Origin of the sequence: Collinsella sp. Sow4_E3 (genome assembly GCF_052116285.1) — a bacterium.
In the GTDB taxonomy this organism is placed as follows: domain Bacteria; phylum Actinomycetota; class Coriobacteriia; order Coriobacteriales; family Coriobacteriaceae; genus Collinsella.
Genome location: NZ_JBQKLJ010000001.1, coordinates 1 through 57671, shown reverse-complemented (window position 1 = coordinate 57671; position 57671 = coordinate 1). Strand labels below are relative to the sequence as shown.

Annotated in this window: 42 protein-coding genes (1 of these 42 running past the window's edge); 22 read left to right on the top strand and 20 right to left on the bottom strand. The window is 59.3% G+C overall.

The genetic code is table 11. The features are described from left to right. Positions 1-397: the 3' portion of a DUF389 domain-containing protein gene (locus ACTQ48_RS00210; protein WP_441015161.1), read on the top strand. 743 nt of this gene lie to the left of the window's left edge; only the last 397 of its 1140 coding nucleotides appear in the window; its start codon lies beyond the left edge, outside the window; the stop codon is at positions 395-397. 69 nt (positions 398-466) lie between these two features. On the opposite strand, the gene ACTQ48_RS00205 is transcribed toward ACTQ48_RS00210, so the two are convergent. The 4 genes from ACTQ48_RS00205 to ACTQ48_RS00190 all read right to left on the bottom strand — a co-directional run bounded on the left by ACTQ48_RS00205 (position 467) and on the right by ACTQ48_RS00190 (position 9234). Then, positions 467-2203, bottom strand: coding sequence for an aryl-sulfate sulfotransferase (locus ACTQ48_RS00205; RefSeq protein ID WP_441569846.1), 1737 nt, complete (start codon positions 2201-2203; stop codon positions 467-469). Between the two features lie 304 nt (positions 2204-2507). After that, positions 2508-3467, bottom strand: a complete 960-nt coding sequence (locus tag ACTQ48_RS00200) for a 3-hydroxyacyl-CoA dehydrogenase (protein WP_154514839.1) — start codon at positions 3465-3467, stop codon at positions 2508-2510. 281 nt (positions 3468-3748) lie between these two features. Continuing rightward, positions 3749-8512: an acyl-CoA dehydratase activase-related protein gene (locus ACTQ48_RS00195; RefSeq protein ID WP_441569845.1), complete on the bottom strand. Its 4764-nt coding sequence runs from the start codon at positions 8510-8512 to the stop codon at positions 3749-3751. Positions 8513-8523: 11 nt separating this feature from the next. Then, positions 8524-9234 carry a TetR/AcrR family transcriptional regulator gene (locus ACTQ48_RS00190; RefSeq protein ID WP_154514843.1) on the bottom strand — a complete coding sequence of 237 codons (711 nt, stop codon included), beginning with the start codon at positions 9232-9234 and terminating at the stop codon, positions 8524-8526. A gap of 206 nt (positions 9235-9440) precedes the next feature. Between ACTQ48_RS00190 and ACTQ48_RS00185 the strand changes: the two genes are divergently transcribed. The 5 genes from ACTQ48_RS00185 (at position 9441) to ACTQ48_RS00165 (ending at position 15571) form a co-directional block, all read left to right on the top strand. Beyond that, positions 9441-11567, top strand: coding sequence for a hypothetical protein (locus tag ACTQ48_RS00185; protein ID WP_441569844.1), 2127 nt, complete (start codon positions 9441-9443; stop codon positions 11565-11567). A gap of 165 nt (positions 11568-11732) precedes the next feature. Beyond that, complete coding sequence (locus tag ACTQ48_RS00180) at positions 11733-12485, top strand: hypothetical protein (protein WP_441569843.1); 753 nt, start codon at positions 11733-11735, stop codon at positions 12483-12485. Continuing rightward, the gene (locus ACTQ48_RS00175; protein ID WP_441569842.1) at positions 12397-13452 is read left to right on the top strand and encodes a hypothetical protein; all 1056 of its coding nucleotides are present in this window, start codon (positions 12397-12399) and stop codon (positions 13450-13452) included. Before ACTQ48_RS00180 ends, ACTQ48_RS00175 begins: the two co-directional genes overlap by 89 nt. Before the next feature lie 2 nt (positions 13453-13454). Beyond that, on the top strand, positions 13455-14528 hold the full coding sequence (locus tag ACTQ48_RS00170) for a hypothetical protein (RefSeq protein ID WP_441569841.1): 1074 nt from the start codon (positions 13455-13457) through the stop codon (positions 14526-14528). Positions 14529-14536: 8 nt separating this feature from the next. Next, entirely contained in the window at positions 14537-15571 is a 1035-nt protein-coding gene (locus tag ACTQ48_RS00165; protein WP_441569840.1) for a hypothetical protein, read from the top strand. Between the two features lie 256 nt (positions 15572-15827). Here the strand turns inward: ACTQ48_RS00165 and ACTQ48_RS00160 are convergent, their stop codons facing one another. From ACTQ48_RS00160 to ACTQ48_RS00150, 3 genes are all read right to left on the bottom strand, one after another. Then, complete coding sequence (locus ACTQ48_RS00160; RefSeq protein ID WP_441569839.1) at positions 15828-16820, bottom strand: hypothetical protein; 993 nt, start codon at positions 16818-16820, stop codon at positions 15828-15830. A 162-nt stretch (positions 16821-16982) separates the two neighbouring features. Continuing rightward, positions 16983-17816 (bottom strand): hypothetical protein, encoded by an 834-nt coding sequence (locus ACTQ48_RS00155; RefSeq protein ID WP_441569838.1) that lies wholly within the window; start codon positions 17814-17816, stop codon positions 16983-16985. A gap of 10 nt (positions 17817-17826) precedes the next feature. Continuing rightward, a complete protein-coding gene (locus ACTQ48_RS00150; RefSeq protein ID WP_441049061.1) occupies positions 17827-18924 on the bottom strand; it encodes an RtcB family protein in 1098 nt (365 codons plus the stop codon). 222 nt (positions 18925-19146) lie between these two features. Here ACTQ48_RS00150 and ACTQ48_RS00145 point away from each other — a divergent pair, with 222 nt between their 5' ends. Both ACTQ48_RS00145 and ACTQ48_RS00140 read left to right on the top strand, forming a co-directional pair. Beyond that, entirely contained in the window at positions 19147-20157 is a 1011-nt protein-coding gene (locus tag ACTQ48_RS00145) for a helix-turn-helix transcriptional regulator (protein ID WP_441569837.1), read from the top strand. A 7-nt stretch (positions 20158-20164) separates the two neighbouring features. Then, positions 20165-23452, top strand: coding sequence for an ATP-dependent helicase (locus ACTQ48_RS00140; RefSeq protein ID WP_441569836.1), 3288 nt, complete (start codon positions 20165-20167; stop codon positions 23450-23452). Positions 23453-23476: 24 nt separating this feature from the next. Here the strand turns inward: ACTQ48_RS00140 and ACTQ48_RS00135 are convergent, their stop codons facing one another. The 5 genes from ACTQ48_RS00135 to ACTQ48_RS00115 all read right to left on the bottom strand — a co-directional run bounded on the left by ACTQ48_RS00135 (position 23477) and on the right by ACTQ48_RS00115 (position 27945). Continuing rightward, the gene (locus tag ACTQ48_RS00135) at positions 23477-24334 is read right to left on the bottom strand and encodes an HAD-IIB family hydrolase (RefSeq protein ID WP_441569835.1); all 858 of its coding nucleotides are present in this window, start codon (positions 24332-24334) and stop codon (positions 23477-23479) included. An 84-nt stretch (positions 24335-24418) separates the two neighbouring features. Continuing rightward, positions 24419-24757 (bottom strand): P-II family nitrogen regulator, encoded by a 339-nt coding sequence (locus tag ACTQ48_RS00130; protein ID WP_117775909.1) that lies wholly within the window; start codon positions 24755-24757, stop codon positions 24419-24421. A 152-nt stretch (positions 24758-24909) separates the two neighbouring features. After that, positions 24910-26187: an ammonium transporter gene (locus ACTQ48_RS00125; protein WP_441569834.1), complete on the bottom strand. Its 1278-nt coding sequence runs from the start codon at positions 26185-26187 to the stop codon at positions 24910-24912. A 198-nt stretch (positions 26188-26385) separates the two neighbouring features. Next, a complete protein-coding gene (locus tag ACTQ48_RS00120; RefSeq protein ID WP_427795541.1) occupies positions 26386-27405 on the bottom strand; it encodes a putative ABC transporter permease in 1020 nt (339 codons plus the stop codon). Positions 27406-27408: 3 nt separating this feature from the next. After that, positions 27409-27945: an HD domain-containing protein gene (locus tag ACTQ48_RS00115; protein ID WP_441569833.1), complete on the bottom strand. Its 537-nt coding sequence runs from the start codon at positions 27943-27945 to the stop codon at positions 27409-27411. Between the two features lie 227 nt (positions 27946-28172). On the opposite strand from ACTQ48_RS00115, the gene ACTQ48_RS00110 reads away from it, so the two are divergent. The 6 genes from ACTQ48_RS00110 to ACTQ48_RS00085 all read left to right on the top strand — a co-directional run bounded on the left by ACTQ48_RS00110 (position 28173) and on the right by ACTQ48_RS00085 (position 34925). Further along, on the top strand, positions 28173-29954 hold the full coding sequence (locus ACTQ48_RS00110; RefSeq protein WP_441569832.1) for a 1-deoxy-D-xylulose-5-phosphate synthase: 1782 nt from the start codon (positions 28173-28175) through the stop codon (positions 29952-29954). Between the two features lie 649 nt (positions 29955-30603). Then, on the top strand, positions 30604-31599 hold the full coding sequence (locus ACTQ48_RS00105) for a glutamate ABC transporter substrate-binding protein (RefSeq protein ID WP_154514875.1): 996 nt from the start codon (positions 30604-30606) through the stop codon (positions 31597-31599). 138 nt (positions 31600-31737) lie between these two features. Further along, complete coding sequence (locus ACTQ48_RS00100) at positions 31738-32397, top strand: amino acid ABC transporter permease (protein WP_154514877.1); 660 nt, start codon at positions 31738-31740, stop codon at positions 32395-32397. Further along, a complete protein-coding gene (locus ACTQ48_RS00095; protein WP_441569831.1) occupies positions 32394-33227 on the top strand; it encodes an amino acid ABC transporter permease in 834 nt (277 codons plus the stop codon). Before ACTQ48_RS00100 ends, ACTQ48_RS00095 begins: the two co-directional genes overlap by 4 nt. A gap of 36 nt (positions 33228-33263) precedes the next feature. Then, complete coding sequence (locus ACTQ48_RS00090; RefSeq protein WP_441569830.1) at positions 33264-34028, top strand: amino acid ABC transporter ATP-binding protein; 765 nt, start codon at positions 33264-33266, stop codon at positions 34026-34028. Between the two features lie 87 nt (positions 34029-34115). Then, entirely contained in the window at positions 34116-34925 is an 810-nt protein-coding gene (locus ACTQ48_RS00085; protein WP_441563277.1) for a gamma-glutamyl-gamma-aminobutyrate hydrolase family protein, read from the top strand. Positions 34926-34996: 71 nt separating this feature from the next. Here the strand turns inward: ACTQ48_RS00085 and ACTQ48_RS00080 are convergent, their stop codons facing one another. Both ACTQ48_RS00080 and ACTQ48_RS00075 read right to left on the bottom strand, forming a co-directional pair. Beyond that, positions 34997-36877: a diguanylate cyclase gene (locus tag ACTQ48_RS00080; protein ID WP_441569829.1), complete on the bottom strand. Its 1881-nt coding sequence runs from the start codon at positions 36875-36877 to the stop codon at positions 34997-34999. A 211-nt stretch (positions 36878-37088) separates the two neighbouring features. Further along, positions 37089-37886: an alpha/beta fold hydrolase gene (locus ACTQ48_RS00075; protein ID WP_441569828.1), complete on the bottom strand. Its 798-nt coding sequence runs from the start codon at positions 37884-37886 to the stop codon at positions 37089-37091. Between the two features lie 235 nt (positions 37887-38121). Between ACTQ48_RS00075 and ACTQ48_RS00070 the strand changes: the two genes are divergently transcribed. The 3 genes from ACTQ48_RS00070 (at position 38122) to ACTQ48_RS00060 (ending at position 41020) form a co-directional block, all read left to right on the top strand. Then, positions 38122-38898, top strand: coding sequence for a radical SAM protein (locus ACTQ48_RS00070; RefSeq protein ID WP_441569827.1), 777 nt, complete (start codon positions 38122-38124; stop codon positions 38896-38898). Between the two features lie 169 nt (positions 38899-39067). Beyond that, on the top strand, positions 39068-39955 hold the full coding sequence (gene map, locus ACTQ48_RS00065) for a type I methionyl aminopeptidase (protein ID WP_441569826.1): 888 nt from the start codon (positions 39068-39070) through the stop codon (positions 39953-39955). A gap of 123 nt (positions 39956-40078) precedes the next feature. Next, the gene (locus ACTQ48_RS00060) at positions 40079-41020 is read left to right on the top strand and encodes a D-2-hydroxyacid dehydrogenase (protein WP_441559395.1); all 942 of its coding nucleotides are present in this window, start codon (positions 40079-40081) and stop codon (positions 41018-41020) included. Positions 41021-41306: 286 nt separating this feature from the next. Here the strand turns inward: ACTQ48_RS00060 and ACTQ48_RS00055 are convergent, their stop codons facing one another. Beyond that, the gene (locus ACTQ48_RS00055) at positions 41307-42692 is read right to left on the bottom strand and encodes a M18 family aminopeptidase (protein WP_441555070.1); all 1386 of its coding nucleotides are present in this window, start codon (positions 42690-42692) and stop codon (positions 41307-41309) included. A 161-nt stretch (positions 42693-42853) separates the two neighbouring features. On the opposite strand from ACTQ48_RS00055, the gene ACTQ48_RS00050 reads away from it, so the two are divergent. Further along, positions 42854-43939, top strand: a complete 1086-nt coding sequence (locus ACTQ48_RS00050) for a carcinine hydrolase/isopenicillin-N N-acyltransferase family protein (protein WP_441054930.1) — start codon at positions 42854-42856, stop codon at positions 43937-43939. A gap of 140 nt (positions 43940-44079) precedes the next feature. After that, positions 44080-45159 carry a 6-phosphofructokinase gene (locus ACTQ48_RS00045; protein ID WP_154514896.1) on the top strand — a complete coding sequence of 360 codons (1080 nt, stop codon included), beginning with the start codon at positions 44080-44082 and terminating at the stop codon, positions 45157-45159. 513 nt (positions 45160-45672) lie between these two features. Here ACTQ48_RS00045 and ACTQ48_RS00040 read toward each other — a convergent pair. Together ACTQ48_RS00040 and ACTQ48_RS00035 are read right to left on the bottom strand one after the other, a co-directional pair. Next, a complete protein-coding gene (locus ACTQ48_RS00040) occupies positions 45673-48438 on the bottom strand; it encodes an FtsX-like permease family protein (protein WP_441569825.1) in 2766 nt (921 codons plus the stop codon). Between the two features lie 5 nt (positions 48439-48443). Further along, on the bottom strand, positions 48444-49145 hold the full coding sequence (locus tag ACTQ48_RS00035) for an ABC transporter ATP-binding protein (protein WP_427718202.1): 702 nt from the start codon (positions 49143-49145) through the stop codon (positions 48444-48446). 315 nt (positions 49146-49460) lie between these two features. On the opposite strand from ACTQ48_RS00035, the gene ACTQ48_RS00030 reads away from it, so the two are divergent. Continuing rightward, the gene (locus ACTQ48_RS00030; RefSeq protein WP_441569824.1) at positions 49461-50696 is read left to right on the top strand and encodes a chloride channel protein; all 1236 of its coding nucleotides are present in this window, start codon (positions 49461-49463) and stop codon (positions 50694-50696) included. A gap of 206 nt (positions 50697-50902) precedes the next feature. On the opposite strand, the gene ACTQ48_RS00025 is transcribed toward ACTQ48_RS00030, so the two are convergent. From ACTQ48_RS00025 to ACTQ48_RS00015, 3 genes are all read right to left on the bottom strand, one after another. Beyond that, on the bottom strand, positions 50903-51481 hold the full coding sequence (locus ACTQ48_RS00025; protein ID WP_441569823.1) for a methylated-DNA--[protein]-cysteine S-methyltransferase: 579 nt from the start codon (positions 51479-51481) through the stop codon (positions 50903-50905). A 697-nt stretch (positions 51482-52178) separates the two neighbouring features. Further along, complete coding sequence (locus ACTQ48_RS00020) at positions 52179-53204, bottom strand: aspartate-semialdehyde dehydrogenase (RefSeq protein ID WP_154514908.1); 1026 nt, start codon at positions 53202-53204, stop codon at positions 52179-52181. A 220-nt stretch (positions 53205-53424) separates the two neighbouring features. After that, the gene (locus ACTQ48_RS00015) at positions 53425-54813 is read right to left on the bottom strand and encodes an aspartate kinase (RefSeq protein WP_154514910.1); all 1389 of its coding nucleotides are present in this window, start codon (positions 54811-54813) and stop codon (positions 53425-53427) included. Positions 54814-54916: 103 nt separating this feature from the next. Between ACTQ48_RS00015 and thrC the strand changes: the two genes are divergently transcribed. Beyond that, the gene (gene thrC / locus ACTQ48_RS00010) at positions 54917-56434 is read left to right on the top strand and encodes a threonine synthase (RefSeq protein WP_441569822.1); all 1518 of its coding nucleotides are present in this window, start codon (positions 54917-54919) and stop codon (positions 56432-56434) included. 203 nt (positions 56435-56637) lie between these two features. Further along, positions 56638-57519, top strand: coding sequence for a homoserine kinase (gene thrB, locus ACTQ48_RS00005; protein WP_441569821.1), 882 nt, complete (start codon positions 56638-56640; stop codon positions 57517-57519). Positions 57520-57671 lie beyond the last annotated feature (152 nt).

The following is a 57671-nucleotide window of genomic DNA, read 5'->3' as shown; positions in this document are numbered from 1 at the left end:
CGGCGACGGTATTGTGACTGCTGAAGAAAACGCCGAGGTCAACGAGCTATCGCGCAAGGTGCGCCGCCGCATCATCGTGGGCACGGTGATCTTTGCCATCCCCTGCATTATTATGACGGCGGGGTCTATTGGCTCGGCGCAGGCCGGCGTGCAAGACGGCTACGGCGTCACTGAAACCACGCGCGAACTTGCGGCGGTGCTGCCGGGCTTTAAGGATTACACCGTCGCCGTCGAGACCTCGGCTACCGAGGGCGACAAGGAGGGCGTTGTCGAGCGCCAGACTGTCGCTCGCGTAACGACAAGCGAGACGCTCGGGGCGCACGACCGTCGTGTTGCCCGCAAGCTCATCGACCTCAACGTACCCGAACTCGATCGCGTGGAGTTTGACGTGAAGTGATGCGGAACGTGAGGTAGGCCCGGTACGAGCGCGCGCAGCCGCGGGGCACAGGCACAGCCAAGCGCAGCGCTACAGCTCGTACTTGTACACGCGGTAGATGTACTTCTCGGCTTCCATCTCGTACGTGGCAATGGGCAGTCCATAGCGATCGTACTCGGCAAAGGTCTTGGCTATGCCCGATGCCAAGAGCATGCTATTCGAATCGCCGACGCGCTGCGCACTACTTACGTAACCTGAGAACGGCACTGCGATCTGGTCCACAAGCTCGTAGGTGCGCGCGGTCTCGTCCACCGTAAAAATGCGCCCAAACGAATGCGTTCCCTTGCTGTAGTCGGTCACGACCGCAGCGCCCAGCTGGCCCCAGTCGAACTTGGGATAGCTCTCGGCAGCACCAAAGTTGTTGTCGTATAGCAGCACCTGGTAGCGACCAGTCGCGGTCGTCTCGTCGTTTGGCAGATAGGTCACACTATGCTGGCCTGCGTTGAGCGAAAAATCGCCTTGAGCCTGCAGCAACTTGTCCTCAAAGCCCGAGCCGGCCCAAAACTCTGGCGAGCCCATAAGCCAATCGACCGTAGGCGTACCGTAGATATCCGTGAGCTTGATGACCGTTGAGGTCTCGCGCGAGCTGAGCAAAACGGTGCCGCCGCCGAGCCACTGGATCGTGTTGATGTGAATCCAATCCAGGTCGCCGTCCGAGGCAACCTTGGCGCTTGCCTTGAGGTCGGGGAACATATCGCCCAGGTCCACGACGAGAGAGACGTCACCTGTTGTTATGTCGACCTTAATGATGAGGTCCTCTACATTAACGCGATCGTCCTTATCTTTTTTGGCAGCCGCGCGATCGACGTCCAAATCGGCTTCGGAGCCGGCGTGACTCGCCAGCACCAGCAGGTTGCCATCGTCATCGAAAGCGTAGTCGTGGTGTAGCTCGTAGTCGCCCGTGCTCCAGACGTTTACCACCTGGCCGATGGCGTTGATCTGGGCCATCTTGGTAGTCGAGACGCTCATGATCATGCTGCCGTCGCCCGGGAACAGCAGGCGGTGGCTGCGGTAGCCGACAATCGGCACCTCGCCGCGAATCTGGCCGTCGTTGTCGTAGAGGTACATAAAGTCGAGCTTGGACGAGTCGTTGCCCAGAATAGTAAAGAGACCATCGGCAAGCGGCGTATTGGACTCCCCCGACGTGACGGCGAGCTGCTCTTCTTCCTCGCCTTTGAGAGCCGGCGTCTTGACCGTGAACGTCGAGGTGCGGCTAATACCGTCTTGTGCCGTGCAAGTGATGGTTACCGTGTTTTTGTGGTTGGGAATGAGGCCGATGACCTTGAACTCGTGTTCCGTGGCCGGCGCGTCGCCGCCGTGGGGCGTATGGGAAAACGCGGCGACCTTGGGCGTGTCACCAGTCTTTTTGCGACCGGCGACCTTGTAGGAGACGGTTACGGAATCCGTTGTCGCAAAGCGAACGTAGCAGCTCAGGGTATCGGTGCCAAAGGGATCCTGCGCGATAAACGGAGTGGTCTCGTTGTAGCCGCCGTCAGCGTACTCGGCATCGAGCCGCTCCTTGATGGCCGCCTGCTTCTCGACGTCGTAGGTCGCGACAATCTGCTTGTGGAGTTTCTTTTGCTCGTCAGTGAGCTCGTTGCTCGCAGTAGATGCGGCGCCCGTGGCGGCACCGCCGACCGAGCAGCCCATGAGCCCTGTCCCGGCAAGCGCCAGCGTGCCCGCCGCACCCGCAAGAGCCGCTCGACGCGAAAACAGTCTGCTGTCCTTGTCACTCAATTCCATATCGTTACCGTCTTTGAATACCATTGTTGTTCCCTCATATACCACGGCGTTTGCCCAGCCCTGTCTAATTATGACTCGCAGTTTAACAAACGCCCCTTAATGCAAGTTTAAGCTTGTAGCGATACGGAAACGCGGGGCGCGAAGGGAATCCGCAATCCTTCCGCTCCCAAGTGATCAATCGGGGCGGCCGCGATGGTGCTCGATCCAGTCCACGGCAAAGTCGACAAGTTCGCGTTGGCGCATAAAGCGGATTGTCCCGTTGCCGAGCGGCGCTGCGGCGCACTGACACTGCAAATGATACGTTTCTCAATGTTGCCGAGGAATCTTTTTAGTACTTGAAGAAGCCCTCACCCGAGCTTTCGCCCAGCTTGCCTTCGTCGAGCATCTGCTTGAGGACGGATGCCATGGCCTTAAAGTTGTAGGGCATCATCATCTTTTTGAGCAGCGGGCTCACCAAGCCCGGCACCTTCTGATACTGCATGACGATGTTGTAGGCCGTCTGGATGCCCACGGTGTCGAACACGCGGAACGGGCCCTTGGGCGCGCCAGTGCCGCGCGTCCATGCGAGGTCGATGCTCTTGGGGTCGCTGACGCCCGAGACGTACAGATCAAGGCCCGAAAGCAGCCACGGCACCAGCATGGAATTGAGCAGATAGCCGTTCTTTTCCTTGTTGACGGGCAGGGCAAGCATACGGATGTCGCTGGCAAAGTCAACGAGCTCATCGAAATAGCGCTTGTCAGTCTGGTCCTGAGCCATGACCTCGGTCATGTTGTTCTTCCAGATGGAGTTGGCAAAGTGCAGCGACAGGTACTTCTCGGGGCGACCGGTGTACTTGGCAAAGGTGCTCGGCAGCAGCGTGGAGGAGTTCGTCACGACAACGGTCTTTTGCGGGAGAACCGGGGCGAGCTTCTTGTAGAAGTCGATCTTTGCCTGGGTGTCCTCGGCCATCGACTCGATAACCAGATCGGCGTCGGCCACTGCCTTGGCAAGATCGAGCTCTAGCTTGAGTGTGGAGTAGGCACGCTCGACGGCGGCGAGCGCCGCCTCCTTGTCGAAGGGCTGGTCGCTATCGGCGATACCGGCACACCACTCGCCCGTGCCGTCCGCCATGCCCTCGATAGCCGCGATGTACTCCTCGCGCACATGATCGATCTTGGGCTGAGTGCGGCCGATGCTGCCCTCGCTGCGCAGCCAGATCGTCACATCGAAGCCGCAGTAGGCAGCCTGAAAGGCAATCTGGCTTCCCAACACGCCGCCACCGGCAACACAAACGGTCTTGTAGCTCATAGGAACAGTCCTCTCTTACGTAATTCCATGGATGTGTATTTATTCAACCGTAAGGATGACGCGCGCTAGAGGTGGGTTCCATAAACGGACGGTAATTTGCGGCGAACGGCTACATATGTTCATTATCTCAGGGTTCCAAGGGCGATTTTTGGTGCCACTGAGACGTCGCCTTCGGAAGAGGTGATAGTTGGGGCGTTTACGCAGCATACGTCCAGCAAAAACGGGTGGTAGCCGATACGGCTACCACCCGTTTGTCTCATATCTAGCACATAGCAGGCCAACTACTTCTTAATGCCGCGTCCCAGACGCTTGGCGACCGATGCAACGGCCTCCTCGCTGACCGAGCCACAGCTCATGCAGCCATCATGGTCACGCATCTGGCCGGTGACCTCGTCCATCGCGAGCGGCGCCACCTTCTCGAGCTTAAAGCCCTTACCGGCGCGCATGTTTTCCTTGGCCACGCTGATCATGAGCTTAATGCGGTTGAGCTGGTTGACCTCGGACGCGCCGGGGTCGTAGTCCACCGCGACAATGTTGCTCTCGGGGTGCTGACGGCGCAGCTCCTTGATCACGGCCTTGCCCACCACGTGGTTAGGCAGGCACGCAAAGGGCTGCGTGCAGATGATGTTGGGCGCGCCATGGTCAATCAGGTCGAGCATCTCGGCCGTGAGCAGCCAGCCTTCGCCCATGTTGTTGCAAACCGAAAGCACCGTACGGGCCTTGTCCGCCATGGTGCCGATGCGCTCGGGCGCCTCAAAGCGGCGGGACTTTTGGAGCAGCTCCTCCACCGGCGTACGCATCCAGTCCACGAGCTTGATGAGCGCCTGCATACCAGCGCGCGTGGTTGCAGAGCTTCCGAGCTCATCCTTCTGCAGCTCGGCGTTGCTCATGGAGTACAGGAAGAAGTCCAGCAGGCCCGGCACCACGGCCTCGCAGCCCTCGCGCTCGATAACGTCGACCACGTGGTTGTTGGCTGTGGGGTGGAACTTGACCAAGATCTCGCCGACCACGCCCACGCGCGGCTTGGTGCCCTCGCCCACGAGCGGCATGGTGTCGAACGCGCGGATGGCCTCGCGGCACAGCTTGGTGTAGTTGTGGCGGTTGAACTTGGGCGCCAGCTTGCGGGCGCGCGCCATGTACTCCTCGTAGAGTGCGTTGGCGGCACCGGGCGTAGCCTCGTATGGACGACAGCGATAAAGCATCTGCATCATCACGTCGCCAAAGAGCACCGCGTAGACTGCCTGCTTAAGCAGCGCCGGCGTAATCTTAAAGCCGGGGTTGTCCTCACCGAGCGCCACCGCCGAAAGCGAGATCACCGGAATCTCGGGGTGGCCGCTCTCGCGCAGGGCCTTGCGGATGAGTGCGATGTAATTGGTGGCACGGCAGCCGCCGCCGGTCTGGCTGATAACCACGGCCGTCTTGGACAGGTCGTACCGACCGCTCTCGATGGCCTCCATAATCTGGCCGGTCACCAAAATGGACGGATAGCAAATGTCATTGTTCACATAGCGCAGGCCGGCCTCGACGGCGTCGTGATCGGTCGAGGGCAGCAGCTCCAAGTTGTAGCCGGCACCGCGGAACACCTCTTTGACCAGGTCAAAGTGGATCGGCGCCATCTGCGGGCACAGGATGGTGTAGCCCTCCTCGCGCATCTGCTCGGTAAAGGGCACCTTGGGCCACGCGGTCGATGCACTCTCGCGCTGAGCCTCGAACGTGTACTTGCGGCTCGCGAATGCGGGGGCATCCGTGGAGGGAGCCACCGGCGCGGCATCGCCCTGCTCGTAGGTCTCGCCCGCGGCCGCGGCCTCGGCCAAGCGCTCGGCCTCCTGGTCCTTAAGCGCGGCCATGAGCGAGCGGATGCGGATGCGCGCGGCGCCCAGGTTGGACACCTCGTCGATCTTGAGCACGGTGTAGATCTTGCCGCTGGCCTCCAGAATCTCCTGCACCTGATCGGTAGTCAGAGCGTCCAGGCCGCAGCCGAAAGAGTTGAGCTGGATCAGGTCCAGGTCGTTGCGCATCGTCACAAAACGGGCGACGGCGTACAGGCGGCTGTGGTACATCCACTGGTCGACGACGCGGATGGGACGCTCGGGCTTCACCAGGTGCGCAAGCGAATCCTCGGTAAAGACCGCAAAGCCAAAGCTCGAGATAAGCTCGGGCAGGGCGTGGTTGATCTCGGGGTCGTTGTGGTAGGGGCGGCCGGCGAGCACGATGCCGTGACCGCCATGGTCCTCGACCCACTTAAGGGCCTCCTCGCCCATGGTCTGGATGTCCTCGTGGAAGCGCGCATCGGCCTCAAAGGCAGCGTTGACGGCGGCATCGACCTCGGAGCGCGTGATCTTGGGACCGCGCACGCGGCCGCGACCGGCTTGCGAATCGGCCACGCGGTCGACGGCAAGCACCTGGTACAAGCGGCGCTTGAGCTCGGTCTTGTCGTGATAGGGCACAAACGGGTACAGGAACTCGATGTTCTGCTCACGGATCTCGTCGATGTTGAGCGCCAGCGCCGTGGGGTAGCTCATGACGATGGGGCAGTTATAGCAATTGCCAGCCGTCGGATCCTCCTTGCGCTCCCAGCGCACGCACGGCATCCAGATAAAGTCGACATCGCGGTCGATAAGGTTCATCACGTGGCCGTGGCTCATCTTGGCCGGATAGCACACGCTCTCGGACGGCATGGACTCGATGCCCGCCTGGTAGGTCTTCTTGCTCGACTGGTCGGATAGCTGCACGCTAAAGCCCAAGCGCGTAAAGAACGCGTGCCAGAAGGGGTAGTTCTCGTACATGTTGAGTGCGCGCGGGATACCCACGGTGCCGCGCGGGGCCTCGTCGGGGCTCAGCACCTCGCGATTAAAGAGCAGCTCGTTTTTCTTTTTGAAGAGGTTAGGGGCCTCGGTCTTTTGCTTTTTGTGGCCGGCGCCCTTCTCGCAGCGGTTGCCGGTAATGAAGCGCCTGCCGCCGCCAAAGTCATTGACGGTGAGCTGGCAGTTGTTGGAGCAACGGCCGCAGCGGACGTGCTTTTGCGTCACAGTGAGGTGCGCGATGTCCTCGGCCGAAAGGATGGTCGAGGTGCCGTCGGCGCCAGCGCGATCACGGGCGAGCAAGGCCGCACCATAGGCGCCCATGCAGCCGGCGATGTCGGGACGCACGGCGTGAACGCCGGTGAGCTGCTCAAACGCGCGCAGCGTGGCATCGGACATAAAGGTGCCGCCCTGGACGATCACCTGGCTTCCGATCTCCTTGGGATCGCGCAGCTTAATGACCTTGAACAGGGCATTCTTAATGACGGAATAAGACAGACCGGCCGCGATGTCGCCCACCGTGGCGCCTTCCTTTTGCGCCTGCTTAACACGCGAATTCATAAAGACCGTGCAGCGACTGCCCAGGTCCACCGGAGCCTTGGCATGGATGGCTGCGTCGGCGAACGCGCGCACGTCCATGTTCATAGAGACGGCGAAGCTCTCGATAAAGCTACCGCAACCCGACGAGCAGGCCTCGTTGAGCATGATGTGCTCGATGACGCCGTCCTTGACGCGCAGGCACTTCATGTCCTGGCCGCCGATGTCCAGGATAAACTCGACGCCGGGCAGGAACGCCTTGGCGCCGCGCAGGTGCGCGACGGTCTCGATCTCGCCGGAATCGGCCTTGAGGGCCTCGATGAGCAGCGCCTCGCCGTAACCCGTGGTGGTCACGTGGCCGATGGTGCAGCCGGCGGGGATGTGGTTGTAGAAATCGGCCATGATGACCTTGGCCGTACCCAGGATGTCACCGTTGTTGTTGCCGTACCAGGTATGCAGCAACTGGCCGTCCTCACCCACAAGCGCGGCCTTCATGGTGGTGGAACCGGCGTCGATACCGATGAACACGCGACCGGTGTAGCCTTCGAGCTTGCCCTTGGGGACGACTTCGGTGTCGTGGCGGGTCTTGAACTCGGCAAAGTCCTCGTCGGTGGCAAAGAGCGGATCCAGACGCTCGACCTCGGCGCCCTGTGTGTCACCCAGGGCATCGATGGCCTCGATGAGCTGCGGGAACGTGCTGAGCTTATTGGACTCGTGCGCCATGGCGGCACCGCTCGCCACAAACAGGTGAGCATTTTGGGGCACGATGCGGTGCTCCTCGTCCAGGTTGAGCGTGAGGTAGAAGCGATGGCGCAGCTCGGAGAGATACTGCAGCGGGCCGCCCAGGAAGGCGACGTTACCGCGGATGGGACGGCCGCACGCCAGGCCCGAGATGGTCTGGGTCACGACAGCCTGGAAGATGGAGGCGGCCACGTCCTCGGGGCGGGCGCCCTCGTTGAGCAGCGGCTGCACGTCGGTCTTGGCAAAAACGCCGCAGCGGCTGGCGATGGGATAGATGGTGGTGGCGTTGGCCGCGAGTTCGTTAAGGCCGCTGGCGTCGGTGTGCAGCAGGGTTGCCATCTGGTCGATGAACGCGCCCGTACCGCCGGCACAGGTGCCGTTCATGCGCTGCTCGATGCCGTTGTCAAAGTAGATGATCTTGGCGTCCTCGCCGCCCAGCTCGATGGCGACATCGGTGGCCGGGATGAGGGTCTCGACGGCGCGCTTGCTGGCGATGACCTCTTGGACAAACTCCAGGTCGAGCCACTGGGACAGCAGCAGGCCGCCCGAGCCGGTAATGGCGCAGGTCATTTGGGCCGTCGGCAGCACGGCCGCAGCGCCCTCGAACAGGTCGCGGGCGCAGGCGCGGACGTCGGTATGGTGGCGCTGGTACTTGGCGTAGACGATCTGGTTGTCATCGTTGAGCACGGCGAGCTTGACGGTGGTGGAGCCCACATCGATGCCCAGGTGCAGGTTGCCGTGGGCGTTGTCGGGGTTGAAGATTGCGCCTTCGGGGGCGTGGGCGGCGGCTGCGGGCTCGCTAGCGACGGACGTCTCCCCTACCGCGTTCTTGGCATCGGCAACTGCCTCGGCAACTTTCTCGGCAGCTGCGGTCGCGGCCTTCTGCGCGGCGTCCACCACGGTGGGCGTAGCCTCGCGTGCGGCGGCGACCATGCGGTCCTTGATGCCCTCGACGAGTTTGCTCATTGTCTCTCCTCTTAGTTGTTGGACTCGACGGTTACAGCGGTGTCGGCCGCGTCCTCGAGCTGCAAGTTCAATAGCTTCATGCCGTATTCCGGCACGTTGATATCGATGGGTTGGCCATACAGGTCACCAGGACGCACAAAAGCGAGCACCGTCATCATGCGCGCCATGGCCTCGGGCGATTCGGTGAGCCCACGCTCAAACCAGCGCTGAATCATGCCGACCTCGGCACTCACGACGTAGGTGACGTAGTAGTCAAAGAACGTGCCCAGCGCCAGGCCCAAAATGCCCGTCTGTGCACGCGGCACCACAGCCTCACGCGCGGTGTCGATAATCCTTTTAATGAAGGCCTGGTCGCCGCCCGGACCCAGCAGAGCACCGATCAAGTCGCGGTTGGCCGCAAGATAACGCAGTAGCTCAACCGAACCGGGCGCCGGCTCGAGCTCATCGATGTTGTGATAAAGATCGGGCAGCCGAGCTGCGGTGATGAGCTCAATACGCTCACGGATCTCGGCCAGCAAGCCGTCCTCGATTTGATTGATAAAGTCGGGGATATCGCGGTAGTGCGAATAGAACGTACGGCGCGTAAGACCGGCGCGCTCGGTGAGCGACGCGACGTTAATGCGCGAAAGGTCGCCGCTTTCGGCAAGCTCGCTGGCAAGTGCCTGGCGAAGGGCACGCTGCGAGCGAAGGGACCGGCGATCGCATTTCTCGAGCTGGGACAAGCGTCCTCCTTGTTACTCTGCCTGTGCGCTATTGCACAGTGCGAGTATTATTGCACACCGTGTGCATCAACACGTAAAGGCAATATTTGGATGCGACGAAGGGGCAGTCCCTTTGCCACATCGAGCCGCTGCTTGGTCCCGTTAATGGGACCAACAATCGCCACGCCCGTTTCATCATGCCGGTAATGATCGATAAGGAGGCCGACATGAACAATCAGGCATGCGATGGCATCACCGATGCCGGCAAGGACCTCGTCCTCAGCTGCATCAAGAGCCAAGAGCTGCGCGACCACATGCGTAAATACCTATACTGGCCAGCGCCAATCATCGCCGGCTCTCTTAAGACGCTTGATGAAAAACGCACCATGCTCGAGCAACTCCGCAAGGAGGTTTCGCCGGAGCTGGTCGAAGATATCGATTCGCATCTCGCCCAGCTCAACAGCGCACTCGATATGCTCCACAACATCGAGCGCGACCGCGGAATCCTCCTACTGCACGTCATGGTCTACAACGAGGAGGAGCGCGACGCCGACGCCCTCGACGGTCCCTTCCCCACCGCATCGTGGGAGGCCGCGCAGGCACTCATGAAGCGCTACATCGAAGAGTATCCTGAAGACGACTGGTCCGAATCGTACTGGAAGATCGACCTATACACCCCAGAAGACCTTCACGAACATCAAACGGCGCAGTCCTCCCTGGCGTTTGCGGCAACCAAGGATGGCGAGCTTATATTTCTCCGCGATCAGCGCAATAACCGCACTCGCAAATCGTATGTCGAAAGCGCCTGGCGAAACGATAGCAAACTGTTCTGCGACAGCAACGAACCCATCTATACGCCGTGGGTCCCAGGCGACATCCTCAAAATCGACGGTCGCCCCTTTGATCACGGGCCTCGCTTTGCCATTGTGCTCGAAAACGACTACGAGCACACGCTCCGGGGACAGATCTGGTGCGCAGGGCCTAGTAAAGATCACGGCGTTAAGGAGGGTTCACTTTCATCCGGCACCTACAGCGACAGTCTCCTGGACCCCTTCATCCCCTCCGCCCTCTACACCGCCGAGTGCTACACCGGTGAGCTGCCGGACGACTGCGCTTTTATGCTCGAGCTTTCGCAGATGCTGCACGACAACCCCGACTACGGCAAGCAATGGTCCGAAGGCTCGGTCGGACATGACTGCCTTCAGCCGTATCGCAAGCCCGCCAACCAAAGCGAGCTGGATACTCGTCCGGACATCTTCGAGTTTTTAGACTCGCAAAGTATTAAGGAGCATCTTCAACGAATCAACTACGAGCTCACCACGCCCGTAGCGGCTTTCATTGTCAATTGCTCGCATAAAGCAACGCTGCAGCAAAAGCTCGAAGGCTGGCAAAAGATCATCGACAATATGCCCAATTGCACCATGAACCGCAGAAACGACACGGTCGTCATCCCGGACTTCCATGCCTTTCTGCGCAATGTCATCAAACAGGAGAAACGAAAACTCGCGCACCTTAAAAGGACGGACGGTCAAAGCCTGTACTTCTTTGAGGACTACTCGTGGGACTGGCGCGGGCAGGTCGGCTATCTTTACGGCCCGTACAGCAGTTATCAAAAGTGCTTCGATGCCATCTGGAAAGAGCTCGACGGTGACGATCCCAAAGCCATCAGGATCACCCGTCGTCCCATCGACCCAGAAGAAGACCACTATGCCGACGACATGGTCTTACTCAATGCGAACGGCGAAGTAATGTCTTGCGATTACCGCAACAAAAGCGAGTGGGACGAGGCGGGCACCGCCAGCGATTTCGAGGACATGTGGTTTGATATCCCGACGCCTTTCCATGCCGGAGACATCGTCTGCAACCTCCAACGCCCCGACAAGCCGATGGTGCTGTTTGACCTGCAAACTTGGGGATCCGAACGAGTCGACAAAGAGCTGGCCTCCTCCGTCTACAAAGAGCGCCTCGTTCAAAAGGCCGACAAGCTATTGCGCTGGCACCGATATGACGGCGACACCAGCGACATGTACGCCTACGGCTGCCAAGTCTCATCCGCCTTGCATTTCCCCTTCTACATTGGGGAGCCTGAGGGCTTTCTTTTGGACATCGACTATTACCGCAAGCCGCTCAAGTCAGAGGAGCGAATCCTTTACGGCGTCAGGGCATATGTCAAAGGCGACCTGGCGGTTGATTCGCTCGCCGCAATGGCCAGCGCATGCGAGCTACAGGCGCTGGCGGAGAAAAAGGCGCGTGGCTTCGAGGACGCAGACAGCTGGCTCAAGGACCGCTACCCAGAACTGTTCGATGCGACGGCCGATCCCTTCTTAGAGGGAGGTTGCACCAGTTACGCTTAGTTTTTGAAACGCCACTACCGATTGTCCTTTCAGTACGCGCACACTCATGTACCAGTGCGTTTCCAAAAGTATGTTTGACGCGAGATTCATATCAGACCCGTTAATGGGACCACAAAGCACAACCTCTGATGGATGCTAACGGCAACGACCGAATTGGAGGTTGCAATGGACAGCCAAGCAGATACCGTGATCACCGATGCCGGCAGGGAGCTCGTTTGCAGTTGCATCAAGGACGATGAGCTGCGTGCTCATATGTTCAAACACATGGGAATGGCAGATGGCTCCCTCTGTAAAACCATCGGCGGCTCCCTCAAGACGCTCGACGAAAAACGGACCATGCTCGAGCAGCTTCGCAAAGAGGTCTCATCGGATTACGCTGAAGCGATTGACTCCGGCCTCGAACAACTCGACACTGCACTCGATATGCTTTACAACGTTGACCGTGACCTCGGTATCTTGCTGGTCTCCGGCGTGTTTTACAGTGAAGACGAGCGCGGGCACGACACCTTTGATGGCCCCTTCCCCGTTGCCTCTTGGGATGCCGCTCGAACCCTCATGAAGCAATACGTCGATGACGACCCCGATGAAGATTGGTCCGAATCATTCTGGCAGATTAAGCTCTATACCGCCGAAGACTTACACGACCGCCCACGCGCTCAAGCCTCGCTGATATTCGCCGCAACCATACCCCGACTGTGGCAAACATTGGTCGGATGGATCGGTCGTACACGACTGCTTGCAGCCATATCGCACATCGGCCGGCGCCGGCGTCAACGCCATACGTTCGAACATTCTCGAGTTTCTCGACTCGCCCGATATCAGAGAGCATTTGGAAGGCATCGGCTACGAGCCCACCACGCCCGAGGCGGCGTTCATCGTCGACCATTCGAACGAGAAGACGCTGCAACAGAAGATTGAGGCCTGGCAAAAGATTCTCGAAAACATGCCCAATTGTGCGATGAGCAGGCGATACGGCACGTTCAATATCCCCAACTTCCATGTCTTTCTTCGCGACGTCATCAGATGGGAGCGCAAGAAAATCGCCCGGTTCAAACAGCCTGGCAAGCACATGTATTTCTTTGAGGACAAGACGGGAAGTCCCCATGAGAGCGGGTGCAATTATGGCCCCTACACCAGCTACGAAAAATGTTTCGAGGCAATCTGGAATGAGCTTGAGGAGGAAAATCCTACCTCGATAGAAATAACGCGCCGCCCGATCGATCCGGACGAAGACTACTATGCCGCCGACAGGCTCATGCTCAACGCAAAAGGCGAAATTATGGACTGCCAGCTGAGCTGCATCGACATGGAACGCGAGGGCGAAGACCCCACTTTCGCTTTTGAGTTGATGTGGTTTGACATCCCGACGCCATTCCACGCCGGCGACATCATCTGTTGTCACGGCGACCCTGGCGACCCCATACTGCTTCTCAATATGCAGACATGGACCACGCAGCGGGTCATAGATGAGCTTCCGGCTTCCACCTACAGGGAATGCGCCGCAAAAAAGGCCGACGACCTGCTCAGGCACCATCGGCAAAATGGCGATACGAGCGACATGTACGCCTACGGCTGTCAGATTGAATATCCCCTGGAGTACCCCGTCTATATCGGAGAGCCGAGTTGTTTTCTTCTCGATATGGAATACTGCCGTACCCCGCTCAAGCCGGAGGCGAGAATTCTGTACGGCGTGCGGGCATATCTCGACGGCAATCTGGGTCTTGACTCACTAATTGCGCTATCAAGTCTTTGCGAGCTGCAGGCGCTGGTCAAGAAAAAAGCCGAGCGGTTTGAAGGGGAAGACGGCGGGCTCAAAATCCGCTATCCGGAGCTGTTCGATGATGCGATAACCCCGCCGGAGCGATTCGAAACAAAGAGGAGCTAGCCATGGACATCTTGGATTTTGTGGACTCCCGGGACATTCGGGAGCATCTCCGCCGCATCAATTTTCAACCCAACACCATTGAGGCCGCCTATCTGGTTTGGTTTTCGAAGACCGCCACGCTCGATCAGAAATGCGAAGCTTGGCAGGAGATCGCCCGAACTATGCCCAATTGTTCGCTGGAGGCAACCCATGCCGGTCTTGGAAGGCCGGCCATCCCCGATTTCCATACTTTTTTGCGCTGGACAATCGATTACAACAAGCGGTGCGTCGATGCGTTTGCGAGTGGGACGGGCTACGTTTATCAATATGAAGAGGAGATTGTGCCCGACGGGCAACTTTGTGGGGCCTTCGGCGCGCCATTCAGCTGTTATGAGAAATGTGCCGAGGCGTTGCGCAGTGATGATGAACTGGCGAGCCGTCCAGAGGCACGCGTACGCATCACCCGGTGCCCGCTCGATGCCGACGAAGAACATCGCCGGGAAGATTGGCTCATGGTGAACGGTAAAGGCGAGGCCCTTTCCGTCTATTGTCCTTCCGCCGGCCCCGTTGAGAACGATTGGGAGATCGCATTCGAGTTCATCTGGGTCGATATCCCCACGCCGTTCCACACCGGCGATATCGTCTGGACGCCACAAGGCAGTGCCCGCGAGCCGTTCACGTTGCTCGATCTGTCCACGTGGGACCGGACACAGCTTGAGGCAGAGCTTCGGCAGGTAGACCGTTCTGACGAATGGCTTGATCATGCGCAGCAGCGCCTCGAGCACTATCGCCATGCAGGAGATATCAGCAACATGCGTGCCACTGGCTGCTCGATTACCTGCAACGAGACGTTTCCCCTCTACATCGGCGAACCGGAGCCGCTCTACCTAAATCTCGAGTACTACCGCAAGCCACTCGAAGACGAACAACGGATTTTAGTCGCAGCCCAGGCATATCTGCGCGGCGACCTGTATGTCGACTCACTTGTAGCGTTTATCGACACCATAAGGATGGAGTCCAAGGCAAAGCGCAACCTGGAAGAGCTACGTCTGGATCAGGCGCCGCTCAAGAAAAAGTATCCGCAGCTATTTGAATAGAGGTCGTCATGTCCGAATCCACGAGGGGTTACGCCGATAACCCGGAGGCCATCATGTACGAAGAAATAATCAACCTCATCGAATCTCCGGAGTTACGAGAGCATTTGTTGCATAATCCACAGCTACTGAGTGGCAATCATTACGCGCAAATCATCGGTGGCGCGTCGATAGAAATCAACCGCAAACGGAAGATGCTCAGCAGGCTGGTTGCTGACGAGCGCAACTCGTCAGACAACACCTTTCATTGGTACGATCCAGAAGAATGTATCGACTACATCGATGACTGCTTGGACGCGCTAAAGGCCGTCAACGGAAACGGAAAGACGCTGCTTATTAGCGAAATTAGCTTTGTCGACAACGAAGTAGGATCCGCCATCACGCATGGCCCCTTCCCCGTGGCATCGTGGCAGGCCGCCCTTGCGGCAATGGAGGCATACGCAGGCAAATGGAGCGAAATGACAGACTTATCGTCCTCATACTGGATGATCGAGCTGTTCAACCTTGCCAACGACCCGAGCTGTTCATATCCATACGACGGCTTTCTACAGCCGGACTACACTTACTACGCAAACATCTCGGGCGAAATTCAATACCTCTGCAGAGAGGAAGTGGGGGAATGTGGCGAGGTGCGCGACTGCATTGTGGGCGAAATTTTTGGGCCATGGTTTAAGGGGGCATATGTCGACCTGCCCACGCCGTACAAAAAGGGCGATATTCTTGAAATCGACTGCCGACCATGGACGCCAGGACCTTGTTATTGCCTGGTAGCAAACTCGAAATTGGACTGCCTGTATCCCGATGGCGATGGGCAGATCAGATGTGGCTCTATCCCCTACGGCAGCTGCTTTGCCGGATGGGCGCGCACGAACCTGATGCTGTCGCCCGTATTCAGGGCGAAGAAAGCAACGCAACCTTTGCCGGAAGCATGCACAACCTTACAAGCGATCGAACTGGACCGGATAGAAGACCTGCTAGAAGAGTGCACCGACAACAAAGAGAACGAGCCTGGCTGGCTGGATATATATCGGCATCGCGCGCGATGATGAATCATTTGGGCGGGACTTCAAAGGCGGCAAACAGTGACGACACCAGCTCTTCCGGCAACGCAGCATTCACAGCACCCCACCGACGGAGGCTCGAGCCACGCGCGGCTCGGAGGAGGATACCAAGGTTCTCCGCATCTCAGGCCAGAACCTTCGAGGCATTCTGCCAGAAAATAGCCTCGATATCCAAACGAACAAATAGTCCTCGCCCAAAAGGTAGGACGAGGACTATTTCATGCAATATTTGCTAGCACCCCTAATAATCGATTGAAGCCAAAGCCTGCTTGATACGCTTGCCACTTGCGCCCTTGAAGTAATACCAAATTAAGCGGTCAACTTCGCGGTAGCCAATTTCGCCATTCTGATTATTTTCAGAGCGCCATTTGTTGATACCCTCGAGAACGGCGTCGTACAAGTTCCTATACTTGGTATATCCATCATCATCTTTTTTGTAATTCTCGATTGTACTTACGAGTTCTTGACCGCCCTTGGCCCCCTTTGTCCTCTTCATCCTGCAACATTTCCAACTAGCCAGCTCCCCGCTCGCATAGTTATCAACGAAATATGGGAGAACGCTGGCAACGACTTTATCGTAAATGCAATACTTATCGCCCAACTTCAAATACTGGCAAGTCCAATGGCAAAACTTTGTGGCAAACGAGAAATTAATCTTGTTAATATCTGCCACATGAGCCTCATTCAGGTAGGTTTTCGAAGCTTTCGAAATGTCAGTGACAAGCTGGTCGTCGCCTACGCTTAACCTCTCCCTAAGCCCTTCGATGCCAGCAATAATCTGAGACGTAAAAAGTACACCACCGGTTATCGTCTTTTCCCCTTCACCATCATCGGACATCTTCTCCACAGTCATTGGCTTCAGATCGAGCTTTTTCATGATGTCGTCGACCTTATGCCTGCCAACGGCAGTTAAATGGGTCGAGTTTTCATTATCAATTTCGTAAACTGCTCTTCCTATGCACGCCATTCGCTCATGCGCGTTGCCAACAAACATGCCTTTGAATATTTCGCGGACCTCATCTTTATCCGTCTGGTTGTAATTCGAGTCGTTCTCAACCATGCCGTTGACAAAGGCGATGTTTTTATCCGTAAAAAGAGGCACGCCGTTCTGGTCCAGGTCAAACTGATATGGGTCAGCCGTTCGCTCCGCATCTTTCACGTAAGGCATCACCATTTTATTTACGCCATTGACCTCTTCCATCACCGGATTAAAAAACATTTCTTGACGACTCATGTGAACTCCTTCCCAGAACTGTTCAGACATACTGCCGACAGAACATAACGCCTAATATTGATGATAATTCTTGACCCGCCCAGTAGTTTCTCTTTGGCTGTGAGCGGTCATTTTCTGCTGCTAGACGCGCTGCTGGCCGAGCAGTTGTTATTGGCTATGACCTCAGCCGAAGGCTCGCGTGCAGGACGGCTCCATGCCATCGGAACTTATGCGGACCAGAGCATCTGCATTGCAGTGGGTCTCGGCGAATGCCGCATCGTTGTCCCTGTCCTCCACCGCAAAGCAGCCTGCTAAGATCGCCGCCGTTGGGCTGAGCATGTTGCGCAGGTCGCGCAGGATCGCATTTATCGGGCGGTTGTCGTCGAGCATCTCGAGTCCGTCAATTACGACCACGACGTCCTTTAGCACCGCCCTATTCCACGCCTGGTCGCCGAGCAGCCAACTCGTTAAAAGGTCCATGGTCATGTTGTCCTCAACAAAAATGCCTAGGTTGCGCTGCTTGAGGCGTATCGTTGCGCGAATCGCCTCGACCTGTCGTTCCTCAGGATCCTCTGACACCTTGTCATCCATCTCGGCGCGAATAAGCCGGGCGATCGCGTCCTCTTCACACTCCCGCATCGGCATGTAGAGCACAGTGCACTGCTCGCTCAGGCATAAAACCGCATGCGCCAGTACGTTCGAAACGTCTTCATGCGCGCCGCCAATCACGCTAAGCTTGCCTAGTCCAATACCGCCGCCCAGGATGTCATCAACAGGCATACCAGTCTTCAATACCTGTAGGACCTCGAACACCGATGTTTCCATGGCATGATCGAGCCCGGAAGTCAGTCGATCATGGAAACGGCTTATGTCAAAGCCGCCATCGCCCCGTTCTTCACGAATCCAACCACGCTGGCTCGCATCTGTCGGCGGCATAACGCCTGGCAGGCCCATTATCTCGCCCAAACTCACAGAACGGCCAATTCGGTCGTCCCTGGAGTCCATCTTTAGCGTCATCGCAACCCTCCTAACGCCTACCACGCTTACCAGTAGCCTTAAAATTCCAAATCGGCTTGAGTCGGTGAATAACATCAACCGTCGGGTCCATGAGTCTCAGTACATCATCCGCAGGCTTATACGCTTCGGGCGACTCATCGAGCGTCGTCTCGCATGCACTCGGACAGTAGATGCCGGCATCGCGCATCTCGTTAACGAACGACCTGGTGTCGAGCGTTTGGAACGCTTTGGCGCGGCTCATCGCGCGACCCGTCCCGTGCGGCGCCGAACAGTTCCAGTCCTCGTTTCCCTTGCCGCGTGCAATAACGGCACCGTCGCGCATGTTGAACGGAATCAGCACCATCTCGCCCGCATGAGCGCTAATGGCGCCCTTGCGAATCATGCCGCCTTCCGAGATGTAGTTGTGCATGGTGGTAAAGCCGTCTCCGTCGAGCCGAATTCCCGTACGCTCAATAATCTGTGCGACAATCGCCTTGCGGTTCTGATTCGAGAAGCGCTGGCAGTTATGCATATCGACGAGATACTCGGCAGAAAGATCTCCCACGAGATACTTAAGCTCGTCGGGGATATCCGCCGTGCACGTCTTCTGCGCCAGAGCCTGATGATGCTCCGCCGTCTGCTTGCCCATGTTGCGCGAGCCGGTGTGCACGACCAGATATTGGCACCCATCCTCGTCCTCGTCGAGTTCAATGAAGTGATTGCCGCCGCCCAGCGTGCCCATGGAGCGCTCAACCTTGCGCTTGTCCTGAAGCCAATCGCGCGACTCCATGTCAAAGTCCGCGAGTACGCAGGCAGGATCGCGATGAAGGCTAAAGCCCGTGGGCACCGCGCGCTTCACATCGCGATTGAACTGAATGAGGTCGTCGCGCGCGATGGTTTCCGCAAGCGGCACGCAGTACATCCCGCATCCGATGTCGACCCCCACCAGGTTGGGAATCACCTTGTCGCCCAAGTTTGCCGTAAAGCCAATCACGCAGCCCTTGCCCTTATGGGCATCGGGCATGATGCGGATCTTGGCGCCTTCAAACGCCGGGCAGCTGGAAATCTCCTCGATCTGCTCCTTGGTTGAGTCCTCAAGATTCTCGGCAAAGACTTTGATGTCTGCCATCGCATTTCTCCTGTTCTGATCCTTGTAAACCGGAACCGGCCCCAAGCCAATAGAGCGCATGTCACACCATCCAGCCAAACCGCCGATTTCCGTTTAACCACCTTTCGCCCTATTCGAGCTCTTATTGCTGCGAATACTACGGTCGCGCGGACTACAATGAGTCCCAATAACGGGTCTTGTTTTGTATCTCCGGTTGGTACCCTGCCGGCGAAAGGAGACAACGTGGCGAACAGACCAAATCAAAAGCTCAGGCTTCTGTTCCTGCTTAAAACCTTGATGGAAAAGACCGACAGCACGCACGGACTCACAACGCAGCAGATTATCGAGGAGCTCGCCTATCACGACCTTGAGGCAGAGCGAAAGGCCATCTATCGCGACCTGCAAACGCTTCGCGACTTTGGGCTCAACATCGACCAGCGCGGTGGCAGGGAATGGGCCCTGGTCTCACGCCCGCTCGACCTGCAAGAGCTCATCATGCTTGTTGACGCCGTGCAGAGTTCGCCGTTTTTGACCGATGAGTTGACCGACCACCTCATCGGCAAGCTGCAGAGCCTCGCCAGCCTGGGCGAACGCGAACTGATGCACAAGCGTGTCGACGTGCCTTCGCGCGTGAAGATGCAAAACTCTGATGCCCTGCTCAACATCGACTTGATTCAGCAGGCTATGCGCGAAAAACGCAAGATTCGGTTTCGTTACTTCCACTACGACGCCGCCAAGCAAAAGGCCCTTAATCATGACGGAAAGACCTACGAGCTCACACCTGTGCGCCTTATCTACTCCGACGAACTCTATTACATGATTGGATTTAGAGATAAATGGGCCAATGCCGGCTCGGGTCATCAGCCGTTCACGCCTTATCGCGTCGATCGCATGCTCGATGTTGCGGTATCCGAAGAGTCCGCGACCAAAGATCCGCGTATCGCAGGCTATGTGCTCGAGGACCACGTTTCGCCATCGTTTGGAGTCTATGCGGCCGATAAGACCACCGTGGTGCTGGAACTCGATGACCGCGCAATGAACCCGCTCATCGACAAGTTCGGGCTCGATGCCGTTGTGTTTGAGAACCAGGATGGGCGCCTGTTGGCGACCGTCAAAGCCCCGCTGTCGCCTCAGTTCTTTGGCTGGCTGCTGCAACTCAGCACCTTCATTAAGATCGTTCAACCTCAAAGTGCCATCGATACGTATCTTGACTATCTCGATAGCACGCGTGCGCTCTACCAGGAAGACAGGTAGTACTGCCATGAACATGACCCCCAACTTTAACGTATCGTTCGAGCGCCTGAATCCCGAACAGCGCGAGGCCGTCGAATGCCTAGATGGTCCGTTGCTCGTCATTGCCGGCCCCGGCACCGGCAAGACGCAGCTGCTGAGCCTGCGCGCGGCGAACATCTTGGCCAAACGCGACGCCGCCCCTAGCAACATCCTCTGCCTCACCTATACCGAGGCGGGCGCGGAAGCCATGCGCAAACGCCTGATTGAGCTCATCGGCCGCGACGCCTACGGCATCGAAGTCAGTACGTTCCACGGATTTGCAAGCAGCATAAGGTCGCGCTATCCCGAGTACTTCGTACGCCCTTCGACCGACACGCTTGTTACCAGCCTGCACCAGCAAGAGATTTTTGATCGGCTGCTCAAATCGCTGCCCTTTGGTTCTCCGCTAGGCGGAGGGTCACCTGATATGCCTGCGCAAAACATCGGTAAGATGATCGGCTTTGTCTCCAAAATCAAACGCAGTGGCCTGGACTACGACACGCTGAGCGCCATCACGCAGCAGAATATCGACGCCGCTACCTGGCTCACCGAACATTCCGAGCTGCTTACGCTCGTCTGTGGAAGGGCAAGCGCCGCGTTGGCCGAACGCTTTGAGGAAGAGGTTGAGCGTGTCTGCGCCATGGCGCCTACATCGCTCACCCGCCCTATCGACTGTCCTGCCGGCACGTACGTGCCGTACATTCTTGAGTTGCGCGACACCGTTCGCCGCACCGAACTTATTGACGAGAAGGGAAAGTCGTCGGGGTACACCAAGGTGCGCGATGTCTTCTTTGGAGGCAGCAACTCGCAGGGACGCACCTTTAAGATTGCGGAGCAGAGCGAGCGACTTAAGACCGCTTGCGACGTCGCGCGTCGCTACCAGAGCGAGCTCGACCAGCACCATCTCTACGATTACGACGACATGATCGGCGACTTTGTTAACGCTGTCGAGCACAACAACGCGTTGCGCCAAGTGCTCCAGGACACCTATACCTATATTCAGGTCGACGAATTCCAGGACACCAATGGCGCCCAGATGCGCATCATCGAGCTGCTCTGCGACGGCGTCGATGCGCCCAATATCATGGCCGTCGGCGATGACGATCAGGCCATCATGCGTTTTCAGGGCGCCACAATCGAATGTGCTAACCAGTTTGCGGCCGAGTTCTCGCCCCGGAGCATCGTGCTCAAAACCAACTATCGCTCCACGCCCGCCATCGTTGAGCTTGGTCAAGCTATCGCACGGCAAATTGAATATCGCCTCAACGCCAGCTCGAATAAGTCAATCGAAGCCTTTAAGCCTCAAGGCGATCAGGTCAGCTTTAGCGAGAACGTCTACACCGGCAAAGCCGAGGAATACGCCGCCGTTGCCGCGAGCATTAGGCGGAGGATTGATGCTGGCTACCTCGATGACTGCGAAGATCCCAATGAAGGAATTGCAGTCATCTCTGCCAAACACGCCGCATTGCGCTCGCTGATTCCCTTCCTCGTTAAGGAGAACGTGCCGTTTTCCTATCGCGAACGACAAAATCTCTTTGCCTCCGAGCGCATGCAGACGACGTTGGCACTGTTGCGCTGCGTTACCGCGCTTGCTCGCGGGCAGCAGGAGCTCGCCAGCAGCTATCTTCCGCAGATTGTCTGTGCCGCCGAGCTGGGCGGCGACCATCCTTCGTCCGTGACGTTTGCGCTCAGCGCCAAGCGCGAGCATCGCGGCGACTGGATGGCCGCCATGCGCGAGAGCAATAGCGCCCGCGTTAAAGAGCTGCACGACGACCTTGTGCAGTGGGCGGCCGAAGCCGGCGCCTCCCCGGTCAGAGCGTTGCTCTTTAAGATTGTCGAACGCAGCCTTGGCTATTATCAGGATCATAAAAAACAGGATCCGCTGGGCGCCGCCGAATTCAATGCCGGCATCCGCGCCTTGCTTGCCTTTGCTGAGGGGGAGATGGGAGACGCGCGCCGCATGGGACGCACGCTTCGACTGCCCGATATTGTCGACAAACTCGACGCCGCTCAAAAGTTTGGCGTGAGCATCGACGCATCGATCAACCTCGGTGCGCCGGGAGCTGTTCGCCTCACCAGCGCCCATAGCTCTAAGGGCCTGGAGTTCGACTGCGTCTACTTGCTCGATGCCGACGACTCCACTTGGCACAAAGGCGCCGGCGGCATGAGCTTGTACCCGTCCAACCTGCTTATTCGCGATGAAAAGGACAACGACGACGCGCGTCGCCTGCTGTTTGTCGCCATCACACGCGCTAAGCGACACCTCGAGCTGTACCGCGCCGGCGGGTTGGCTTTGCAGGAGCTCACGGGGCTTATCAACTCTTGCGAAGTTTCTGCTGAGGCAGACCAGCTCAGCGTTGCAATCGAAACCGAGTGGCGCGACAACTACGTGTTTGATACGCCCGAGCTCCGCGCGCTTTTGGAACCTCATACCGACGTGAAGTTTCTTTCTGCCACAGCGCTCAACAACTTTGTGACGTACGAGCCTGGATGCGCAAATAGTCTGCACTTCCCTGAAAAGCAGATTGTGCGCCTGCCCACAGCACCCACGATCCAAACTGAATTCGGCACCATCGTTCACGCGATGTTCGAGGAGATCGTTAATAGAATGGCAGCCGATGGCGAGGCGGCGATTGAGACAATTGAGGCCGAGTATCGCCAGCAGATTTCGTGGCTCGATTTTGCCCCCGAGGACGTCCATCGCTATTCGGAGCGCTTCGAACGCATTTGTCGTGCATTCGTCCCCTGGCTTGTCGAGCATGTGCATGGCTATCGCTGCGTCACAGAGGCGAATATGCAGTGCCTGACCACCGAAGGAACTCCGCTCTTTGGTTTTCTCGACCTGCTCCTCGTTGACGATGCAGTTAAAACGGTAAAGATCGTTGACTACAAGACTGGCTTTGGCAAAGAAGTCCCTGCAGGCTACCAACGTCAGCTCAAGTTTTACAAACTACTGGTCGAAGCGTCACCCGAGTTTTATGGCTACACCGTCACTTCCATGGGCGACTACTATGTCGAGCCCGACAAGGCAACGAATGAGTTGCGTCAGCCGTTCTCGACGACCGCCAGCACCGATGACATTGCCGAGCTCGAACAACTCATCGATGCCGTATGGTCGCGCATTGAACACGGCGCTTGGGATACCAGCGCTTTTGAGCAAAGCGATGCCTATGAGCTGGCCATCGAGGAGCAGAAGGGCTGCCGCAAAAAAGCCGACAAGGCCGAGCTCATGCAACGCGCCTACGAGCATTGGCTAGTCGAGAACCCCGGAATGTGACAGAGGAACAGTCCCTTTGTCACATTATTCGATGATGGTGCGGGAGTTTTGCTTACGCATGGTGGCGAGCATGTGTTTGGGGACGGCGTGGACCATGCAGCTGCCGATAGTCGCGCTCGCGGCGGCCTTGGCGGCATCGCTGCCGTTTTTGGTCGCATAGCTGTGACGGAAACGCTTGAGCATGGCGATGTCGTTGCCGCCGTCGCCGTAAACCGCGACCTCATCCTCGGCAATGCCGTAGTAGCCCGCCAGCCAGGCCACGCTCTCACCCTTGTTGCACGCCACGTCCGTGATCTCGAACATCACCGGATCGAACGGCGCGTTGACCACGCGGTCCGAGCGCTCGGCCAAATACGCCTTAAGGTCGCGCTCCAGCTCGGGCGAGGTCACGCGACAATTGATCTTGCATACGTCATGGCGCAGGATGTCACCGATCGACTGGTCGAAATATTGCTCCTCGTGATACCCCCCACGTGCACGCATGCCGCGCATCACGATGCGCTTGATAGGACTGTCCTTTTTAAAGCCCGCCTGGTGCATCTCGAACGATCCGCTCGAGAACATGCCATCGGGCGTGGAGCAGTCAAAACAGATGTCCGGAAACGCCTTGAGCAGCTCCTCGGTGACCCGTGGGTCGATGGTCCAGGTCTTGAGCACCTCGCCATGGCTGTTGCGCACGATGGATCCGTTGGAGCAGCAGGCGTCGAGTGCCAGACCTGTAAAGCCATGCTCGCCGATCGGCAGCGTTGAGCGCCCGGTTGCGGGAACCACATGCAGGCCAGCCTCGGTCAGCTCGCGAATGGCACGGCGGATGGTCTCATCTGCCTCGTGCAGGGCGTTCAGCAGCGTTCCGTCTAAGTCACTCGCAAACATCTTGATCATGGGCATGCCCCTCCTTCGTCTGCACGATATTGTAGACGAGAACGGGCGCGCCCCAAGAGAGGCACACCCGTCAGGCGGTCGATTCTACACCGCGGCGGGGCCGTGTTCGCCGGTGCGGATGCGGATAACATCCTCGACCGGCTCGACCCAGATCTTGCCGTCTCCAACGGCACCGGTGCGGGCGGCGTTGCAGATGATGTCGACAATTCCGTCGACATGCTCATCGGCGCAGATAAGGGTGAACTGTACCTTAGGGATCGTGTTGACAAGCAACTCGTTGCCGCGCACGTATTCCTTCCAGCCATGCTGTGCACCGCAGCCCTGCACCTGGTTAATAGTCATGCCACGAACATCAGCAGCAAACAGCGCATCTTTAAGAACCTCAAGCTTCTCGGCACGAACAATCGCCGTAATTTTCTTCATAGTGAATTCCTCTCAATAAAAGAAATGAATTGCCATTCAACGACGCGGGTTTTCGAGGTGCCCGAGATTGCCCCGAAAGAGGAGCGCCGCGTACTTCGGTACGCAAGCGACGGTTTGAGGGGCAAGGTCGGGTGTCTGGGAAAGCCGTGCTGCTAATCGAGTCCGGAGAACGAAGGATAAGCGCTCTCGCCGTGCTGACTCGCATCCAGGCCCAGCGCCTCGTCTGCCTCGTCCACGCGCAGGCTGCCGCGGAACAGCGCCTTGACCACCGCAGCGATCACCAAGTCGAGCGCCAGTACAAGAGCGACCGTCACCACAATGCCCAAGATCTGCGAGATGAGCAGCGACACGTCGCCCGTGTAGAACAGGCCGCCCTTACCGGTCCACGAGAGCTCCGGCACGCAGAACAGGCCCGTGAGCACGCCGCCCAAGATGCCGCCGATGCCGTGGCAGCCAAACGCGTCGAGCGCATCGTCGTAGCCAAACTTGGTCTTAAGATGGCTGATAGCCAGGTAGCAGACAGGCGATACGATCAGGCCCATGACCAGCGCCGCCCACGGCTCGACAAAGCCCGCACCCGGCGTGACCACCACAAGGCCCGCAACCAGACCGGTGCTGGCACCCACCAGCGTGGGGCGACCGGTGCGCACGCGCTCGACGACAAGCCACGAGACCATGCCCGCCGCGCTGGCCGTCACGGTGTTGAGGATGGCGAGCGCCGCCACGGCGTCGGCCTTAAACTCGCTGCCGCCGTTAAAGCCAAACCAGCCAAACCAAAGCAGGCCGGCGCCCAGCGCCACAAACGGCACGTTATGCGGGCGGTAGCTCACCATGCCAAAGCCGCGACGACGGCCAAGCATTAAACAGAGAATCAGGCCCGTCAGACCGGACGAGATGTGCACCACGTCGCCGCCCGCAAAGTCGAGCGCGCCGATGATGTCGCCGATAAAGGAACCCTCACCGCCCCAGACCATGTGGGCGAGCGGCGCATAGACCACGAGCAGCCAAATGCCCAGGAAGGCCGTCATGGCACCAAACTTAACGCGGCCGGCCAGGCTGCCCGTGACGATAGCAGCCGTGATCATGGCAAACGCCATTTGGAAGGTGATGTTGATGATTTGAGGGTAGACGGCACCGTCCGCAGCATTGCCCTCGGCCGCCTGCAGCACCTGGTTGAGCACCGGCAAGCACAGCAGCTGGTCAAGGCCTCCAATAAACGGGCTCGAGCCGTCGCCGCCGTAGGCCAGCGACCAGCCGGCAAAAATCCACAGCACACCGACCAGACCAATGGCGCCAAAACACATGAGCATGGTGTTGATGACATTTTTGCGCCTGGACAGGCCACCATAGAAAAACGCCAGACCCGGTGTCATTAAAAACACGAGCATGGTGCAGATGAGCATAAACGTTGTCGATCCCGTATCGTACATTCGCTCCCCCTTGATCGCATGAACGTTGTCGGCGCCCATAATGCGGCCGAGGGGCAACTGGTGTAGACCAGAGACGGCGTTGTTAAACGCTGCGTTGTCGAATGGAAACGGTGCCGCAATCTTGGAAACGGCACGGCAACGGGCGCGAAACGAACGGGAAATACGCGAGCAAGGGAGCCGTGAGCGTGCCCGTCCCGGCTAGCGCCGAAACAGCTCGTGGGCGCGGTCGCGGAGATTAGTTGCTCGAATGACGCCCTCGTAGCGATTGATGCGCAAGCGCGGGAAAGCATTGAAAAAGCGCAGGTCGCGACGGCTGAGCGACACACTCGGCACCGGACGGCTCATGCGCTTGCCGGCAAGGCGACGACTGAGCGATGGACGCGGCATACTCGGCGCGGCATCGGCGACGCGGCGGGCAGCGAGCGCCAGGCCGCGAGCACCATCCGAGATAAACGTCGGCATCGAAGCCTTCTCACGAAGGGCATCGAGCGCCGCGTCGCCCAGCTCGGCCAGCCACGCGTTAACGGCGCGGCTACGGATATGCGTCTGCGCTACCGAGTCAATCGTCGAATCGGGAATACGTTCGAGCATGGAGTCCGAGGCATCGGCGAGCGACTCATTGATGCGGTCGGCAAGGTCGGCGCGCACACGCTCCAGCTGATCGGACAGGCGACGCCAACTGGCCAAAGAGAACACCGCGTCGACCATCATCGCAACCGCGACGATAAAGGCGGACAGCCGCACAATCAGCACCGGCAGATGGCCAAGCAGTCCCAGCAATGCCGGCTCCACTAAACGACAAATGCACAACGCGCCCAGGCCAAACGCGCAGGCCCAGTACAGGCAGATACGTCCGTGCAAGTTAAACGGCAGGTGCGAATAGTCCCAAAAGCGTGCGCCCGTTGTTTTTTCCAAAAGAAGGCCCACACTGTACTCAATCACGCTGCACACAAGCGCCGCGGCGACAAATTGGCTCGAGGCATCCGGAATCCCGCGCAGCAAAAGCCAGCAGGCTATGCCGCCCACACCATAGATAGGGCAACACGGCCCCAGCAAGAATCCGCTGTTGGCAAAGCGTCCTTGGTTGAGCATGGCGCAGACTGTCGACTCCCATGCCCAACCGCAAAACCCGTAAAAGGCAAACGAGAGCACCAGTGCCGAGAGCGGACAGGCGGCAAGCGTCGCGCCGTCAAATGCCATGTCGATCGCGGTCCCCACCGTCTACCCTCTCCTCTTTTCGCTCGATTCTTCACTCACGCCATCGTCTGCCTCGTCTTTGCGCGGCAGACGGCCGGCGACCGTCTCGCGCAGAGCGCACCATTTATCCGCCAGGCACACAATCCATGCCTCACGACACGTCGGCGGCACCGGCACCAGCGGAAACATATGCCGCACGATAATATTCCGCTCGCGCGACGTCAGCTCAAAATCTTCCTCCGCACGCGCCAGGGCAAAAAACGGATGCCGAAAGCCATGCAGCCGATGGCTCGGATCGGGATCGTGCCAATCGTAGAGAAAGTAATCGTGCAGCAGGGCTCCGCGCAGCAACGAGGCGCGGTCGACCGAGATACCGACACGGCCCAAGCGCTCGGCAAAGGACAGGCTCGCCCGCGCTACCGAGGTCACATGCGTATACACTGTCACATCGCCATGTTGGATAAACTCGCGCGTCAGGTCCAGACGGCCCGCCTGGGCGAGCTGACGGGCGGCATAGTCGACCTCGTGCGCGATTTTCTCGGCACGAACGACATCGGACATGCTGCCTCCTTCCAGCGACTCACGGCGACAAGCCACAGCCTGCACGCATTGAATTAATCATCATCGAATCTACCAGTATGGCATCGGACAAAACGTTTTGCCCCACCAGTTGGCGAATTACCGCGCCGCCGTCACATATCAAACGCCAAAATGTGCGAGACTGTTTTGTGCAATTGTGCCGGCCGAGGGAGCGCCGGCGCTCGATTCGCATGGAGTAACCCACAACGATGCTGCTTACGCAAACGACAACGCCCGAGGACGTCAAGGCTCTCGACCGCGCCGAGCTTCCGCTGCTCTGCGGCGAGATCCGCCAGGCAATCCTCGAAAGCTCCGCCGCCGTCGGTGGGCACGTTGCCCCCAACCTGGGCGTCGTTGAGCTTACGGTTGCGCTTCATCGCGTGTTTAACTCCCCCATCGACAAGATTGTCTTTGACGTTTCGCACCAGACCTACGCCCACAAGGCGCTGACTGGGCGCGCGTACACCTATATCGATCCGGAGCGTTATGGTGAGGCTTCTGGCTTTGCCAATCCCGACGAGTCCGAGCACGACCTGTTTGCCATGGGCCATACCTCCACGTCGGTGAGCCTGGGCTGCGGCCTTGCGCACGCTCGTGACCTGGCGGGCGACACGTATAACGTCATTACCGTTATTGGCGACGGCTCGCTTTCGGGCGGCCTGGCGTTTGAGGGCTTTAACAACGCCGCCGAGCTCGACAGCAACTTGATCATCATCGTCAACGATAACGACCAGTCCATCGCCGAAAACCACGGTGGCCTGTATCGCAATCTGGCCGAACTGCGCGCCAGCAACGGCACCTGTGAGCGCAACGTTTTCCGCGCGATGGGGCTCGACTACCGCTATCTGGACGCCGGTAACGATGTGTTAGCCCTCGTCGACGCGCTGCAGGAACTACGCAATATCGATCATCCCATCGTGCTGCACGTCTCCACCGCCAAGGGCAAGGGCTTTGAGCCGGCCCAGAGCGACCCCGAGCGCTGGCACCATGTGGGTCCGTTTGACATGGCAACCGGGCGCAAGCTCTGCCCGGGCCATCCGAGCGAGCCTGCGCCGCACACCTATGCCGACATTACGGGCGAGGCACTCAGCGCCGCCATCGAGCGCGATCCGCAGGTCGTGGGCATCACGGCCGCCACGCCCTACATCATGGGCTTTACACCCGAGCTTCGCGCCGCGGCCGGCAAACAGTTCGTCGATGTGGGCATTGCCGAGGAGCACGCCGTGACCTTTGCCACCGCGCTTGCGCGCTCGGGCGCCAAGCCAGTCTTTGGTGTGTACGGCACGTTTTTGCAGCGCGCCTACGACGAGTTGTGGCACGACCTGTGCCTCAACGACACCCCCGCAACCATCCTGGTGTTTGGCGCGTCGATCTTTGGCACCACTTCCGAGACGCACCTCTCGTTCTTTGATATATCCATGCTGGGCGGACTTCCCAACATGCGCTATCTGGCACCGGCCTGCATGGAGGAATACCTGTCCATGCTGAGCTGGTCGCTCGACCACCGCGAGCATCCCGTGGCGATCCGCGTTCCGGGCATTGGCCTGGTTAGCCGCCCCGATTTGGCGCCCGCCGAGGACACCGACTACAGCGCCGTTCGCTACGACGTGGTGCGTCAGGGCCGCGACGTTGCCGTGCTCGCGCTTGGCGATTTCTTTGAGCTGGGCGAGCGCGTGACAAACCGCTTGGCTGCCGAATACGGCATAGAGGCCACGCTCGTCAACCCGCGCTTTGCAACCGAGCTTGACCGCGAGTCTCTCGATGGCCTTGCCGCCGAGCATCGCGTTGTCGTCACCCTCGAGGACGGCATCTTGGACGGTGGCTGGGGCGAGCGCGTCGCGTGCTACTTGTCCTGCACGCCCGTGCGCACGCGCACCTTTGGCATCGCCAAGGGCTTTCCCGACCGCTACGATCCCAACGAGTTGCTTGCTCAGAACGGCATAACGGTCGAGAACATGGCCGCCGAAGCGGTACGCCTGCTGAACGAGTAGAAAAACCTCCGCAAGGGAAGCACCCCTGCGGAGGTTTTTATTTTCCCAACTCAATTGTCTCGATCTGTAACACCTAGAGGACAAATCCTCGCCCAATTGTTACAGATCTAGACAAACCGTCTTTGCCCCTGTTGTTTGTCTCAATCTGTAACAGATAGAGAGCTTTTGTCCATCCAGATGTTACAGATCGAGACACTCAAGTCCCCCTAAAGAGAAAATCTCAATCTGTAACAGTTACTCGGCAAAAATGGCTGCAGATGTTACAGATTGAGACAAAACAGCGAGGCAGGCCGCCACATCCGCAAGAATCACCACAAAGGTGCCCGTCCCCTTTGTGGTAGTTTTAAGTCATGGTCGGCGCGAAAAACGAATAGCCGTTCATACGCGATCTCCTTACTTATATATGTCGCGGTGCCGCCATTATAGCGACCGCCGCGAGCGACCATGCCGTCCGCAAAACGCTATCTCAGCTGTAATAATCGACGTTTGCCCAGATAAAACCTGCCAAAATAAACCTGTCCCTTTTTGGTAGGTAGAATTACCCATAAGGTAAGTATGTTTCTGAGTTATTTCGTGTTGACCCATTTGAGCGCGATAGGGTATAACTCTATTCAACCGCTAGGGATTTTATTGAGAAAGGTGTTCTACCATGAGCAAGAACCTCTCCCAGCAGGTCGTTTTCGACCGTCGCGGCTTCATCGCCGCCACCTTTGCAACCGTCGCCGGCCTTGGTCTTGCCGGCTGCTCCGACACCAGCGCCGAGGCCGACAAGGGTTCCGCCGCCGGCTCCTCCAAGAGCCCCGAGGACACCGAGGCTTCCACCACGCTCGATGCCAAGGCATTCGACAAGCTCGTCGACAACGGCCCCAAGGCCGATGATGACGCCATCGCCGCCAGCACCTGGGCCACGGCCGTCAAGGACGCCGGCGTCTTTAAGATCGGTGGCGTTCAGACCTCCACGCTCTTCTCCCTCCTCAACGAGAAGGACGGCAAGACCCGTGGCTTCGACGCCGGCATCGCGCAGCTCCTGTCCAACTACATTCTGGGCGAGAACAAGGTCGAGATCACCCAGGTGACCTCGGACACTCGTGAGTCCGTCCTGCAGAACGGCCAGGTCGATGCCGTCTTTGCCACCTACACCATTACCGATGAGCGCAAGAAGCTTGTCTCCTTTGCCGGTCCCTACTACTACACCCAGCAGGCCATCCTGGTGCTCGCCGACAACGACGACATCAAGAGCGTCGACGACCTGGCCGACAAGAACGTCGCCGTCCAGTCCGGCTCCAACGGCCCCGCCATCCTGGAGGAGTTCGCCCCCAAGGCCAGCCAGCAGGAGTTCAAGACCGACGAGGAGGCCCGCCAGGCACTTCAGCAGGGCCGCGTTGACGCCTACGTCATCGACAACAACATGCAGCAGAGCGCCCTGGTCCGCGAGCCCGGTAAGTACAAGATCGCCGGCAAGCCCTTCGGCAGCAAAGAGCCCTACGGCATCGGCCTGCCGCTCGATTCCGACGGCGTCGCCTTTGTCAACGACTTCCTTAAGAAGATCGAGGACGATGGCACCTGGACCGAGCTGTGGCAGATCTGCATCGGCGATCGCACGGGCGACACCAACGTTCCCGAGCTGCCCGAGATCGGCGCCTAGACAGCGAGCCCAGTAACGGCCGCTACGAAACCATACGGAAACGCACGATGCGCTTTATTGCGCTAAACTGTTTCCACACTGAGTTGTCGGGGCTTCCGTACACACGGGAGCCCCTTTCCTTATCGGCGGGAGGTCCGCATGAGTCTCTCCGAGCTCTGGTCGCTCTATGGCCAGAACTATATCGACGCGCTGCTAGCAACCTGGGGCATGACGCTTGAGTCGTTTGCCATCGCCATGGTGCTGGCCGTCGCCGTCACCGTGATGCGCGTGTCGCCGCTCAAGCCGCTGCGCATTTTTGGCGACCTGTATGTTCAGGTCTTCCGTAACATCCCCGGCATCGCGCTGCTTATCATCGTCGTCTATGCGCTGCCGCCGCTCAAGGTCGTCCTGCCCTACCGCACCTGCGTTATCGTCGCCACGGTCCTTTTGGGCTCGGCCTTTGGCTCCGAGAACTTTATGAGCGGCATCAACACCGTCGGCGTCGGCCAGGTGGAAGCCGCTCGCTCGCTCGGCATGAGCTTCAGCCGCATCCTCGCCAAGATCGTGATTCCGCAAGCGCTGCGCTCGAGCGTACTGCCCATGACCAACCTCTTTATCGCCGTCATGCTCACCACCGCACTCGGCAGCCAGGTACCGCTTCAACCGCAGGAGCTCACCGGCGTGGTGAGCTACATCAACACGCGCTCGCTCGGCGGCGTCGCCGCGTTCTTTATCTCGGCGCTCGGCTATCTGGGCACGGCCTTTGTGGTGAGCCACATTGGCAACTACATCGATAAGAAGGTGAGGATCCTCCGATGAGCAAGCATTCCACCTCCGCGCTCACCATGCGCGATGCGCTCTACGAGGCCCCCGGCCCCAAGATGCGTGCCAAGATTCGCATCGGCACCGCCATCTCGCTTGTTGCCGTCGCCGCGCTCGTCGTCCTCGTATTGCAGCGCTTTTATGTGACCGGTCAGCTTTCGGTCCACTATTGGTATTTCTTTACGCACCTCACCACCTGGAAGTTCCTGCTTGCCGGCTTTGAGGGCACCGTTAAAGTCGCACTCACCGCTGGCGCCATCGCGCTGGTGTTGGGCCTAGCCCTTATGCTCGGCCGCACCAGCGACATTAAACCGCTGCAGCTGGTCTGCCGCGTGCTCACCGATTTCTTCCGCGGCGTACCGAGCCTGCTGTTCATCTACTTCTTCTTTTTGGTGCTGCCTCAGTACAAAATTGCGCTGCCGTCGTTTTGGATGCTCACGCTCCCCGTCGCGCTCGCTGCAGCCGGCGTGCTGGCCGAGATCTTTCGCGCGGGCGTCAACGCCGTGCCGCGCGGCCAGATCGAGGCAGCCCAAGCGCTCGGTCTCTCCAAAGCTAAAATCACCTTTAAAATCGTGCTGCCGCAGGCGATTCGGTTTATCATTCCGTCGTTGATTTCGCAGCTTGTGGTCGTAGTCAAAGACACCACCGTCGCTTACGTGGTGAGCTACCCCGACCTCATGCAAAATGCCCGCGTGCTCATTACCAACTACGACGCCCTCGTGTCGGTCTACCTGGTAATCGCGGTCATCTACATCCTCATCAACGTCGCGATCAACAAGGCCGCTGTCTACGTTTCGCACAAGACCGGCGCGACCATCATCCGCTAACGCTTTACCATTTCCAGTCATAAGGAGCCGAGCACCATGGCACAGAGCACCTCTTCCACCGGCAGTCAGCCGCTGATCGAGCTCAAGCACGTCGATAAGCACTATGGCGATCTGCACGTCCTCAACGACATCAATCTCTCGGTCGACCGCGGCGAGGTCGTCGTCGTGATCGGCCCCTCGGGCTCGGGCAAGTCGACCATGTGCCGAACCATCAACCGCTTGGAAACCATCGACTCGGGCGAGATCCTCATCGAAGGCGAGCCCCTGCCGCAGGAAGGCAAGGACCTTGCCCGTATGCGTGCCGAGCTGGGCATGGTGTTTCAGCAGTTCAACCTGTTCGCACATATGACCGTGCTGCAGAACGTCATGCTGGGACCGGTCGACGTGCTGGGCGTCTCCAAGGACGAGGCCCGCGAGCGCGCCATGGACCTGCTGGGCCGCGTGGGCGTTGCCGAACAGGCCGATAAGGTGCCCGCACAGCTCTCGGGCGGCCAGCAGCAGCGCGTAGCCATCGCCCGCTCGCTTGCCATGCAACCCAAGGCCATGCTTTTTGATGAGCCCACGAGCGCCCTTGACCCCGAGATGATCAACGAGGTGCTCGAGGTCATGGTCCGTCTGGCCCAGCAGGGCATGACGATGATCGTCATTACGCACGAGATGAACTTTGCCCGCCGCGTGGCCGATCGCGTCGTGTTTATGGCCGACGGCCAAATCGTGGAAACCGGCACGCCCGACGAGTTCTTCGACCACCCCCAGACCAAGCGCGCCCAGGACTTCCTCAACTCCATCAAGGGCCACTAACCAGCAACCCCGTGGGACAAATCCATTGAAAGTGTTGTCCCACGTCTCTCATGCGCCCTGTCACCTTCAGATTCGAAAGCAGCACCCATGATCGGAACACGTACTTCCTCGTCCTATACCCCGCACGTCGACGTTGCCCCCTCCGACCGTCCGCTCATCCTCGTCGCGCCGCGTTGGGAAGAGGCAAAGCCGTTTTTAAGCGAGACACTCTCCCCCAACGAGGAAATCGCCAGTGTCTTTGTCGATGCCATCCTTGCCGCCGGCGGCCTGCCGCTGCAGATGTCCATCACCGAGGACATTGAGGTCATCCGTCATTACGTCGATATCGCCGACGGCATCGCCATTCCCGGCGGCCCCGATGTCAATCCCAAACGTTGGGGCGATGATCGACCCTACGACCCCACCCTCTGCTGCGAGATCCGCGATAGCTTTGAGTTTAAGCTGGTCGACGAGGTGCTCCGCGCCAAAAAGCCGCTCTTTACCACCTGCCGCGGCACGCAGCTGCTCAATGTCGCCACCGGCGGCACCCTGTGCATGGACGTACCGAGCCTGGGCGCTCGCGAGGGGCGCACACAGTGGCGCCATACCCACGTGCTCAACGACCCTGTGCATCCCGTCGAGGTCGTGCCGGGCTCGCTTCTGGAGCGCGCGGTTGGCGGGCACAGGCTTATCCAGACCAACTCCGCACACCACTGCTGCGTCGAGCGTCTGGGTAAGAGCACGCGCTTGGTCGCCAAGGCAACCGACGGCGTTCCCGAGTGCATCGAAGTCGAAGGCCAGCCTTTCTGCCTGGGCGTGCAATGGCATCCCGAGTACACCTGGCAGACGCTCGAGACCGACTTTAACCTGTGGAAGTCGTTTGTCCAGGCGGCGGCCAAGGTAAAGCAGGCCCGCTAGTTCGCGAACCGCACAACAGATAAGGACGCCCCGCCGGCCACATGGTCCGACGGGGCGTCCCTTTGCCTAGCTTAAACCGAAGGGAACGCGACAACGTCCGCAGGGCGCTCCAGCGTCTCGGCAATGCGATCGCGCACTTCGAGCAGACACTCGATAAGCAGCGGATTGAAAGCGCCGCACTCACCGTCCAGAATCATCCGAATCGCCTCTTCTTGCGAAATGGCGTCCTTGTACACACGTACGCTCGTCAACGCATCGTACACATCGGCCACCGAGACCACCTGAGCGGCAATGGGGATATCGTCGCCCTTAAGACCGTCAGGATAGCCCGTACCATCCCAACGTTCATGATGCCAGCGGGCGATTTGGTACGCATAGTCCAAAAGGGCACTTCCTTCATGGTTTCTGCCCAGATTGCGCAGCATGTCGGCGCCAATGGTAGTATGCGTCTTCATTATTTCACACTCTTCGGGCGTCAGACGTCCGGGCTTGTTGAGAATCGCATCGTCGATCGACATCTTGCCGATATCGTGCAGCGCCGACGCCAACGCAATCGAAGAACGCTCCTCGTTGCCAAGAGAGTACTTGTCGCTCCGTCGCGCCAAGTCGCCAAGCAGCAGCTCAGTCAACTTCTCGATATGCGTGACATGCCTGCCGCTTTCGCCATTACGGACTTCCATGACGCTCGCCATGATGTCGACGAGTATACGGCTGTTATTGACGCGCGCATTGTACTGCTGCGACAGCAGACTCGTCAGACGACGCTGTTTGGCATACAGTCGAATAATATTGTTGACGCGACGACGCACAATGCGGTCATCGAACGGGCGACTGATATAGTCCGAGGCGCCCAAATCGTAAGCACGTAACACCACGTCGTCGGTGTCTTCGCTCGAGATCATAATAACAGGTAGGCTATCGAGGGCTGCCTGACGCGAAAGCTCGGCCAGCACCTCACAGCCGCTCATGTCCGACATGACAATATCGAGCAGCACGAGGGACAGGTCGCCACCATAACGGTCAACCGCATCGAGCGTGGCGCGACCGCTATCGGCTTCTAGAATGCGATAGTCGTCCTTGAGCATCTCACCGAGGATGGACCGGCTCACTTTGGAATCGTCGGCAATCAGCACCAGGGGCTTTTGGCTTTGGAAGGCCTCGATGGAATCGGCATCGGTCACGACCGTACCGGCTTTTGTCTTAGCGTGGCTCAGTAACTGGACAGCGCGGCCAACGCCCTCATCGACTGTCTCGCCATGAATGCGAACGCCACCAACACATGCCGTCAAGCTCACGTACTCATGGCCCGAAATAATCGTGGCATGAACGGCATCGGATACCTGATGCAGGCGACGGGTGAAGTCATCGGAGGGAATATTGGGCATGACGACCACAAACTTGTCGCAGCCATAGCGCACAAGCTCGTCAGTCGAACGGATTCCGCTGCGTATGGCTGTCGCCACAGCACCGAGCGCAAGGTCGCCGGCATGACGGCCACACGTATCATTGACGACCCTAAAATCATCAAGGTCGATCATCGCAACGCCGGCATTCATGCGGGCGCTACGGAGCTTTTCCTCGTAATATCGGCGATTGCGCACGCCCGTCAGCACGTCGGTGTAGACAAGGTCCTCTTCTGTGGCCTCTTGCTCATCAATCGGACGCACCATCAGCAAGACGTGAGGCTCACCCTCGACCTTTAGAGGGCGCAGACGGGCGCGGTACTCAACACCATCGTTGAGCAGTTGCTCCGACACCTCACCCGAATCTGCCAAGGCCTCAAGACTCGACTGACGCAGACAAGGGCAGCGATCGCCGGCGAGCAAGCAGTTAGGCTCGCTCTTAATCTGATCGGCCGACAGCAAACGCACCACGGGGTAGGTCTTCGCGACGCGGGCGACCTCAGCGGCAGCCTCCTCGTCGGTTAGATTGGCCTCGTGACTATTGAGCATATGGGGCCCTTTCGATAGTTTCGCATGGTAGCGATGGGTTCCAAGTGTTACAAGGGTAACACCTTGCCGATGCAGGTAAGCACGTGAATGCTGTTACATTTTTATGAGTTGGCAGGCGACGCGATTGAAGCCGCAGACGTGAGGTTTTGAGCACATTTGTTAACACGGCCGAAACGTTTGCGGGTGAAGGCTGTTTCGGCTATTGCAAGCGCTAGAGCCCCAGGATGCCACGAACAGTCTGGGCAGCCGCTGCCGGGCGATCGCGCAGGCCGTTGTGCGCGCCGGGAACCATTACGAGTGGACAGTCCAAAAGCTCAGCCGCCATCCTCGTGCCCGCCTCGCGGGGCGTGCCAATCGAGAGTTCACCCAAGAGCACGGCGGCCACCGTTTTCGACGCGCGAACGCTATCCCAATCGGGAACGCAGGTCATAGTAATCCCGTATTCGTTTGCCATGAAACTGCGGCCGTTGCGCAGGGCATGTTTGGCTTCTGCCTCGGTTAACTTGGGGGCCTCAGGGTCCGAATCGCCGATGGCGCCAAGGAAGGCCCGTAACGCCCTGGAGACCTTTCCCGCCGCAACCATCTCGAGCAAAACCGGGGCTGCGCCCAAGCCAACGCCCTCGCCTGTCACGGCCGGCTCATGCAAAATCGCAGACGATACTGCCGCCGCATCCGCATGAAGGAGCTCAAGGGCAACGAGCGTGCCAGCGCTGTGCGCGAGGACATTTGCCGGGGCGCCGGCATGTTGGATAACAGCTCGCAGGTCGGCAGCCTGAACTGCCAGATCGTAGCGTCCGTCTGCCGCATCGTCGCTCTCGCCGCAACCACGGCGGTCATAGGCAATGACGCGATAGCCACAGGCGAGCTCGCGGGCGATGCCGTCAAAAAATGTGCCGTCGACGCACGCACCGTGCACGCACACCAAGGCGGGCGCATCGGACGATACATCCGGGCCGGCATACTCGCGGCAGGCAATCGTGGTGCCCGCATTTTCGACCGTAAAATCCATGTTGTGATCCTATCGTCAACGCCATAGGCCGCACCGAGGTGCGACTTGGACAGTCTGGCGCCATGTTGCGCATACTTAAATGCGTTTACTGTACCCGACTCGCACCCTTTCATGATAGGGTTCCGAAAACTCACCAGGCTGCACAGTTTCGGCTTAGACAACAGTGTCCAGACCCGCGATTGGCACGGGGGCCAATGCTATGCTTAAGTGCAACTGTCCCGAGGAGCATATGCCTATGTCTACGTTTTTGAATGCCAGCCCCATCTTTGGGCCCGTCCGCAGCCGACGCCTTGGACTCTCGCTCGGCGTCAACATGATGCCTGCCAGCGGCAAGATTTGCACCTTTGACTGCATTTACTGCGAAAACGGACTCAACGCCGAACGCCCCTGCCACGAGCCACACAACACGGCTGCCGTGGTGCTCGACGCACTCGAAGCCAAACTACGCGAGATGACAGTCGAGGGTGAGCTGCCCGATGTAATCACGTTTGCCGGCAACGGCGAGCCCACCGCCGCACCGGAGTTCCCGCAGGCTATCGCCGGCGCTGTCGCGCTTCGCGACCAGTTGGCCCCGAACACCAAGATTGCCGTGCTTTCCAACGGCACGCGCGCCGACCGTCCCCAGGTGCATGATGCGCTCATGATGGTCGACGACAACATCCTCAAGCTCGATACGGTCGATCCGGCATTTATCCAGCTGCTCGACCAGCCCGTTGGTCCCTACGACGTCGAGCACCAGATTGAGACGTTCGCGAGCTTTGAGGGCCACGTTATCATTCAGACGCTATTCCTAACCGGCGAGTACCAAGGCAAGTCTATTGACAACACGGGCGACGAATACGTCGGCCCTTGGCTTGCGGCGCTCGAGCGCATTCGTCCGCAGGAGGCGACCATCTACACGGTGGCGCGCGAGACACCAGTCGCCGGCCTTGCTAAAGCGGCTCCCGAGGCGCTCGACGCCATTGCCGCGCGCGTCCAAGCCCTCGGCATCCCCTGCCAGGTGAGTTACTAGCACCCGTCTGCCCAAGAGCAGCTAATTTGGGACGGGGCTTTTTTGACTGCTTTTGGGAGCGATATGGGCGGCGCAAGGCCGCGCGGACAAAAGCAGTCAAAAAAGCCCCGTCCCAAATTAGCTGCTCTGCGGGTGGGCTATACTAGCCTCGGATGAAAGGAAGTTAGCCATGTTTGACAATGGACCCGTGCCTGGCCGCAACGACGCTTGCTGGTGCGGCAGCGGCAAAAAATACAAGAAATGTCACAGCTCCTTTGATGAGCGCCTCGAGCGCCTGTGGGAAGAGGGCTGGAACGTCCTGCCCCGTACGCTCTATAAGACGCCTGCCGATATCGAGGGCATCAAGCGCTCGGCCGCCATCAACGTGGGCGTGCTCGATTATGTGGATGAGCATATCACCGCGGGCATGACCACCAACCAGATCGACCAGATGATCTACGACTACACCGTCGAGCATGGTGGAACGCCGGCCGACCTCAACTACGAGGGCTACCCCAAGAGCGTGTGCACCTCGATCAATGACGTAGTCTGCCACGGCATTCCCTGCGATACGGACGTACTGCACGAGGGCGACATCATCAACGTGGACTGCTCAACGATCTTAGACGGCTATTTTAGCGACTCGAGCCGCATGTTCTGCATCGGCAAGGTCTCGGCCGAGCGCCAGCGCTTGGTCGACGTCACCCGCGCCAGCGTGGAGGCGGGTCTGGCAGCCGTCAAGCCATGGCTGCCGCTCTCCGTGATGGCCGAGGCCGTACAAAAGACGGTCGAGGACGCCGGCTTTAGCGTGGTGCGCGAGTACGGTGGCCACGGCATTGGCAAGGAGTTCCACGAGGACCCGTTTGTGGGCTTTACCACCGAGGCGCCCGACGTGGACACTATCATGGTTCCGGGCATGGTCTTTACTATCGAGCCCATGGTCAACGCCGGAGCACCCGACATTAAGATTAGCAAGGGCGATGGGTGGTGCGTGCGCACCAAGGACGGCAGCGACTCGGCCCAGTGCGAGGTACAGCTCGTGGTGACCGAGGACGGCTACGATCTGCTGAGCTGGTAGCCGTAGATGCGCCAGATGCTGACGGGCACGCTCGTCTTGCCTCCGGCGTTTTATTTGAACGTTTTGCCAGATAAAACCTGCCAAAATAAACCTGTCCCTTTTTGGCAGGTTGAGCGGAGAGGAATGCTTGTGAACATCCTGGTTTTGCTGCCCGTCAACGACCGCCATCGTGCAATTCTTGAGTCGAGCGCTCCGGGCGAGGATTTTATCTACACGAGCGCCGGCGATATCACGCGCGAACAGGTCGCCGATGCCGACGTGATCCTGGGCAACATCGACCCTGACATGCTCACGGCATGCGACCATCTCCAGCTGTTACAATTGCAGACCGCCGGCTATGACGACTACCTTGCCGCCGGCACCGTGCCGGCTGAAGCCAAGCTGTCTTGCTCGATCGGCGCCTACGGTCAGGCCGTGAGCGAGCACATGTTTGCCATGGTCCTTTCCATGATGAAGCGCCTGCCCGGCTATCACGACTTGCAGCGCGAGCATCGCTGGGAGGATTTGGGGCCGGTCGCCTCGCTCAAAAACGCCAACGTGCTGGTGCTGGGCGCAGGCGATATCGGCGGCCACTTTGCCACGCTCTGCCGCAGCATGGGTGCGCATGTCCGCGGCATCAAGCGCCATCCGCTCGTCTACCCCATTGTGTTTGAGGACATGGACGGCATGGATGCCCTGTCTGAGCGCCTGGCAGAGGCCGACATCGTCGCATCCTTTATGCCCAGCACGCCCGAGACCCGCGGTCTGGCGAACGCCGAGTTCTTCGCCGCGATGAAACCGGGCGCGTTCTTTGCCAACGGCGGCCGCGGCGATCTTGTGGTCGCCGACGACCTGGTTGCCGCTCTGGAATCGGGACATCTCGCCGGCGCCGCGGTCGACGTCACCGATCCCGAGCCGCTGCCCGCCACAAGCCCGCTGTGGGATGCACCCAACATGCTCATCACGCCGCATGTCTCGGGCTGGTTCCACCTGGCCGCCACGCTCAATAACGTGGTCGACATCGCCGCGGAGAATCTGCGTCACCTGCAGGCCGGCGAAACTTTACGTTGTTGGATTGAGCATTAGATTGTTCCGGCGTTTTACCAAACGCCGGAACCCCTCGACGCTGCGAGCCCGCCGTTTGGCCAATCTGCCGTTCAATTTCAAAGGCGCGACCAGAAGGTCAGCGCCTTTTCATTTCACGGCACCTTGGCTCAAACGGCGGGCTCTCGCTGACTTTTGCTCTACCTGCGGCGGTTCCGCTGGCGTCGGCTTCATCTGCAAGCCTTAGCAGCTCCGTCTTACCGTTGACATTGCGGCATTTGCCCAGATAAAACCTGCCAAAATAAACCCGTCCTTTTTTTGGCAGGTTTTAGAGCTCCACACTTTCGGCACCGTTGATGTTTAGGTCGCGCTCGTAGAAAGCCGTGAGGGCACGAATCGCGTACATCACGTCGCGCACACCACCGGTCTCGTAGCTCGAGTGCATGGCCAGCTGCGGCAGGCCCACGTCCACGGCGTGCATACTCGCCTGCATATTGGACAGATTGCCGAGCGTGGAGCCACCCGCCATATCGCTCTTGTTGGCAAAGGCTTGCGTGGGCACGTCTGCGTCATCGCAGATGGCCTGGAACACTGCGCGGCTAAAGGCATCGGTGCAGTAGTGCTGGTTGGCGGCTTCCTTGATGACGATACCGCCGTTGAGCACGACCTGGTTGTAGGCATCGCACTTCTCGGCGTGGTTGGGATGCACGGCGTGCGCGTTGTCGCAGCTCACGAGCATCGAGGCGGCAAGCGCGCGGTGATACGATTCGTCATCAAAGCCCAGCGACCCGTTAATGCGACGCAACGCATCGGCCAAGAACGTCGACATGGCGCCCTGCTTGGTCTCGGAGCCAACCTCCTCGTTGTCGAAGCAGCAAAAGACCGAGATGTCATGCGCATTCTCGGCACTCAAAAATGCCTGCAGCGAGGTGTAGGCACAGGCTAGGTCGTCGAGCTTGGGCGTCGAGATAAACTCGTCGGCCCAGCCCCAAATGCGCGCGTCCTGACGATTGACCAGAAACAGATCGCGGCCCAAAATCTGCTCGGGCTCGACGTCCAGTTCGTCGGCGATCAGAGCATCAAAGTCGCCCTGCTTAAGCTCGCCGGCGCTGATGAGCGGGCACAGGTCGACAGCGCGGTTGGGTGCAAAGCCCTCATTGACGCCACGGTTCATATGGATAGCAAGGCTCGGAATGATAGCGACCTCGCGCTCGGTGGCAAGCAGGCGGCTCTCAATACGGTCGCCCTCGCGCACCAGCACGCGTCCAGCCAGCGCCAACGGGCGATCGAACCAGGTGTAGTCGATCATGCCGCCATAGGCCTCGGTGTTCAGGCGCAGCGTCTCGCCCGCGCCGTCAAGCTCGGGCACGGCCTTGACCTTAAACGTCGGAGAATCGCTGTGCGACGCCGTGAGCTGAAAATGATAGTCGCCGGCAACGCCGTCCTCGCCCCACGTCGCGGCCAGGTCCTCGCCCACCTTAAAGGCGATAACGCTCGAGGTGTTGCGCTGCGTGTAATAACGCCCGCCCGGCTCGATGTCCCACGCCGCATTCTCGGGCAGGTAGGTAAAGCCCGCCTCGTCGAGCTCGGCCATAATGGTCGCCGCCGTATGGAACATGCTGGGGCACGCCTCGATAAAGTCGATAAGGTCGTTGGCGGCCTCGATATCGTCGGCCGTCACATGCGCGCGTTCGGGCGTTTCCTGATCCGTCATGCTCTCCCCTTTCGCTGGGTTGATGGTCCCCTCCAGCATACCCCGCCACGCCAGCGCCGCACTCTTCATTCCATGTTTAATCCCGTGCCGCTCACCAGGTTGAGCCATCATGCCCGCGCTCCTTTTGCGATAATTACGCCAACAGGACGAGAGGAGCCGTCATGAAGCCACGTAACATTGCCATCGCCTGCGGTGTCGCGGGAGTCGCCGTCGGCCTTGCCGCTGCCACCGGTATCGTTTACCGCAAGCAAATCAAGTCCGCCGCGTCGCTCAAACGCTTGACCGGCTACGCGGATGGCTATGACCTGTACGCAATCGACATCGCCTACGACTACGATCTTGATCGCATCATCGCCGCTGGCGTGCGCGACGACCAGGCCTACATCGATGCCGTGGTGGCGCAGGTGCTGCCCGGTGTGCCGGCACATGTCCAGGCTCCCCAGTTTGCCTGCAGCGCTTTTGTCGCCGTAGATGCCGAAGGCCGCGTGCGCACCGGTCGCAATTACGACTTTAAGGACGACACCTCGGCGCTGCTGGTGCGCAATCACCCACGCGGCGGCTATGCCTCCATCGGGTTTGCCGCCCTTAACAACCTGGGCGATAACACTCCGCTTGACTCCGTCGCCGGACGCGCCGCCGCACTCATGGGTCCGTTTGCCCAGCTCGACGGTGTTAACGAATGCGGCGTGTCCGTTGCCGTGCTCACCCTGGATTCCAAGCCCTGTGACCAGGACACGCAACGCCCTGTCATCAATACCTCGCTCGCCATCCGTCTGGTACTCGACCGTGCCGCCACCACACAAGAAGCTGTCGACCTGCTTTCCGCCTACGATATGCACGCCATGGCAGGACGCGATTATCACTTCTTTATCAACGACGCCACCGGTGACGCGCGCGTAGTAGAGTGGGATCCGCACGATCCGGACCGCGCTTTCAAAGCGACTCCTGTACGCCAGGTTACGAACTTCTACCCCTGCTATGGCGACGAAGTGCTGCCCAACCAAAAGAACGGCGAACTGGGCCATGGTAAAGAGCGCGCCATCGCAATCGCCGATGTCCTTGACGCCCATGTCGGTGCCCAGGACGAAACGATTGCCTGGGAAGCCCTGCGCGCCGCAGCGCAAGAGCCCAATCCGGAAGACATCACCAGCAATACGCAATGGTCGGTCGTCTTTGACAATACCGAACCCGCCGCCGCTATTGCGCTGCGCCGCCACTGGGGCGACGTCGACGTCTTCGCACTGTAAGGAGCTAGGCCCGTCGACCTTACGCTCGCCTGACGTTGTTTACATTTCTATACGCTTGAGCTAACACGTTTTACCCCCGTATCAACAGTGTGCGGGGGTAAACTTATGCGCATGTTATAACTTGCCCGGAAGGATTCATCATGCTTAGGATCGGTCTTCTTACCAGCGGCGGCGACTGTCAGGCGCTCAACGCCACCATGCGCGGCATCGTCAAAACGCTTATGACCAATAGCGAAGAACCTATCGAGATCTATGGTTTTGAGGACGGCTACCAGGGCCTTATCTACAGCAGGTTCCGCGTCATGACACCCGCCGATTTTAGCGGCATCCTTACCCGCGGCGGCACCATTTTGGGCACGAGCCGCACGCCGTTCAAGCGCCTGGACATTCCCGAGGCCGACGGCGTCGAGAAGGTGCCCGCGATGGTCCACACCTATCACAAGCTGCAACTCGACTGCCTGTTTATGCTGGGCGGCAACGGCTCCACCAAGACCGCCAACCGCCTGCGCGAAGAGGGCCTCAACGTTATCGCTCTGCCCAAGACCATCGATAACGACACCTGGGGCACCGAAATGACGTTTGGCTTTACGAGCGCCATCGACGTCGCCACCAAGTGCATCGACGACATCCACACCACCGCCTCGAGTCACGGCCGCGTGTTCGTTATCGAGATCATGGGCCACAAGGTTGGCTGGATCCCGCTGTACGCTGGCGTCGCGGGCGGTGCGGACGTCATCCTGATTCCCGAGATTCCCTACGACATGGGTAACGTCATCAAGACCATCGAGCATCGCATGGAGACCGGCAGCCGCTTTACGATCGTGGCCGTCGCCGAGGGCGCTATCTCCAAGGAGGACGCGGCGCTGCCCAAGAAGGAGTACAAGAAGAAGCTCGCCGAGCGCACGAGTCCGTCGATTGTCTACGACATTGCCAAGGAAATCGAGGCCAAGACCGGTCGCGAGACCCGCGTCGCCATCCCCGGCCACACGCAGCGCGGCGGTCAGCCCGACGCCCAGGACCGCATCTTTGCGACCCAGTGCGGCGTCGAGGCGGCACTGGGCTGCCTACGCGGCGAGTTTGGCTACATGATTGCCCTGCGTGACGGCAAGATGTGCCACATGCCGCTCGAGGAGGTCGCCGGCAAGCTCAAGTTTGTCGATCCCCAGAGCGACCTGGTACGCGAGGCCAAGGCGCTGGGCATCAGCTTCGGCGACGAATAGCCTCGGCCGAAATCCATCCCATCGGGCCCTCCGACCCCGCCCGACGTATTTCGATTTGGCTCCTCCCTTGACTCCGTCAAAGGTCGCCAATCGAAATCGTCGGTCGGGGTCGGAGGGCCCTGCGTTTACATGCTCGCCGAGGCTATTCGTCTTCTTGCTGCGGGTGCCTAGGGCAGGAGGCGCCGTGCATTTTTGGGAGTTTTCAGCAGCCGAGGGTGCCTGCATACTGAATTTTGGGCGAAAGGCAGGCGCCATGGGCCGCATCTTGTAAAAACGAGCGGCTCTTGAGGCGTTGGGAGCTCAGAATCAGGGCTTTCAGCGCAGTTTTGTGCGCCCGCTCCCATACTCGTGGACTCCGGAATGCTGAATTCTCCGGAATTTGCACGCCGCCCCTGGGGGTACCTGCGGGTAAAAAGCAACCGCCCCGCCAAAATATGCATTCTGCGGGGCGGTTTATGCAATAAAGCGACTGCGGCACGTCACAGCTCGCTACAACTTGAATCCAAGAACAGGTTACTCGGCGCTCTTGAGGGCACCGACCATGTCAATCTTGTTGAGGGTTCGGTTGGTGGCGAGGTTGACAATAATCGTAAAGCCAAACGAAAGCACCACAGCGAACACGAAACTCAGCGGCTCGACCTCAACATCAAAGTACAGCGACGGCATCTGAAGAACGTACGTAAAGCTCTCGGCAAGCAGGCCACCCAGCGGCACGCCCAGTGCGGTGCCAATCGCCGTAAGGATCAACGTCTCCTTATTGACGTAGTGGTGCACCTCGCCACGGCGGAAGCCCAGCACCTTGATGGTCGCCAGCTCGCGTTCGCGCTCCGAAATATTCGTATTAGACAGCGTAAACACCACCACAAACGACAGGCACGCCGCCATAAAGGTCACAAGCACTACGACCGAATTGGTAATCGTAAAGATCGCCTCATTGTTCTCCCAATGCTCGGCCGTACTCGAAATCGTAAGCCAACCGTCACTCTTAAGCTTCTTGCTAAACGCAATCTGGTCGGTCGACGAGCCCTTAAGCAGCACAAAGATGCCGTTAAGACGCGCGCTTCGGCCGAACGCGCGCTCATAGGTGCCCTGCGTCATATAAAGTGTGTTGCCCAGATAATTGAGCGAGATATCGCTAACCTTGACCTTGGTAACATTGAGCGACGAATCCTGGACCTGCGCCGTATCGCCCGGCTGAATCCCCAGCACCAGCTGTGAACTCTTGCTTAAATACACGTCCCCGTCACGCAGGGCGAGCGGTTCTTTGGACTCATCCTCCAGGCGCACGTAATCGTCCAGGTCATTCGTGCGGTCGTCGGGAATCACAATGAGCTGTACGGTCTCGCTCTTACCGCCAAACGTAAAGGTGACGTTGTCGGTCATAATCGGCAGGGTCGAGGTCACGCGCACGCCGGAGTCGCTGGCCGCGCTACGCTCTTCCAGCGCCGCACACGTCTGAGCATAGTCATCGGGATTGGCGACCACCAGCAAGTCATAGCGCGTGATGTGCCCGTGCTGTTTGGGCGAAAGCGCCACCGTCGTATCGCGGATGCCCATACCGCAGATCACGAGCGCCGTGCAGCCGGCGATACCGAAGATGGTCATAAAGGCACGTTTTTTGTAGCGGAACAGGTTACGCGCTGCCACCTTGTTCAAAAAGCCCATGCGGCGCCAAATAAAGCCGATGCGCTCAAGCAAGATGCGCGAGCCGGCTCGCGGGGCCTTGGGACGCATAAGCGAGGCTGGGGTCTCGGCCATCTCGTGGCGGCAGGCGATAATCGTGGCACCCACCACGCCCACGGCAAACAGCGCCACCGAGACGATCGAGGACACGATGTCGTACGAAAGCAGCATCTGGGGCAGTGAGTACATGTCATCGAACACCGTAAACAGGAACAGCGGCAACCCCACAAATCCGAAGATGTTGCCGAGTACGCCGCCGAACAGACATGCCCACAGCGAGTAGTCCACGTATTTGGACAGGATTCGCCCGCGTGAATAGCCGAGCGCCTTGTATAAGCCAATGAGCGTGCGCTCCTCCTCGACCATACGAGTAGCGGTGGTAAGGCTGATGAGCGCGGCTACGACAAAGAAAATAAATGGGAAAACCGTGGCGATGGCCTCAATCGAAGAGCTGTCGCTCTCGACGCTTGAGTAGCTTGCGATGTTACCGCGATCCTGGATGTACCAAGTGCATTCGCCCAGATCGGAAAGCTCGGCGCGTGCATCGGCAAACTGCTGGTCGGTGGCGGCGCGGCGCTGGTCCAAATCGGCCTGAGCCCGATCGCGCTCCTCACTGCCCTGGGGCATGCGGTTGATGTTGTCCTGCTCAATCCCAAAGAGCATATTCGCCTGGCGCTCGGAGGCATCCAAGCTTGCCGGCGCGTCGACCGTCAGCTCTTGGGCGCGCACCTTCTCACGCTCGTCGCGAATCTTCTCGATATTACCCTTGACCTCGTTGATCTTTGTCGTGTAGGAATCTGAATAGGAGTTGAGGTTCTTGGCTCCCTCGACGATCACGTGGACCGCGGAGTAGGAAGAAGATGTCGCGGCATCCTCGCTCACATAGAACTTATAGTCCGCAGCCGAAGCAGCGCGAAAGGCGTTGACTGTCGAGTCGGAGCTCACATCAGTAGGATCGAGGACCTCGGCCGTAATGGTGTAATCACCCGCGGCAAACTGGTCCTTGGCGCTTTGGTTCGACGAGCTCGCGTCATTGGCGGCAAAACTCACCGTGTCGCCGAGCTTTTTGCCCGAAGCCTTCAGGAACTTCGAAGTCACCGCGACCTCGCCGGCGCTCTCGGGCAAATCGCCGCTCACCAGCACCGGTTGATCGATATTCTTCCTGGAAAAGCTCTGCACGACTACACGCTCGCGCGCGGTACCCACGGCGGTGTAGGCGGTCTCGGTGTAGATGCCCTCGGCCGTCTCGACGCCGTCGACCTCTTGGATAGCCACAAGATCGTCGCGCGTAAGGCCATAGGTCGACTGCACGTTAATGTCATAGACATTCTGCTGGTCAAAATAGACGTCGACCGAATCGCGCAGATCCTCGCAGCCCGCCTTAAGACCGCACATCACGCTCACGCCGAGCGCGGTAATGACCACGATAGATAGGAAGCGCTTAAGACTGCCTCGGATTGTGCGGGAGATGCCACGGCGAAAAACCGTCGGCGCCATATCATTTGAGCTTTGAGCGGTACGGTAGGTCGCGAACTCCCGATCGTGACCCACGTGCTCCGTATCGTGGTTTTGGCTGTTTTGGCGATCTTGGTCCATGGGCGCTACCACTCGATCGTCTCGATAGGCACGGGATTTTGCTGGACCGTCTCGCTCTCCACACGACCGCTCTTAAAGCAGATCAGGCGATCGGCCATGGGCGCGAGCGCGGAGTTGTGCGTGATGATGATGACCGTAATGCCCTGCTTGCGACAGGTGTCCTGCAGCAACTGCAAGATCTGCTTGCCGGTTTTGTAGTCGAGCGCGCCCGTGGGCTCGTCGCACAGAAGCAGCTTGGGATTCTTGGCCAGTGCGCGGGCGATGGACACGCGCTGCTGCTCGCCGCCCGAAAGCTGCGCGGGGAAGTTGGCGAGGCGCTCGCCCAGGCCAACCTGGCGAAGTGTCTGTTCGGCATCGAACGAATCGGGGCAGATTTGCGCCGCGAGCTCGACGTTTTCGAGCGCCGTCAGGTTGGGAACCAGGTTATAGAACTGGAAGACAAAGCCGACGTCGGCGCGGCGGTATTCCACGAGCTGCGCCTCATTGGCGGAACTCACATCGCGCCCATCCACCGTTACGGTGCCGGAAGTCGCCGTATCCATGCCGCCCAGAATGTTGAGCGCCGTGGTCTTGCCGGCACCCGAAGCACCCAAAATGATGGCGAGCTCGCCACGCTCGACCGTAAAGCTCGCGCCATCGAGCGCGTGAATGCGGGCATCACCCTCGCCGTATGCTTTGACGACGTCCTTGAATTCGATATAAGCCATCGATTAATTCCCATCTGGTCGGATAACTCTTTAGTATTACCCATTTCGCACCGACCAAAAAGGGACAGGTTTATTTTGGCAGGTTTTATATGGGGAAACGAGGGGTGCGGGCAGGCACCAGGACTGTCCACGGCAACCATTTGACCCAAACCGTATCCACCGCTATGATGCCACTGCGGAATGAATGTCTCCGTTGGGTGCGCCAGCCAAGCTGCCGCGTTACCCTAAACCGCCTTGTTGCTGATGACTTCTGCTGTTACGTGATGCCCCTAGGCATCACGCTGCGGCAGGAGTCTTTTTTGTTTTGGAGGAGAAGTGTCGGAAAGCAGCGCATCGAGCAGAATCAAACGTCTGCTCAACACCTATAGCGGTCTTGTGCTTATGGGTGCCGTCGGAATCCCCGTCGGTATCATCGTTGGCGCCATCTGCGCGCTCTTTGGACGCGTGCTTTTGGCGATCGGCGCCTTCCGCGACGAACACATCACCCTGCTCCTCCCCTTCCTCGCCCTTATGGGCCTTGCCATCGTGTTTGCCTACCGCGCTTGGGGCAAGGGCACCGACCGCGGCATGAGCCTGGTATTCGACGTAGGCCACGGGCGTGAGGACGCCATCTCGCCGCGCTTGGTGCCGCTCATTATGCTGAGCACGTGGGGGACGCACCTCTTTGGCGGCAGTGCGGGACGCGAGGGCGTGGCCGTGCAGATCGGTGCAACCGTCTCACATTGGATCGGCCGACGTCTACCTTTCCGAGACCCCGGCAACACGTTTTTGCTTATCGGCATGGCCGCCGGCTTTGCCGGGCTCTTTCGAACGCCCCTTGCTGCCACGGTCTTTGCTATCGAAGTACTGGTCGCAGGACGCATGGAATACCGCGCACTGTTTCCCGCGCTTACAGCCTCGCTCGCCGCAAGTATGACCTCCGGTGCCCTGGGACTCGAGAAGTTCGAGGTCGCCGTTGTCGCCTCATGCGCGTTTGATCTCCCCGGTCTTGGACGGCTTGCGGTACTAGGCATCGCGTTTGGCATGGTAGGCGGTGCCTTTGCCTGGTGCCTTGCCCATGCCAAGACCCTTGCGGCGCGGCTGCTCCCCAACCCCTATGCGCGCATCGCCGCTATCGGCATCGCGCTATCGGCGATTCTGTTCGCACTGTGGCAGGGTCGATACTGCGGCCTTGGCACCAACCTGATATCGGCGGCGCTCAACGGTAACGGTAAGGTCGCCATCATGCCTTGGGACTGGGCGCTCAAATTCGTACTCACCATCGCCACACTTGCCGCAGGATATCAGGGCGGTGAGGTGACGCCGCTGTTTTCCATCGGAGCCAGCCTGGGTGTCGTACTCGCCGGGATTCTCGGCATGCCCGCCGAGTTCTGCGCCGCGTTGGGCTACGCAGCCGTCTTTGGCAGCGCCACCAATACGCTGCTCGCACCCATCCTTATTGGCTGCGAAGTCTTCGGCTTTGGTAATCTGCCGATGTTCTTTATTGTCTGCGTCGTGGCTTACCTGTTCAACATGGATAAGTCGATCTACGCCCTACAAGAGCGAGCGTAGAAAGATGTCCAAGCAGGTGGTCTCAACCGGAAACGGCGTCCCACTCTGAGGCTGTATTCCGGGACACGGTTTCCGCTTGGGACGCCATTCGGAAAGCGCATCCCGCTTTAAAACGGAATTCCGGGACGTGGTTTCCGTCTGAGTCTCCATTCGGAAAGCGTGTCCCGTTCTTTCACGGCATCTTGGCTATGCAAAGTGTTCGAGCGCTAGTCCTCGTACGCGCCCTCAAGCCGAAGCAGCCACTCCTTGCGATCGAGCCCGCCGGCATATCCGTTAAGCGCGCCGTCGGCGGCAACCACGCGATGGCACGGCACGATAATCGAAATAGGGTTGCGAGCGACCGCAGCCCCCACCGCACGAGGAGACACAACGGGATCCTCGTTCCCCGGCACCCGATGGCGGGCGGCGATACGAGCCGCAATCTCGCCATACGTGGCGACCTCACCACGCGGAATAGAAAGCAGCTCAAACCAAACTTCACGCTGAAACGCCGTACCGATCATATGCAACGGCGGCGTATACAGAGGCTCCTGCCCTGCAAAATAAGCATTCAGCCAAGCCCACGAACGCTCAAGCACCGAAGAAGCCGCACCATGAGCCGGACTCGCCGACGACATGCCACCAGCACCGGAAACCGCATCGGCCCCTTCAACATGTTCGGAGTCTTCCCGGAGAAGCGTGGAGCCAAAGTGCTCCTGCCCCTCAAACCAAAGCCCCGTCAGACCGCGGCCATCAGCGGCAAGCAGGATTTCGCCCAAAGGCGAAGCAAACGTCGTCGTGACCACCAGCGGCTCCTTTCAAAACTCCGCACCATAATACCGCGAATTGTGCAGACAACCTGTCTGATACGCCCGGGCAGGCTCGTAATTGTTTAAGCGAGGCCGCTTTCCCCAATCAAGAGAAGAAGACGCGGGGCTTCGACGCCAGAGCGGTACCCATGCCAGCTGAGCTCTAATACTTTTCCCGAGAAGTGAACGAGTAAAAACGAGGCCCCGGAGCATCCACACCTTTAGACCGTAAAACCGCAGGATTCGCGCAGCAAAACCGCAGGAAATAGCGGTCAAAATATGCCAATGCTTCGGGGGTCCAAAATAGGTCGTTCACTTCTCGGGAAAAGTATTCAACTTCAATTCACCCCAACCCCAAAGTCACCTCAGGCAGCAGGCGCGAAGCGCCGCAGCTGCCGTCACGACCCCGCAGTCCCCAAAGGAGGCAGGCGCAAAGCGCCGAGGCCGCCGCCGGGACCAGGGCCCGCAACGGCCACGTGCCCTCACATCAGCCCAGCGGCCCCAACCAACAACGGCCCCATCGCAGGCCGCTCGCAGCCGAGTCACCGCAGGCGGGGGCCGGGCTTAGCTTTCAGAACACTCCGCAGACCAGTGCGGCGCCTTGTCCGCAGCTCCGAAGGAGCAGGACAAGGCGCCGCACATGGTCGAGGACGTTCTGAAAGCTAAGTCCGGCCCCCGCCGGACAGTTCCACCGCTACTCGCAGAGCAGTTTGGCGATCTGGACGGCGTTGGTTGCCGCGCCCTTACGGATTTGGTCGCCACAGCACCAGAAGGTGATGCCACGCGCGGCCTCGGGGTTCGAGATGTCGCGGCGCACGCGACCGACCCAAATCAGGTCCTGGTCGGAGGTGTCCATCGGCATGGGGAATCGGTCGTGCGCATCCTCGGCACCCAGGTCGTCGACCAGCTTGACACCCGGGGCAGAAGCCAGCGCAGCACGGGCCTCCTCGACCGTAATGTCGCGCTCAAACTCGAGCGTAATGCTCTCGGAGTGCGAGCGCAGCACAGGCACGCGCACACAGGTGCAGTTCACGCGCAGCTCGGGCAGGTGCATAATCTTGCGACCCTCGTTTTGCAACTTCATCTCCTCGGAGGTAAAGCCCTCCTCCTTGACGCCGCCAATCTGCGGAATCAGGTTGCTCGCCAACTGGGCGGCAAATGCGCGCGGCTCGGGAATCTCCTCGCCACGACCCAGGGCGGCCAGCTGGGCCTCGAGCTCGGCCATACCGGGAGCACCAGCGCCCGAAGCCGCCTGGTACGTCGAGACGATCATGCGCTTCACGCCGGCAAGCTTGTGCAGCGGCCAGGTGGGAACCAGTCCGATGATGGTTGCGCAGTTAGGGTTAGCGATAAGGCCGTGATGCCACTTGATGTCGTCGGCATTGATCTCGGGCACGACGAGCGGCACCTCGGGATCCATACGGAAGGCGTGGCTGTTGTCGACCACGACGGCGCCACGCTTGACGGCCTCGGGCAGCAGCTCCTTGGCGATATCGTCGCCGGCAGCGCCGAGTACGATGTCGCAGCCCTCAAAGGCCTCGGGGCAAGCCTCCTCAATAACAACCTGCTCACCGCGGAACTCGACGGTCTTGCCCGCAGAGCGCGCGCTCGCCAGCAGCTTGAGCTTGCCAACCGGAAACTCCTGCTCGTTGAGGCACTCGAGCATCTGGGTGCCCACGGCCCCCGTCGCGCCCAAAATAGCAACCGTGTACTGTTTCATGCTTCCCCCTTTAAAGGTTGTGGCTTTTGCCCGCACGCCGAGCAGGCAGGATATTCTTGCCCAGTGTATACAAGAACGGGGCGGACACGAAACCCACCCCGTCGAAACGAAACCGAAACGAAACGCCCCGCGCTAGATTTTTTGGAACATGCCTCAAAACCCACTCATGCGCCAAAAGGTAGATTTCTAGACATATCCCAAAAATCTACCGGAATGGTCGCTATTTGTGGAGGGCAGCCAGGGCGGGTTCAATCGGTGCAGGAGCCTCCAGATCGGAGACCTTCACAATGCCGTTCTCGTCGGAGAAGGCACGGTAAATGGTCTGAATCGCCAGGTCGAAGTCCTTATCCTCGACACCGATAATGATGTTGATCTCGTCGCAGCTCTGCGAAATCATGCGCACGCTCACGCCAGCCTGGCCGAGCATGCCAAACAGGTGGCCGGAAATACCTGCGCGGCCGCGCAGGTTACGACCGACGGTCGCGATGAGCGCCAGGCCCTCGACAACCTCAATCTCGAGCGGCTCAACCTCCTGCTGGATGTCGCCCACGAGCGAGTACAGCGAATCGTGCACATCCTGCTCCTGCACCACGGCGCCAAAGCGGTCGACGCCGGTGGGCATGTGCTCGACGGAAACGTCATAGCGCTCGAAGACCGAAAGTGCACGGCGCATAAAGCCGACGCGGGGCTTGGTGCGATCGCGGGCCACGTTGATGGCGACAAAACCGCGCTTGCCGGTCACGCCGGTAATGATGGGCTCCGCCTCGCCCTCATCAGCCGTCTCGCTAATGATGGTGCCGGGGTCCTGCGGCGCATTGGTGTTCTTGATGACCAGCGGAATACCCGCCTCGCGCACGGGGAACACGGCCTCCTCGTGCAGGACGCTTGCGCCCATGTACGAAAGCTCGCGCAGCTCCTCGTAGGTAACGCGCGCAATGGGCTGAGCCTCGGGAACAATACGCGGATCGGCAGAGTAGAAGCCCGAGACGTCGGTCCAGTTCTCGTAAAGGTCGGCGTCCAGACACTTGGCCAGGATCGAGCCCGAGATATCGCCGCCGCCACGATCGAGCAGCTTAATCTGGCCCTCACGCGTCGCGCCGTAGAAACCGGGCATAACAAAGCCGCCCTGCTGCCCGTACTCCTGCACCAGCTCGGAGGTGCGGTTCATGCTGAGCGTACCGTCGTGATGGAACGCCACAACCGTCGCGGCGTCCAGGAACGGCAGGCCCAGGTACTCGGCCATCAGGCGAGCGGTGAAGTACTCGCCGCGGCTCACAAGCTCCTCGGTGGAGTAGCCGCCCGAGCGGGCGCGCTCGGCAAAGGCCGCGAACTCCTCACGGATGGGATAGGTGAGCTCCAGCTCGTCAGCGATATCAAAATAGCGCTGGCCAATGTCCTCGAGCAGCTCCTCACACGACACGTGATACTTAACGTGCGCGTTAACCAGGTAGAGCAGGTCGGTCACCTTGGTGTCGCCCTTAAAGCGGCGACCGCAGGCGGAAACCACCACAAAACGGCGGGCCGGGTCGGCATCGACGATGGCCTTGATCTTCTTAAAGTGTTCGGCGTCGGCGACCGACGAGCCGCCAAACTTGGCAATCTTAATCATGGGCTGGAGGTTACCTTTCTAAAAGCCTCTGCGAACCTGTTTTGCGCGCTCTGATACCATGGTTTCACCGATTGGGACCAAGGCATCCGAGGAGCAGTGTTATATGGGAACTTATCATAGTACACGAGGACGCACTTTATCGTGCTCAAGTAAGGTGGCAATCCGCACCGGCATCGCTCCCGACGGGGGTTTGTTTGTCTCGGACGAGCTCGGCACCCAGCAGGTCGATATCAGCTCGCTTGCAGATAAATCGTACTTTGAAATCGCTCAAGATGTGTTGGGAATGTTACTGAATGATTACACGGGCGAAGAAATTTCGGCCTGTGTGAATGAGGCATATCGCGGCACGTTCGCGAGTGAAGAGGTTACGCCGCTCGTCAAACTCGACGCTGCGCCGGGCGCTGACGCCCCTCAGACCTATGTGATGGAGCTCTTTGGCGGCCCCACGAGTGCCTTTAAGGACGTCGCCCTGCAGATGCTCCCCCGCCTCATGGCCCGCACTTCCGCCAAGGACGGCGGCGCCGAGCGCATCATGATCGTCACCGCCACGTCGGGCGACACCGGCAAGGCCGCACTCGCCGGTTTTGCCGACGCTCCGGGCACGGGCATCACCGTCTTTTATCCCGAAGGCAAAGTCAGCCGCGTGCAGAATCTGCAGATGTCCACACAGGAAGGCGATAACGTCGCCGTCTGCGGCATTCGCGGCAACTTCGACGATGCCCAGAGTGCCGTCAAGCGCATCTTTGCCGATAAGGAGCTTGCCGAGCGCTTGGAGGCCGCCGGAACGGTGCTTTCGAGTGCCAACTCTATCAACGTCGGCCGTCTGGTGCCGCAGGTCGTCTACTACTTTGCCGCCTATGCGCAGCTGTTGCGTGCCGGCGCCATCGAGGCCGGCGACGCCGTGGAGTTCTGCGTACCGACCGGCAACTTTGGCGATATTCTGGCCGGCTACTATGCCAAGCGCATGGGTTTGCCCGTCGCCAAGCTCGTCGTCGCGAGCGACAAGAACAACGTGCTGGCTGACTTCCTGACCACCGGCGTCTACGACCGCAACCGTCCGTTCTTCACGACCATCTCGCCGTCGATGGACATCCTCATCAGCTCCAACCTGGAACGCATGCTCTACTTCCTGTCCGATGGCGACTGCGAGCTTGTTGCAGGCCTTATGGAGCAGCTGGCAAAGACTGGTTGCTATGAGGTTCCCGCCGACCTGCTGGCAAAGATTCAGAGCGTCTTTGGCTGCGGCTGGGCCAGCGAGGACGAGGTGCGCGCTGCCATCAAGAGCTGCTGGGATGCGAACGGCTACGTGATCGACCCGCACACCGCTTGCGGCTATCACGTCTTTGAAAAGGTCGCTCCCGCCGAGGGGGCCAAGGCCCGTGTGCTGCTTTCGACCGCCAGCCCCTACAAGTTCCCGCGTGCCTGCTGCGATGCTCTGGGTCTCAACGTTCCCGAGGACGACTTTGAGGCCATGCGCGTGCTCGAGCAGGCCACCAATACGGCCGCACCGGCACAGCTCGCCGAGCTCGAGTCCAAACCCGTCCGCTTCGAAGACGTCTGCGACGTCGATGAGATGGCAGGCTACGTCGAGTCTGCAGCAAAAAAGATGGCTACCAACTAAAACCCTTATTAAGCGCCGGCGAAAGCCGGCGCACCTTCTTTTATCAGATAACCCCCGGGATGATGACGAACGCCCACAGCGTGCCTGGCTGTTGAGTTCGTCGCGAGTTCCGCACGCAAAGGAAAGCCCTTAATGTGCTTTCCGTCTTGCGCAGGACTGCCCAAGCAGCGAACTAAACAGCCAGGCACGCCAGGAGGACCCACATGATCAAAATCACCGTCCCAGCAACCAGCGCCAACCTAGGCATCGGCTACGACACCCTCGGCATGGCCGTCAGCCTCTACTCGCACTTCACCTTCGAGCGCGCTGACAAGCTCACCATCACGGGCTGCCCCGAGGAGTTCCAAAACGAGAACAACCTGGTCTACGTCAGCTTTGTCGATGCGCTGGCCGCATGGGGCGAGCCGGCTTTTCCCGTTGCCATCGACATTCAAACCGATGTACCCGTCGCTCGCGGCCTGGGTTCCAGCTCCACTTGCGTCGTCGCTGGCATTATGGCCGCCGCCGCACTGACAGGCCACACCGTCGACCGCGCTGAGCTCGTCCGCATTGCCACCGAGGTCGAGGGCCATCCCGATAACGTCGCTCCCGCCATCCTGGGCGGCGCCGTCTGCTCCTTTACGCCGACCGATTCGCTCCCCCAGTGCCTGCGCTACGAGGTAAGCGATCGCTTGCGTTTTATTACCGTGATTCCGCCCTACGAGGTTCACACGAGCGAGGCGCGCAAGGTCGTGCCGCAGGAGATTCCGCTCTCCACCGCCGTATGGCAAATGGGCCGTATCGCCGGCATGACGCGAGGCCTGGAGGCCGGCGACCTCGACCTGATTGCCGCCGCCAATGACGACCGCATCCAGGAGCCCTATCGTCGTCGCCTGATTCCCGACTACAACGCCGTGCGCGACACCTGCCTTAACGGCGGCGCCAAGACCATCTGGATCAGCGGTTCGGGCTCTACCCTTATGGCTGTGACCGACGACACCATCGTGGCAAAATTCCTGCAGGTCAAGCTGCGTGAGCAGTTCCCCAAGTGCGACACGCACATTCTGACGTGCGACACCGAGGGCGCTCAAATCGAGTACCTGTAGCGCCCTGTCTCATTGCTCTCACCGGTCTCCTTGGGGCTTCCCCTGAAAACGTCCTCGATCATGAATTGCCCCGTCGTGGGGGGTGGGGGGGGGGGGGGGTTGGGTTGGGGGGTTTTTTTTTTGGGTGGGCCCACCCGGCCCAACGGCCCCCC

Excerpts from the sequence above, each read along its gene's own strand:
- ACTQ48_RS00135 (WP_441569835.1), bottom strand. The coding sequence starts at position 24,334 with ATGATCAAGATGTTTGCGAGTGACTTAGACGGAACGCTGCTGAACGCC.
- ACTQ48_RS00015 (WP_154514910.1), bottom strand. The coding sequence starts at position 54,813 with ATGATTAAGATTGCCAAGTTTGGCGGCTCGTCGGTCGCCGACGCCGAA.
- ACTQ48_RS00080 (WP_441569829.1), bottom strand. The coding sequence starts at position 36,877 with ATGCTCAATAGTCACGAGGCCAATCTAACCGACGAGGAGGCTGCCGCT.
- ACTQ48_RS00050 (WP_441054930.1), top strand. The coding sequence starts at position 42,854 with ATGAAGCCACGTAACATTGCCATCGCCTGCGGTGTCGCGGGAGTCGCC.
- ACTQ48_RS00170 (WP_441569841.1), top strand. The coding sequence starts at position 13,455 with ATGGACATCTTGGATTTTGTGGACTCCCGGGACATTCGGGAGCATCTC.
- ACTQ48_RS00130 (WP_117775909.1), bottom strand. The coding sequence starts at position 24,757 with ATGAAGAAAATTACGGCGATTGTTCGTGCCGAGAAGCTTGAGGTTCTT.
- ACTQ48_RS00125 (WP_441569834.1), bottom strand. The coding sequence starts at position 26,187 with ATGTACGATACGGGATCGACAACGTTTATGCTCATCTGCACCATGCTC.
- ACTQ48_RS00205 (WP_441569846.1), bottom strand. The coding sequence starts at position 2,203 with ATGGTATTCAAAGACGGTAACGATATGGAATTGAGTGACAAGGACAGC.
- ACTQ48_RS00195 (WP_441569845.1), bottom strand. The coding sequence starts at position 8,512 with ATGAGCAAACTCGTCGAGGGCATCAAGGACCGCATGGTCGCCGCCGCA.
- ACTQ48_RS00090 (WP_441569830.1), top strand. The coding sequence starts at position 33,264 with ATGGCACAGAGCACCTCTTCCACCGGCAGTCAGCCGCTGATCGAGCTC.
- ACTQ48_RS00180 (WP_441569843.1), top strand. The coding sequence starts at position 11,733 with ATGGACAGCCAAGCAGATACCGTGATCACCGATGCCGGCAGGGAGCTC.
- ACTQ48_RS00140 (WP_441569836.1), top strand. The coding sequence starts at position 20,165 with ATGAACATGACCCCCAACTTTAACGTATCGTTCGAGCGCCTGAATCCC.
- ACTQ48_RS00055 (WP_441555070.1), bottom strand. The coding sequence starts at position 42,692 with ATGACGGATCAGGAAACGCCCGAACGCGCGCATGTGACGGCCGACGAT.
- thrC (WP_441569822.1), top strand. The coding sequence starts at position 54,917 with ATGGGAACTTATCATAGTACACGAGGACGCACTTTATCGTGCTCAAGT.
- ACTQ48_RS00095 (WP_441569831.1), top strand. The coding sequence starts at position 32,394 with ATGAGCAAGCATTCCACCTCCGCGCTCACCATGCGCGATGCGCTCTAC.
- ACTQ48_RS00160 (WP_441569839.1), bottom strand. The coding sequence starts at position 16,820 with ATGAGTCGTCAAGAAATGTTTTTTAATCCGGTGATGGAAGAGGTCAAT.
- ACTQ48_RS00085 (WP_441563277.1), top strand. The coding sequence starts at position 34,116 with ATGATCGGAACACGTACTTCCTCGTCCTATACCCCGCACGTCGACGTT.
- ACTQ48_RS00060 (WP_441559395.1), top strand. The coding sequence starts at position 40,079 with ATGCTTGTGAACATCCTGGTTTTGCTGCCCGTCAACGACCGCCATCGT.
- ACTQ48_RS00155 (WP_441569838.1), bottom strand. The coding sequence starts at position 17,816 with ATGACGCTAAAGATGGACTCCAGGGACGACCGAATTGGCCGTTCTGTG.
- ACTQ48_RS00075 (WP_441569828.1), bottom strand. The coding sequence starts at position 37,886 with ATGGATTTTACGGTCGAAAATGCGGGCACCACGATTGCCTGCCGCGAG.
- ACTQ48_RS00040 (WP_441569825.1), bottom strand. The coding sequence starts at position 48,438 with ATGGACCAAGATCGCCAAAACAGCCAAAACCACGATACGGAGCACGTG.
- ACTQ48_RS00035 (WP_427718202.1), bottom strand. The coding sequence starts at position 49,145 with ATGGCTTATATCGAATTCAAGGACGTCGTCAAAGCATACGGCGAGGGT.
- ACTQ48_RS00110 (WP_441569832.1), top strand. The coding sequence starts at position 28,173 with ATGCTGCTTACGCAAACGACAACGCCCGAGGACGTCAAGGCTCTCGAC.
- ACTQ48_RS00105 (WP_154514875.1), top strand. The coding sequence starts at position 30,604 with ATGAGCAAGAACCTCTCCCAGCAGGTCGTTTTCGACCGTCGCGGCTTC.
- map (WP_441569826.1), top strand. The coding sequence starts at position 39,068 with ATGTTTGACAATGGACCCGTGCCTGGCCGCAACGACGCTTGCTGGTGC.
- ACTQ48_RS00115 (WP_441569833.1), bottom strand. The coding sequence starts at position 27,945 with ATGTCCGATGTCGTTCGTGCCGAGAAAATCGCGCACGAGGTCGACTAT.
- ACTQ48_RS00070 (WP_441569827.1), top strand. The coding sequence starts at position 38,122 with ATGTCTACGTTTTTGAATGCCAGCCCCATCTTTGGGCCCGTCCGCAGC.
- ACTQ48_RS00185 (WP_441569844.1), top strand. The coding sequence starts at position 9,441 with ATGAACAATCAGGCATGCGATGGCATCACCGATGCCGGCAAGGACCTC.
- ACTQ48_RS00150 (WP_441049061.1), bottom strand. The coding sequence starts at position 18,924 with ATGGCAGACATCAAAGTCTTTGCCGAGAATCTTGAGGACTCAACCAAG.
- ACTQ48_RS00100 (WP_154514877.1), top strand. The coding sequence starts at position 31,738 with ATGAGTCTCTCCGAGCTCTGGTCGCTCTATGGCCAGAACTATATCGAC.
- ACTQ48_RS00020 (WP_154514908.1), bottom strand. The coding sequence starts at position 53,204 with ATGAAACAGTACACGGTTGCTATTTTGGGCGCGACGGGGGCCGTGGGC.
- ACTQ48_RS00045 (WP_154514896.1), top strand. The coding sequence starts at position 44,080 with ATGCTTAGGATCGGTCTTCTTACCAGCGGCGGCGACTGTCAGGCGCTC.
- thrB (WP_441569821.1), top strand. The coding sequence starts at position 56,638 with ATGATCAAAATCACCGTCCCAGCAACCAGCGCCAACCTAGGCATCGGC.
- ACTQ48_RS00165 (WP_441569840.1), top strand. The coding sequence starts at position 14,537 with ATGTCCGAATCCACGAGGGGTTACGCCGATAACCCGGAGGCCATCATG.
- ACTQ48_RS00200 (WP_154514839.1), bottom strand. The coding sequence starts at position 3,467 with ATGAGCTACAAGACCGTTTGTGTTGCCGGTGGCGGCGTGTTGGGAAGC.